At 69.2% G+C, this 55,747-nt stretch carries 57 protein-coding genes and 1 pseudogene (2 of these 58 only partly in view); 44 read left to right on the top strand and 14 right to left on the bottom strand.

Features of this window, described 5'->3' with window-relative positions; all coding sequences use genetic code 11:
* Nucleotides 1-87: the 3' portion of a MarR family winged helix-turn-helix transcriptional regulator gene (locus ACFVM3_RS09020; RefSeq protein WP_038515673.1), read on the top strand. Its footprint begins 339 nt before the window's first position; 87 of the gene's 426 nt are visible here — the last part of the coding sequence; the start codon falls outside the window, past its left edge; it ends in the stop codon at nt 85-87.
* Between the two features lies 1 nt (nt 88).
* On the opposite strand, the gene crcB (ACFVM3_RS09015) is transcribed toward ACFVM3_RS09020, so the two are convergent.
* Both crcB (ACFVM3_RS09015) and crcB (ACFVM3_RS09010) read right to left on the bottom strand, forming a co-directional pair.
* The gene (gene crcB / locus ACFVM3_RS09015) at nt 89-463 is read right to left on the bottom strand and encodes a fluoride efflux transporter CrcB (RefSeq protein WP_378437020.1); all 375 of its coding nucleotides are present in this window, start codon (nt 461-463) and stop codon (nt 89-91) included.
* Entirely contained in the window at nt 460-870 is a 411-nt protein-coding gene (gene crcB / locus ACFVM3_RS09010) for a fluoride efflux transporter CrcB (RefSeq protein WP_378437018.1), read from the bottom strand. Before crcB (ACFVM3_RS09010) ends, crcB (ACFVM3_RS09015) begins: the two co-directional genes overlap by 4 nt.
* A 172-nt stretch (nt 871-1,042) precedes the next feature.
* Between crcB (ACFVM3_RS09010) and ACFVM3_RS09005 the strand changes: the two genes are divergently transcribed.
* The 11 genes from ACFVM3_RS09005 to ACFVM3_RS08955 all read left to right on the top strand — a co-directional run bounded on the left by ACFVM3_RS09005 (nt 1,043) and on the right by ACFVM3_RS08955 (nt 13,913).
* Nucleotides 1,043-1,174 carry a hypothetical protein gene (locus ACFVM3_RS09005; protein ID WP_378437016.1) on the top strand — a complete coding sequence of 44 codons (132 nt, stop codon included), beginning with the start codon at nt 1,043-1,045 and terminating at the stop codon, nt 1,172-1,174.
* Nucleotides 1,175-2,356 carry a cupin domain-containing protein gene (locus ACFVM3_RS09000; RefSeq protein WP_378437014.1) on the top strand — a complete coding sequence of 394 codons (1,182 nt, stop codon included), beginning with the start codon at nt 1,175-1,177 and terminating at the stop codon, nt 2,354-2,356. It abuts the gene before it with no gap.
* A gap of 85 nt (nt 2,357-2,441) precedes the next feature.
* On the top strand, nt 2,442-3,404 hold the full coding sequence (locus ACFVM3_RS08995) for a sucrase ferredoxin (protein ID WP_378437012.1): 963 nt from the start codon (nt 2,442-2,444) through the stop codon (nt 3,402-3,404).
* Between the two features lie 69 nt (nt 3,405-3,473).
* Nucleotides 3,474-5,381 (top strand): intein-containing Rv2578c family radical SAM protein, encoded by a 1,908-nt coding sequence (locus ACFVM3_RS08990; protein ID WP_378437011.1) that lies wholly within the window; start codon nt 3,474-3,476, stop codon nt 5,379-5,381.
* A gap of 280 nt (nt 5,382-5,661) precedes the next feature.
* The gene (merB, locus tag ACFVM3_RS08985) at nt 5,662-6,237 is read left to right on the top strand and encodes an organomercurial lyase (protein WP_378437009.1); all 576 of its coding nucleotides are present in this window, start codon (nt 5,662-5,664) and stop codon (nt 6,235-6,237) included.
* 117 nt (nt 6,238-6,354) lie between these two features.
* The gene (aspS, locus tag ACFVM3_RS08980) at nt 6,355-8,127 is read left to right on the top strand and encodes an aspartate--tRNA ligase (RefSeq protein ID WP_378437007.1); all 1,773 of its coding nucleotides are present in this window, start codon (nt 6,355-6,357) and stop codon (nt 8,125-8,127) included.
* Nucleotides 8,127-9,068: a DUF389 domain-containing protein gene (locus tag ACFVM3_RS08975; protein ID WP_378437005.1), complete on the top strand. Its 942-nt coding sequence runs from the start codon at nt 8,127-8,129 to the stop codon at nt 9,066-9,068. The genes aspS and ACFVM3_RS08975 overlap by 1 nt, the downstream gene beginning before the upstream one ends.
* Before the next feature lie 79 nt (nt 9,069-9,147).
* A complete protein-coding gene (locus tag ACFVM3_RS08970; protein ID WP_378437003.1) occupies nt 9,148-10,335 on the top strand; it encodes a phosphotransferase in 1,188 nt (395 codons plus the stop codon).
* Nucleotides 10,336-10,410: 75 nt separating this feature from the next.
* Nucleotides 10,411-11,259, top strand: coding sequence for an SGNH/GDSL hydrolase family protein (locus ACFVM3_RS08965; RefSeq protein ID WP_378437001.1), 849 nt, complete (start codon nt 10,411-10,413; stop codon nt 11,257-11,259).
* Between the two features lie 43 nt (nt 11,260-11,302).
* Nucleotides 11,303-12,670 carry a replication-associated recombination protein A gene (locus tag ACFVM3_RS08960; protein ID WP_378437000.1) on the top strand — a complete coding sequence of 456 codons (1,368 nt, stop codon included), beginning with the start codon at nt 11,303-11,305 and terminating at the stop codon, nt 12,668-12,670.
* Nucleotides 12,671-12,860: 190 nt separating this feature from the next.
* Entirely contained in the window at nt 12,861-13,913 is a 1,053-nt protein-coding gene (locus ACFVM3_RS08955; protein ID WP_378436999.1) for a hypothetical protein, read from the top strand.
* Nucleotides 13,914-14,312: 399 nt separating this feature from the next.
* On the opposite strand, the gene ACFVM3_RS08950 is transcribed toward ACFVM3_RS08955, so the two are convergent.
* A complete protein-coding gene (locus tag ACFVM3_RS08950) occupies nt 14,313-15,554 on the bottom strand; it encodes a DUF222 domain-containing protein (RefSeq protein WP_378436998.1) in 1,242 nt (413 codons plus the stop codon).
* A 262-nt stretch (nt 15,555-15,816) separates the two neighbouring features.
* Between ACFVM3_RS08950 and ACFVM3_RS08945 the strand changes: the two genes are divergently transcribed.
* The 11 genes from ACFVM3_RS08945 (at nt 15,817) to ACFVM3_RS08895 (ending at nt 26,632) form a co-directional block, all read left to right on the top strand.
* On the top strand, nt 15,817-17,394 hold the full coding sequence (locus tag ACFVM3_RS08945; RefSeq protein ID WP_378436996.1) for a fibronectin type III domain-containing protein: 1,578 nt from the start codon (nt 15,817-15,819) through the stop codon (nt 17,392-17,394).
* 68 nt (nt 17,395-17,462) lie between these two features.
* Nucleotides 17,463-18,500 carry a BMP family ABC transporter substrate-binding protein gene (locus ACFVM3_RS08940; protein WP_378436994.1) on the top strand — a complete coding sequence of 346 codons (1,038 nt, stop codon included), beginning with the start codon at nt 17,463-17,465 and terminating at the stop codon, nt 18,498-18,500.
* Nucleotides 18,481-19,998 (top strand): ABC transporter ATP-binding protein, encoded by a 1,518-nt coding sequence (locus ACFVM3_RS08935; RefSeq protein ID WP_378436993.1) that lies wholly within the window; start codon nt 18,481-18,483, stop codon nt 19,996-19,998. The genes ACFVM3_RS08940 and ACFVM3_RS08935 overlap by 20 nt, the downstream gene beginning before the upstream one ends.
* A complete protein-coding gene (locus ACFVM3_RS08930; RefSeq protein WP_378436991.1) occupies nt 19,995-20,999 on the top strand; it encodes an ABC transporter permease in 1,005 nt (334 codons plus the stop codon). Before ACFVM3_RS08935 ends, ACFVM3_RS08930 begins: the two co-directional genes overlap by 4 nt.
* Complete coding sequence (locus tag ACFVM3_RS08925; RefSeq protein ID WP_378436989.1) at nt 20,996-21,853, top strand: ABC transporter permease; 858 nt, start codon at nt 20,996-20,998, stop codon at nt 21,851-21,853. The genes ACFVM3_RS08930 and ACFVM3_RS08925 overlap by 4 nt, the downstream gene beginning before the upstream one ends.
* Complete coding sequence (locus ACFVM3_RS08920; protein WP_378436986.1) at nt 21,850-22,578, top strand: nucleoside phosphorylase; 729 nt, start codon at nt 21,850-21,852, stop codon at nt 22,576-22,578. The genes ACFVM3_RS08925 and ACFVM3_RS08920 overlap by 4 nt, the downstream gene beginning before the upstream one ends.
* Entirely contained in the window at nt 22,575-23,705 is a 1,131-nt protein-coding gene (locus ACFVM3_RS08915) for an acyl-CoA dehydrogenase family protein (RefSeq protein ID WP_378436985.1), read from the top strand. The genes ACFVM3_RS08920 and ACFVM3_RS08915 overlap by 4 nt, the downstream gene beginning before the upstream one ends.
* Entirely contained in the window at nt 23,705-24,715 is a 1,011-nt protein-coding gene (locus tag ACFVM3_RS08910; protein ID WP_378436983.1) for a s-methyl-5-thioribose-1-phosphate isomerase, read from the top strand. Before ACFVM3_RS08915 ends, ACFVM3_RS08910 begins: the two co-directional genes overlap by 1 nt.
* Entirely contained in the window at nt 24,712-25,428 is a 717-nt protein-coding gene (mtnC, locus tag ACFVM3_RS08905) for an acireductone synthase (RefSeq protein WP_378436981.1), read from the top strand. The genes ACFVM3_RS08910 and mtnC overlap by 4 nt, the downstream gene beginning before the upstream one ends.
* Nucleotides 25,425-26,057: a methylthioribulose 1-phosphate dehydratase gene (mtnB, locus tag ACFVM3_RS08900; protein ID WP_378436979.1), complete on the top strand. Its 633-nt coding sequence runs from the start codon at nt 25,425-25,427 to the stop codon at nt 26,055-26,057. The genes mtnC and mtnB overlap by 4 nt, the downstream gene beginning before the upstream one ends.
* A complete protein-coding gene (locus ACFVM3_RS08895; RefSeq protein ID WP_378436978.1) occupies nt 26,054-26,632 on the top strand; it encodes an acireductone dioxygenase in 579 nt (192 codons plus the stop codon). The genes mtnB and ACFVM3_RS08895 overlap by 4 nt, the downstream gene beginning before the upstream one ends.
* Before the next feature lie 134 nt (nt 26,633-26,766).
* On the opposite strand, the gene ACFVM3_RS08890 is transcribed toward ACFVM3_RS08895, so the two are convergent.
* Complete coding sequence (locus ACFVM3_RS08890) at nt 26,767-29,136, bottom strand: chitinase C-terminal domain-containing protein (protein ID WP_378436976.1); 2,370 nt, start codon at nt 29,134-29,136, stop codon at nt 26,767-26,769.
* 178 nt (nt 29,137-29,314) lie between these two features.
* Entirely contained in the window at nt 29,315-29,986 is a 672-nt protein-coding gene (locus tag ACFVM3_RS08885; protein WP_378436974.1) for a VOC family protein, read from the bottom strand.
* A gap of 153 nt (nt 29,987-30,139) precedes the next feature.
* Between ACFVM3_RS08885 and ACFVM3_RS08880 the strand changes: the two genes are divergently transcribed.
* Nucleotides 30,140-30,727, top strand: coding sequence for a hypothetical protein (locus tag ACFVM3_RS08880; protein WP_378436972.1), 588 nt, complete (start codon nt 30,140-30,142; stop codon nt 30,725-30,727).
* Between the two features lie 67 nt (nt 30,728-30,794).
* On the opposite strand, the gene ACFVM3_RS08875 is transcribed toward ACFVM3_RS08880, so the two are convergent.
* Nucleotides 30,795-32,873, bottom strand: a complete 2,079-nt coding sequence (locus ACFVM3_RS08875; RefSeq protein ID WP_378436970.1) for a phosphocholine-specific phospholipase C — start codon at nt 32,871-32,873, stop codon at nt 30,795-30,797.
* A gap of 113 nt (nt 32,874-32,986) precedes the next feature.
* On the opposite strand from ACFVM3_RS08875, the gene ACFVM3_RS08870 reads away from it, so the two are divergent.
* From ACFVM3_RS08870 to ACFVM3_RS08835, 8 genes are all read left to right on the top strand, one after another.
* The gene (locus ACFVM3_RS08870; RefSeq protein WP_378436968.1) at nt 32,987-33,511 is read left to right on the top strand and encodes a hypothetical protein; all 525 of its coding nucleotides are present in this window, start codon (nt 32,987-32,989) and stop codon (nt 33,509-33,511) included.
* 130 nt (nt 33,512-33,641) lie between these two features.
* Entirely contained in the window at nt 33,642-34,040 is a 399-nt protein-coding gene (locus ACFVM3_RS08865) for a DUF948 domain-containing protein (RefSeq protein WP_007031187.1), read from the top strand.
* On the top strand, nt 34,037-34,345 hold the full coding sequence (locus ACFVM3_RS08860; protein WP_016333063.1) for a hypothetical protein: 309 nt from the start codon (nt 34,037-34,039) through the stop codon (nt 34,343-34,345). Before ACFVM3_RS08865 ends, ACFVM3_RS08860 begins: the two co-directional genes overlap by 4 nt.
* 91 nt (nt 34,346-34,436) lie before the next feature.
* A complete protein-coding gene (gene alaS / locus ACFVM3_RS08855) occupies nt 34,437-37,100 on the top strand; it encodes an alanine--tRNA ligase (RefSeq protein WP_378436966.1) in 2,664 nt (887 codons plus the stop codon).
* On the top strand, nt 37,093-37,596 hold the full coding sequence (gene ruvX, locus ACFVM3_RS08850; RefSeq protein ID WP_378436964.1) for a Holliday junction resolvase RuvX: 504 nt from the start codon (nt 37,093-37,095) through the stop codon (nt 37,594-37,596). The genes alaS and ruvX overlap by 8 nt, the downstream gene beginning before the upstream one ends.
* Nucleotides 37,597-37,940: 344 nt before the next feature.
* Entirely contained in the window at nt 37,941-39,377 is a 1,437-nt protein-coding gene (mltG, locus tag ACFVM3_RS08845) for an endolytic transglycosylase MltG (RefSeq protein WP_378436963.1), read from the top strand.
* Nucleotides 39,364-40,221, top strand: a complete 858-nt coding sequence (locus tag ACFVM3_RS08840) for a shikimate dehydrogenase (RefSeq protein WP_378436961.1) — start codon at nt 39,364-39,366, stop codon at nt 40,219-40,221. The genes mltG and ACFVM3_RS08840 overlap by 14 nt, the downstream gene beginning before the upstream one ends.
* 219 nt (nt 40,222-40,440) lie before the next feature.
* Nucleotides 40,441-41,700 carry a GrpB family protein gene (locus tag ACFVM3_RS08835; RefSeq protein WP_378436959.1) on the top strand — a complete coding sequence of 420 codons (1,260 nt, stop codon included), beginning with the start codon at nt 40,441-40,443 and terminating at the stop codon, nt 41,698-41,700.
* 103 nt (nt 41,701-41,803) lie between these two features.
* Here ACFVM3_RS08835 and ACFVM3_RS08830 read toward each other — a convergent pair whose 3' ends face one another.
* Both ACFVM3_RS08830 and ACFVM3_RS08825 read right to left on the bottom strand, forming a co-directional pair.
* Nucleotides 41,804-42,469, bottom strand: a complete 666-nt coding sequence (locus tag ACFVM3_RS08830; protein WP_378436957.1) for a TetR family transcriptional regulator — start codon at nt 42,467-42,469, stop codon at nt 41,804-41,806.
* Nucleotides 42,470-42,486: 17 nt separating this feature from the next.
* Nucleotides 42,487-42,909, bottom strand: coding sequence for a hypothetical protein (locus ACFVM3_RS08825; protein ID WP_378436956.1), 423 nt, complete (start codon nt 42,907-42,909; stop codon nt 42,487-42,489).
* 139 nt (nt 42,910-43,048) lie between these two features.
* Between ACFVM3_RS08825 and ACFVM3_RS08820 the strand changes: the two genes are divergently transcribed.
* Nucleotides 43,049-44,248, top strand: a complete 1,200-nt coding sequence (locus tag ACFVM3_RS08820; RefSeq protein WP_378436954.1) for an endonuclease/exonuclease/phosphatase family protein — start codon at nt 43,049-43,051, stop codon at nt 44,246-44,248.
* A 3-nt stretch (nt 44,249-44,251) separates the two neighbouring features.
* Here ACFVM3_RS08820 and ACFVM3_RS08815 read toward each other — a convergent pair whose 3' ends face one another.
* Nucleotides 44,252-44,881 (bottom strand): maleylpyruvate isomerase family mycothiol-dependent enzyme, encoded by a 630-nt coding sequence (locus ACFVM3_RS08815; RefSeq protein WP_378436952.1) that lies wholly within the window; start codon nt 44,879-44,881, stop codon nt 44,252-44,254.
* Nucleotides 44,882-44,945: 64 nt separating this feature from the next.
* Between ACFVM3_RS08815 and ACFVM3_RS08810 the strand changes: the two genes are divergently transcribed.
* Nucleotides 44,946-45,887, top strand: coding sequence for a D-2-hydroxyacid dehydrogenase family protein (locus ACFVM3_RS08810; RefSeq protein ID WP_378436951.1), 942 nt, complete (start codon nt 44,946-44,948; stop codon nt 45,885-45,887).
* An 85-nt stretch (nt 45,888-45,972) separates the two neighbouring features.
* Here ACFVM3_RS08810 and ACFVM3_RS08805 read toward each other — a convergent pair whose 3' ends face one another.
* From ACFVM3_RS08805 to ACFVM3_RS08790, 4 genes are read right to left on the bottom strand one after another with little or no spacing between them, the layout of a single operon-like run.
* On the bottom strand, nt 45,973-46,788 hold the full coding sequence (locus ACFVM3_RS08805; protein ID WP_378436949.1) for a serine hydrolase domain-containing protein: 816 nt from the start codon (nt 46,786-46,788) through the stop codon (nt 45,973-45,975).
* A 60-nt stretch (nt 46,789-46,848) separates the two neighbouring features.
* Nucleotides 46,849-47,115: an HPr family phosphocarrier protein gene (locus tag ACFVM3_RS08800; RefSeq protein WP_034318300.1), complete on the bottom strand. Its 267-nt coding sequence runs from the start codon at nt 47,113-47,115 to the stop codon at nt 46,849-46,851.
* Between the two features lie 40 nt (nt 47,116-47,155).
* Nucleotides 47,156-48,412 (bottom strand): PTS transporter subunit EIIC, encoded by a 1,257-nt coding sequence (locus ACFVM3_RS08795; RefSeq protein ID WP_378436947.1) that lies wholly within the window; start codon nt 48,410-48,412, stop codon nt 47,156-47,158.
* Nucleotides 48,409-49,197: a GntR family transcriptional regulator gene (locus ACFVM3_RS08790; protein WP_034318372.1), complete on the bottom strand. Its 789-nt coding sequence runs from the start codon at nt 49,195-49,197 to the stop codon at nt 48,409-48,411. Before ACFVM3_RS08790 ends, ACFVM3_RS08795 begins: the two co-directional genes overlap by 4 nt.
* A gap of 224 nt (nt 49,198-49,421) precedes the next feature.
* Between ACFVM3_RS08790 and ACFVM3_RS08785 the strand changes: the two are divergent.
* Nucleotides 49,422-49,667 (top strand): annotated as a pseudogene (locus ACFVM3_RS08785) (glucose PTS transporter subunit EIIB); the annotation flags it as partial.
* Entirely contained in the window at nt 49,664-50,119 is a 456-nt protein-coding gene (locus ACFVM3_RS08780) for a PTS glucose transporter subunit IIA (protein ID WP_378436945.1), read from the top strand. The pseudogene ACFVM3_RS08785 and the gene ACFVM3_RS08780, both read left to right, overlap by 4 nt.
* Before the next feature lie 64 nt (nt 50,120-50,183).
* On the opposite strand, the gene ACFVM3_RS08775 is transcribed toward ACFVM3_RS08780, so the two are convergent.
* Nucleotides 50,184-50,627, bottom strand: coding sequence for a ubiquinol-cytochrome c reductase iron-sulfur subunit (locus ACFVM3_RS08775; RefSeq protein WP_378436943.1), 444 nt, complete (start codon nt 50,625-50,627; stop codon nt 50,184-50,186).
* A 132-nt stretch (nt 50,628-50,759) separates the two neighbouring features.
* Here ACFVM3_RS08775 and ACFVM3_RS08770 point away from each other — a divergent pair, with 132 nt between their 5' ends.
* The 8 genes from ACFVM3_RS08770 to aroB form a co-directional block, all read left to right on the top strand.
* Nucleotides 50,760-51,128 carry a hypothetical protein gene (locus tag ACFVM3_RS08770; protein ID WP_378436941.1) on the top strand — a complete coding sequence of 123 codons (369 nt, stop codon included), beginning with the start codon at nt 50,760-50,762 and terminating at the stop codon, nt 51,126-51,128.
* Complete coding sequence (locus ACFVM3_RS08765) at nt 51,125-51,637, top strand: sigma-70 family RNA polymerase sigma factor (protein WP_378436939.1); 513 nt, start codon at nt 51,125-51,127, stop codon at nt 51,635-51,637. The genes ACFVM3_RS08770 and ACFVM3_RS08765 overlap by 4 nt, the downstream gene beginning before the upstream one ends.
* Nucleotides 51,634-52,254, top strand: coding sequence for an anti-sigma factor family protein (locus tag ACFVM3_RS08760; RefSeq protein ID WP_378436937.1), 621 nt, complete (start codon nt 51,634-51,636; stop codon nt 52,252-52,254). The genes ACFVM3_RS08765 and ACFVM3_RS08760 overlap by 4 nt, the downstream gene beginning before the upstream one ends.
* Before the next feature lie 657 nt (nt 52,255-52,911).
* A complete protein-coding gene (locus ACFVM3_RS08755) occupies nt 52,912-53,523 on the top strand; it encodes a prepilin peptidase (protein ID WP_378436936.1) in 612 nt (203 codons plus the stop codon).
* 47 nt (nt 53,524-53,570) lie between these two features.
* A complete protein-coding gene (gene aroC / locus ACFVM3_RS08750; RefSeq protein WP_378436934.1) occupies nt 53,571-54,758 on the top strand; it encodes a chorismate synthase in 1,188 nt (395 codons plus the stop codon).
* Entirely contained in the window at nt 54,755-55,279 is a 525-nt protein-coding gene (locus ACFVM3_RS08745; protein WP_378436932.1) for a shikimate kinase, read from the top strand. The genes aroC and ACFVM3_RS08745 overlap by 4 nt, the downstream gene beginning before the upstream one ends.
* Nucleotides 55,276-55,692: a hypothetical protein gene (locus ACFVM3_RS08740; RefSeq protein WP_378436930.1), complete on the top strand. Its 417-nt coding sequence runs from the start codon at nt 55,276-55,278 to the stop codon at nt 55,690-55,692. Before ACFVM3_RS08745 ends, ACFVM3_RS08740 begins: the two co-directional genes overlap by 4 nt.
* 8 nt (nt 55,693-55,700) lie before the next feature.
* Nucleotides 55,701-55,747 carry the beginning of a 3-dehydroquinate synthase gene (aroB, locus tag ACFVM3_RS08735; protein ID WP_378436928.1) on the top strand. The gene runs 1,063 nt beyond the window's last position, so only the first 47 of its 1,110 coding nucleotides appear in the window; its start codon is at nt 55,701-55,703; the stop codon falls past the right edge of the window.

Genomic DNA, 55,747 nt, shown 5'->3' with positions numbered 1-55,747 from the left:
AAGCTGGAGGAGATGGCGGCGGACCTCCCGGCCGAACAGCGTGAGGCGATCGCGGCCGCGGCGTGGCGGATGGCGCCCGAAGACTGAGTCAGTGCCAGATGGCGGCGGCGAGCAGCAGTCCGGCCGCCGCGGCGCCGATTCCGGCTGCCATCGTGACGACGACGTTCAGCACCGCGCGCGCTCGCGTCTTCCCGGTGAACAGGAGCAGGGTTTCGTACCCGAACGTCGAAAACGTGGTGAGTCCGCCGCAGAACCCGACGGCCAGCAGAGAGCGGACGCCGTCCGGCTGGCCGCCGTGCAGTGCCCAGCCGGTCAGCGCGCCGAGGATCAACGAGCCGGTGATGTTGACCGCCAGCGTGCCCCACGGGAAGGCGATGCCCCGCCACGCGCGCAGCCGGAGATCGGTCAGAAAACGGACGATCGCCCCGAAACCGCCGCCGAGTGCGATGAAGAGAAGGGTCATTTCTTCACCGCGCGGGTGATCTCGTGCCCGGCGTAGACGGCTACCAGCGCCGCGGCCACCGTTCCGAACGCGTAGGCCAACCCGGTGAACGGGCGGCCTGCCGTCACAAGATCGAGTGTGTCCGTCGCATAGGTCGAAAACGTGGTGTAACCGCCCAGGATTCCGACCCCGAGGAACGGCCGGAGCAACCTGTGCGGATCGGCCGCGGCGGTCAGCGACGCCATCAGGACGCCGATGAGCAGACAGCCGGAAACGTTGGTGGCAAAGGTGGAGAACGCGAACTGACCCCGGGGATGGGGGATCGCGACCGACAGTCCGTAGCGGGCGAGGCTGCCCAGCGCGCCGCCCGTGCCGATGGCAGCGAGGACGTCCCATCGCGGGCGGGGAACGGATGCCGCATCAGCCATGAATGCCAGCTTAGAACCGCTGTCCGGGTGAACCGGCGCCGCGGTGCCGAAGATCGCTCACTAGGCCGTTTTTCCCTGCTGGACAGTGAATTTTCCCGAAACGTGTCGTAGGCTGGGCGGCGCTCCAGACCGATTTTCGGTCCGTCCGCTCGTCTGAGAAAAAGGTGGCAGGATGGCACAGGAACAGTCAGGTACGCAGGCTCCCGACAGCGGTTTGCTGCTGGAGGTCGAGATCATCCCGACCGCGGTCGATCGCGGGAAGGCCAACGGCGCGGCCGCCGACAACGACGGCAACGACGGCTGAGTGCCCGAAACGCCGACGCTGGCTGACCTCGTCGCTCCGCTCGGGGTCAGCCAGTTCTTCCAAGACGTCCAGGGCGAGACCTACCGCCGTTTCGAAGGCCGCGCGGGCCGGTTCGCCGACCTGTTGCCGTGGCCCGCGCTGAACGCGATCCTCCGGCAGCACCGCCTGGAGTTCCCGCGCCTGCGCCTCGCGCTCGATGGCACCCCGGTGCCCATGGAGAGCTACACCGATCTCGTCCCCACCCGCCGCAGTGGCACCGTCCCCCGTCTGCGGGCCGCTCCGTTCACCGAGCACCTTCGCGGCGGCGCGACGATGGTGCTCGACGCCATCCAGGAACTCAGCGACCCGATCGGCGATCTCGCCAGGAGCCTCGAACACGACCTCCGCGAGAGCGTCCAGGTGAACCTGTACGCGGGCTGGGGCGTGACCCATGGCTTCGACGTGCACTGGGACGATCACGACGCGTTCATCATCCAGGTCGCCGGCCGCAAACGCTGGCGGATGCACGGCCCGACCAGGCCCGCTCCGCTGCATCGCGACGTCGAACAGCCCGAGCGGCCCGGTGAGCCGATCGACGACTTCATCCTCGAAGACGGCGACGTCCTCTATGTCCCGCGTGGGCATTGGCACGACGTCACCGCGGTGGGGGAGATGTCGCTGCATCTCACGCTCGGATTCAGCCCGGCCACCGGGATCGACCTGGTGACCTGGCTCGCCGACAAGCTCCGGGCGAGCACCGTGTTCCGCCAGGACCTCCCCAGGTTCGGGACGGACGAGGAGCGGGCGGCCCGTGCCGCCGCGCTGCGGGCGGAACTGGAAGCCACGCTGACCGGCGAAGTCGTCGACCGGTTCCTCGCCGAACGCGACTCGGCGGCCCCGGCACATCCGCGGGTCGGGCTGCCCTGGGCGGCGACCCCCGGACTGCTGCCGGACGGCGACGAGACCGAGGTCCGGTTCCTCGTCCCGAGGGCGGTGCTCGAAGAAGGCGACGGCAGGGTGACCCTGCTCGCGGACGGTAAACGGTTCGTCTTCGCGGGCGCCGCGGCTCCGCTGCTGAAGGCGCTGCTCGACGGAACGCCGCAGGCGGTCAAGCGACTCGCCGAGCTGTCCGAACTCGATCGAGCGACGGTCCGGGCGTTCCTCGGCGAGCTCACCACGCAGGGGCTGCTCTCGATCGGCTGAAAGTCACAGCGGGCGAGAAGTGTGAAGGGAGGCCAGGCGGGGTAAGCTAAGGCATGCCTAAGGTGAAGTCCGGAGTGGTCGGCCGATGACCGCTCAGCTCTCGGACACCCCGTCGCCGGACAGCCCAGCGCCGTCCGCCGCGTTGCCGGGCTGCGCCACCGTCGCGCGCATGCTGGGCGCGAGCCCCGCCGGAACCGCCGCGGACATGCGCTGCTGGCTGCTCGTCGAGCAGCCGGGCCCGTGGCCCGCGGACGCGCTGGAAACCGTCCTCGACGAGGCCTTTCCCGCCGAGCGCCGTGAGCTGCTCGAAAACCTGAGACGGTCCCACGGGCTCCGTCCGCTGCTGATCCGTCGTCCTGGCAAACATCGCCGCGACCCGGACCGCCCCCGTTCGGTGTACGTCGGCGGAGGCGAGCCGGGCAACCGCTGGCTGGAGCGCCTGGAGATCCGTGACCTGAGCGAACTGGCCGAGCTGGACCTCGACGCGGTCGCGGAAGGCAGGGGCGGGCTCGGCACGCGAGTGGCCGGGCCGCTGTTCCTGGTCTGCACGCACGGCACCAAGGACATGTGCTGCGCGGTGCTCGGCCGCCCGCTGGCTTCGACGCTCAACACCAATCACCCCGGCCGGGCCTGGGAGGTCAGTCACGTCGGCGGTGACCGCTGGGCGGGCAATCTCCTGGTGGTCCCGGATGGTTTCCTGCACGGTCAGCTCAACCCGGCCGAAGCGGCGCTGGTCGCCAAGTCCGCGCTGCGCGGCCAGGTGGAGCCGGAGCAGCTTCGTGGCCGGACGTCCGCCCGGACGGCGTGGGCGCAGTTCGCGGAGATCGCGCTCCGGCGGCAGCTGGACCTGCCTGGTCTCGACGACGTGCTCGCCGTCCAGGAGGAGCCGCTGCTCGAATCGGACGCGCGGGTCGTCACCGTGCGCGGTGGACAGGACTTCTACGCGGTGACGGTGCGCCGCCGGTCGGCGACGCCGCGCGGGGACAGCCGGTGCGCGGGACTGATCCAGCCCGCCGGGTACGTGACCGAGGACATCACGAAGCTCTAACGCTGCGAAGATCACCCGTGTTCGAACATACGTTTGACACCTGTCTAGAACATGTGTTCGACTGGCCGGGTGCGATGGGATCGACAGCGGGCGGACGGCGGCGAGCCGGTCCTGCCCGGATTGGACGGGCTGCCGCGTTCGGTGCGCACGCCCGAGTTCGACGGCGTCACCTTTCACGAGGTGCACGCCAAGTCCGTGCTGAACAAGGTGCCCGACGGATCGGGTGTCCCGTTCGGATGGACGGTGAATCCGTATCGCGGTTGCTCTCACGCGTGCACGTACTGCCTCGAAGGCGCGACGCCGGTCCTGATGGCCGATGGCCGGACGAGGGCGCTGGCGGAGCTCGCCCCCGGCGACGCGATCTACGGGACGCGGGGTCGTGGCGCGGGCCGCCGCCTGGTGCCGACGAAGGTGCTCGCGCACTGGTCGACGCTGAAGCCGGCGTATCGCCTGACCCTCGACGACGGAACGTCCATCGTGGCCAGTGGTGACCACCGGTTCCTGACCGGGCGCGGGTGGAAACACGTCACCGGCACCCGGTTCGGCGCCGCGCAACGGCCGCATCTCGTCGGCGGCACCGAACTCGTCGGCGTCGGGAAACTCGCCCGCACCCCGGACGACACCCTCGGCTATCGCGCCGGATACCTGTGCGGGATGTTGCGCTCCGGCGGGTTCTCGACCGAGAAGGACGCCGCGGACCGCGCGCTCCGGTACCTGCCCGATTTCGGCGCGTCGGTCGGCTTCGTGCAGGTTCCGCCGTCACCGGATTCCCATTGGCGGCGCGGATTCCTCGCCGGGTTGTTCGATCTCGCCGGCGGCTACCGGCACGGTGCGCTGCGTGTCACCCACGACGAGCAGGACATCGTCTCGACCTTCTGCTCCGCGCTGGACAACTTCGGCTTCCGCTACGTGAGAACGGAAAACGCCAAGTTCCGTCCACTGTGGACTGTTCAGCTCCTCGGCGGGCCCTCGGAGGAGGTGCGGTTCTTCCACCTGGCCGATCCCGCCGTCCGCTGGAAACGGTCGCTCGACGGCCTCGCGATCGGCCGGACCAGGCGGAAGGTGACGGCCATCGAACCGCTGGGCATCGAGCTGCCGTTGTTCGACATCACCACCGGCACCGGCGACTTCATCGCCGACGGCATGGTCACGCACAACTGTTTCGCCCGGAACACCCACACGTACCTGGATTTCGACGCCGGGCGGGACTTCGACACGCAGGTGATCGTGAAGGTCAACGCGCCCGAAGTGCTGGCCGCGCAACTGCGGCGGCCGAGCTGGACCCGCGAGCACGTCGCGATGGGCACGAACACCGATCCCTACCAGCGCGCCGAAGGCCGGTACAAGCTGATGCCGCGCATCATCACCGCGCTGGCCGATTCGGGCACGCCCTTGTCGATCCTCACCAAGGGGACCGTGCTGGCCAGGGATCTGCCGCTGCTGGAGTCCGTGTCGAAGGACGTGCCGGCGGGCCTGGCGATCTCGCTCGCGCTGCTCGACGAAGGCCTCCAGCACCGCCTCGAACCGGGAACGCCGAGCCCGCGGGCGAGGCTCGACCTGATCCGCAAGGCGCGGGACGCGGGACTGCCGTGTTCGGTGCTGGTCGCGCCGGTGCTGCCGTACCTGACCGACTCGGTGGAGGCGCTCGACGCCTTGTTCTCGAAGCTGGCCGAGGCCGGTGCCACGCGGGTCACCGTCCTCCCGTTGCATCTGCGGCCGGGCGCGCGGGAATGGTTCGCGCGCTGGCTCGGCCGGGAACATCCGGAGCTCGTGCCGAAATACCGCGAGCTGTACTCGCGCGGCGCCTATCTTCCGAAGTCCTATCGGGAACGGCTGGGTGCCCGCGTCGGCCCGTTGCTGCGCCGTCACGGCTTCGATTCCCGTGCGGACGACGGGGAACGAATGCAGGTGACGATGCCCGTGCAGCGTACGGCGGAGGAGGTGATCCCGGCCCCGGAACAACTGAAACTGCTGTGACGCGGTCCTGCGTCATGCGGGCTCTCGCGGTCCGCCGAGGCGTCCTCACCTGCGCCGATGGCGTGTTGCGAAAGCCCGGCGCCCGGCGACCTGTGCCACTTTCGCCTCAGGTGGCCAAAAGTGTGTCCTGTCCGCGCAATCGGCGAGAAGGTCCGTCCGGTCGCTCGATGTGCATTGTGAATTTTCTTACCGCACAACGCATTCGGCCGTTCGGCGCAGTGACTTGGCGGAAAACCTTTTCGTGCTTAACCTCAACGGGACGAAGGCGAGGAGGTGCCTGTTGACCACCCGTACGGATCGCACCGCCGCTGTCCGCATCGCCTGGGCCGCGACCAAGCTGACCAGGGCGGGCAGACACCCCATCGCCATCGGAAGACTCGCCGCCACCGTCGGCATGGATCCCGCCGAGGCCCACCGGCTGATGGACCTGATGGGTTTCGCCATCCGCGACGGCCTGGTCGTGATGGACCGCGGCTCGCGCCCGGCGGACCGCGCGAGCTCCGACCGGTACCGCGTCGACCTGTTCCTCCTGGCCGTCGCCACCGGTGAACCCGTGCACGCGGACGCCGTCTGCCCGGCGACCGGGGCACACGTACGGGTCCACTTCACCCGGGAAAGGGTCTTGAGTGTCGACCCGCCCCAGGCGGTGGTCGCGGCGTCGCGGTTGTCCGGTATCGACCTCGCCCTCGGTCAGGACTACGTCGAGGCGCTGGTCTGCTCGCAGTTCTTCGCGTCGCGGGAGGCGGCCTCGGGCTGGCTGCTGGAGAACATCGACGGCCGGGTCCTGTCCGTGCCGGACTACCTGGCGCACACCCGGCGGATGGTCGCGGCGCTGGAGGCCTGGCCGACGATCTGAGAACACCTGGTCGCGAGGCATCCGGGGCGATTCGTTAGCCTTTGACGTCGGCGCAGAGCAGTCGAACCGCAGCGCCGTCGAATCGCAGAATCGTGATGCCGAAGGAGAGCACCCGCAGTGCTTCGCACCCACAAAGCCGGCACCTTGCGTGCCGAGCACGCCGGTCAGACGGTCACCCTCACCGGATGGGTGGCTCGGCGGCGCGATCACGGCGGCGTCATCTTCATCGATCTGCGCGACGCCAGCGGCGTGAGCCAGGTCGTCTTCCGTGAGGGCGAGATGGCCGAGCGCGCTCACCAGCTGCGCTCCGAGTATTGCGTCCGCATCGTCGGCGAAGTCTCGAAGCGGCCGGAGGGCAACGCCAACACCGAGATCCCCACCGGTGAGATCGAGGTACTGGCCACCGAGCTCGAGGTCCTGTCCGAGGCCGCCGTGCTGCCGTTCCCGATCGACGACCGGGTCGACGTCGGCGAGGAGGTGCGGCTCAAGCACCGCTACCTCGACCTGCGCCGCAGCGGCCCCGCGGCCGCGATGCGCCTGCGCAGCGAGGTGAACCGCGCGGCCCGTGAGGTGCTGCACGCGCAGGAGTTCGTCGAGGTCGAAACCCCGACCATGACCCGCTCCACCCCCGAGGGCGCCCGCGACTTCGTGGTCCCCGCCCGGCTCAAGCCCGGTTCCTGGTACGCGCTCCCGCAGTCGCCGCAGCTGTTCAAGCAGCTGCTCATGGTCGGCGGTCTCGAGCGGTACTACCAGATCGCGCGCTGCTACCGGGACGAGGACTTCCGCGCCGACCGGCAGCCGGAGTTCACCCAGCTCGACATCGAGATGAGCTTCGTCGAGCAGGACGACGTCATCGCGCTCGGCGAGGACATCGTGACCGCGCTGTGGAAGCTGATCGGCGCCGACATCCCCCGGCCGTTCCGGCGCATCACCTACGCCGAGGCGATGGAGAAGTACGGTTCGGACAAACCGGACCTGCGCTTCGACCTCGAACTCACCGACATGACGGCGTTCTTCGCCGACACGCCGTTCCGCGTGTTCCAGGCGCCGTACGTCGGCGCCGTCGTGATGGCGGGCGGGGCCGACCAGCCCCGCCGCACCCTCGACGCGTGGCAGGACTTCGCCAAGCAGCGCGGCCACCGCGGCCTCGCGTACATCCTGGTCAACGAGGACGGCACGCTCGGCGGGCCGGTCGCGAAGAACCTGTCGGAGAAGGAGCGCGAGACGGTCGCCGAAGCCGTCGGCGCCAAGCCCGGTGACTGCGTCTTCTTCGCCGCTGGCAAGCCCGCCGACGCGCGTGCGCTGCTGGGCGCCACCCGGCTGGAGATCGGCAGCCGTCTCGGCCTGATCGACGAGAACGCCTGGTCGTTCGTCTGGGTCGTCGACTTCCCGATGTTCATCTCGGCCGAGGAGTCCGACGACGTCGCGGTCGGCGGCGGCAAGTGGAAGGCCCTGCACCACGCTTTCACCTCGCCGACCCCGGAGTGGATCGGCAAACTCGCCGACGACCCCGGCAACGCGCTGGCGTACGCCTACGACATCGTCTGCAACGGCAACGAGATCGGCGGCGGCTCGATCCGTATCCACCAGCAGGATCTGCAGAAGCAGGTCTTCGAGCTGATGGGCCTGTCCGAGGAAGAGGCGCAGGAGAAGTTCGGCTTCCTGCTCGACGCCTTCGCCTTCGGCCCGCCGCCGCACGGCGGGATCGCGTTCGGCTGGGACCGGATCGTCATGCTGCTGGCCAGGGCCGAGTCGCTGCGTGACGTCATCGCGTTCCCGAAGACCGGCGGCGGGTTCGACCCGCTGACCGCGGCTCCCGCGCCGATCACCGCCGAGCAGCGCAAGGAGGCGGGCATCGACGCCAAGCCCGCGCCGCCCGTGAAGAACTGATGCTCCATCTCAGGGCCGTGTGCCCGCCGGACCGGACCGAAGAAGCGATCCGGATCCTGCGGGCACACGCCGGGACGGCGCACCTCGTGGTGCATCGCGGGGTGGCGGTCGCGCCGGAGGGGGACCTGATCGAGGCGGACGTCGCGCGCGAGGCGACCGATGACATCGTCGAGTCGCTGTGCGGGCTCGACCTCGACCACACCGGCGGGATCACGCTGGAGGCGCTGGACACCGCGGTGTCCGACGCCGCCGACAAGGCCGAGGAAGCCGCACCGGGTGAGGCCGCGGACGCGGTGGTGTGGCAGGAACTCGTCGGCCGCACCGGCGAGGAGTCCCGCCTCACTTGGACATTTCAGGCGTTCCTGACGATCGCCTGCCTGCTGGCGGCGGTCGGCGTCGTCACCAACTCGGCGGTCACCATCGTCGGCGCCATGGTCGTGGGGCCCGAATTCGGCCCGCTGGCGGCGATCGCGGTCGGTCTGGTGCTGCGCCGGGGAGATCTCGTGAAGCAGGGCGGAATCGCGCTGCTCGGCGGTTTCCCGATCGCGATGGTCGTCACGCTCGGTGTGGTTCTGCTCGGCGATGCCGCGGGCGTGCTCGAAGTGAGCAAGCTCGCCGAGAACCACGAGGTGGATTTCGTCTACAAGGTCGGAGTCGCGTCGCTGATCGTCGCGTTGCTCGCCGGCGCGGCCGGGATGCTTTCCATGACTTCGGCCAAATCCGCCGCGCTCGTCGGGGTGTTCATCTCGGTGACGACGGTGCCCGCTGCGGGTTACGCGGTGGTCGCGGCGGTTGCCGGTCAGTGGGAACGGTGCCTTTATTCGGCCGGTCAGCTGCTGGTCAATCTCATCGGAATCGTTGCAGCTGCGGCCATTGTGCTGACATTGCGCCGTCGTGGGCAACGATCGAGGGTGACGGAACGTCCGCTTTCACGCGGATGAGTCCCAGATCGCGCCAGTGCGCGCGATTGCCCGGATCTCAGTGGTCATGGTTGCTCAGTCACGAGTAGGGTCGGTGGCAATGACAGTCGATACCTCCTCTGCCGACGATTCGACCGTCGGAGCTGGAGCCGAAACCCTCGCCGTCGCGGCCGCGCTCGCCGCCGGCGAGTCGGTCCTCTCGCGCCGATTCGGCAGCGCGATCACCCTCGTCGCCCCCGAAGACCTCGCCGGCAGCGGTCCGGCCACGGTCGTGCGGGCGCGGGTGGCGTCGTCGCCGTTCGCGTTGCCGCGCACCCTGGTCATCAAGCACTACCCCGACCAACCCGAACCGGGACGGCCCGACCCGTTCGCGCAGGAGGCGGTCAGCTACCAGCTGTTCACCGCGCTCGCGCCGGAGGACCGCATGTGCCCGGAGCTGCTGGCCCACGACGGCCGGGACCGCGTCCTGGTGATCGAGGACCTCGGCGGTGTCCCAACGCTGCACGACAAGCTCCACGCGCGTGACGCGCGCGGCGCCGAACGGGCGCTGCTGTCCTGGGCCCGGTCGCTGGGCAGGCTGCACGCGAGCACGGCGAGCCGCGAGCCCGACTTCAACGCGCTGCTGCGTCGCCTGGGCGGCCCGGTCAAGAACGAGGACGCGCCGCTGCCCGCGGTTTGCGCGCAACTGCCCGGCCTGCTGGAGGAACTGCTCGACGTCGAGACGCCGGAGCCGGTCCAGCAGCGGGTCATGGAGGTCGCCGAGCGAGCGGGCTCGCCGTCGTACCGCGCGTTCAGCCCCGTGGATCTCAGCCCGGACAACAACCTCGTGACCAGCGGGGGAGTGCGGTTCCTCGACTTCGAACGCGGCCGGGTGCGCAGCACCCTGATGGACGCGGCGTACCTGCGGCTCCCGTTCGCGTCGAGTGAAGACGCGCTGGCGCTGCCGCCGGGGATGAGCGAGGCGATGATCGCGGCCTGGCGGGCCGAGGTCGTCTCGGTCTGGCCCGCGCTCGCGGACGAGGACGCGCTGGCCGAGCACCTGCTGGACGGTCAGTTGCTGCTGTTGTGGGTCATCACCTGGGAGATCCTCCCGGAGCTGGATCTGGACCGGCACGCCACGCCGATCAGCCGGGAGGCCGCGCTGGTCACCTGGTGGCGGGAACTGGCCAAGCACTCGCTGCGCGCCCGGCTGACCCACATCTCCGAGCACGCCACCAGGGTCGCCGCGGCGCTCGGCGCGAGGCTCGGGCCGCACGCGGATCTCGCGTTCTATCCGGCGTTCCGGTAGCCACCGCACGGACTTTTCGCTCGACCGTCCTCGCCGCGTTACCCAGGCATCACCACGGGTGAGTCTGCGTGGCCGATGGTGGCTACCGTGACCGTGATCGGTGTCGAAGTCACTCCGAGTCCCGAACCTCTCCTTCCTCCCGCGCCCGCCGTCCCGAGGTCCGCGCGCAGACTGGTCGTGCTCGGCGATTCCACGGCCGTGGGCCTTGGTGACCCGCTGCCGGACCGAGGCGGCTGGCGCGGGGTCGGCCCGCTCGTCGCCGAGGCGCTGGGTGTCGAGCCGGACGGCTACCTGAACCCGTCCTTCACCGGCGCGCGCATGGGCTGTGTGCTGACGAAGCAGCTTCCCGTGGCCGTGGCGCACCGGCCGGACGTCGCGCTGGTGGTGGCGGGCATGAACGACACGCTGCGTCCCGATTTCAGCGCCGAGAAGATCGCCGCGGACCTCACCGAGGTGATCCGTGCGCTGGCCGCTGTGGGCACGACCGTGGTCCCGGTGCGCTATCACGACCACGGCAAGGTGTTCCGCCTCCCGCAGTCGCTGCGGCGGGCGTTGAGCCAGCGGGTGGCCGAGCTGAACGCCGCCATCGACGGGGTCGTCGAACGTGAGGGCGTGCCGTGTCTCGACCTCGAACTGCTGCCCGGTGCCTACGACCTCACCGCGTGGAGCGTCGACCGGCTGCACCCGTCGGAACTCGGGCACCGGATGCTGGCGACCGGATTCACCGAACGGCTCGCCGAGGCAGGGTTCGCGGTGCCGCGGCCGGTGAGCCTGACCTGCTCGGGAGGGGTGGAGCCGAGCACCGCCGGGCACGTCGGCTGGCTGGTGCTGAAGGGCATCCCGTGGGTGTGGCGGCGCGGTCGCGAGTTCGTGCCGTACGCGGCCGTGATCATGTGGCGTTCGTTCCGGGAGCGGCTGCGCTGACCTGTGACCGGAACCGTCGGTGGGTGCGGCTACCGTCGACACCGTGGCACAGGACGAACTCTTCACCGTGAACCCCGATCTCGGGCCGCCGCCGGAGCCGGCCGAGCCGAGGGATGTCGCCGTCCCGGCGGGCTCGCCGCTGGCGGTGCGGATGCGGCCGCGTTCGCTCGACGAGGTCGTCGGTCAGCAGCACCTGCTGCGTGAGGGCGCGCCGCTGCGGCGGCTCGTCGAAGGCGCGGCTCCCGCTTCCGTGCTGCTCTACGGTCCGCCGGGGACGGGCAAGACCACGCTGGCGAACCTCGTCTCGGCCGCGACCGGCCGCCGGTTCGTGGCGATGTCGGCGTTGTCGGCCGGGGTGAAGGAGGTGCGCGGGGTCATCGAAGAGGCCCGTCGCCGCCGGAACTACAACGCCGAGAACACGGTGCTGTTCATCGACGAGGTCCACCGGTTCTCCAAGACACAGCAGGACGCCCTGCTCGGCGCCGTCGAGGACCGGACGGTGCTGCTGGTGGCCGCCACCACGGAGAACCCGTCGTTCTCCGTGGTCTCGCCGCTGCTTTCGCGGTCGCTGGTACTCCAGTTGCGGCCGCTGACCGACGCCGACATCGTCGCGCTGATCGAGCGCGCCCTGACCGACGAACGCGGTCTCAACGGCGAACTCACCCTGACCGAGGACGCTCGGGAACATCTGGTGCGGCTGGCCTCCGGCGACGCGCGGCGCGCGCTCACCGCGCTGGAAGCTGCCGCGGACGCGGCGAGCGCGACGGAGGCCAAGACGATCGACCTCGCCATCGTGGAGTCCACAGTGGACAAAGCGGCGGTGCGCTACGACCGCGACGGCGATCAGCACTACGACGTCATCAGCGCGTTCATCAAATCGATCCGGGGGTCCGATGTGGACGCCGCGCTGCACTATCTGGCGCGGATGATCGAGGCGGGAGAGGACCCGCGGTTCCTGGCCCGCCGTCTGGTGGTGCACGCGAGCGAGGACATCGGTATGGCCGATCCGACGGCGCTGCAATCGGCCATCGCGGCGGCGCACGCGGTGCAGTTCATCGGGATGCCGGAAGGCCGTCTCGCGCTGGCGCAGGCGACCGTGCACCTGGCGACGGCGCCGAAGTCGAACGCCGTCATCACCGGTATCGACGCCGCGCTCAGCGACGTCCGGTCCGGGCGGATCGGGACGGTGCCACCGCATCTGCGGGACGGGCACTACGCGGGAGCGGAGAAGCTCGGCAACGCGAAGGGCTACCGGTATCCGCACAACGTGCCGGAAGGTGTTCTGGCGCAGCAGTACCCGCCAGACGAGCTGGTGGGGCGGGACTACTACGAGCCGACGCAGCGAGGGGCGGAGCGGACGTTGTACGAGCGGGTGCCGAAGCTGCGGCGCACGATCCGGGGTGAGCGTTAGTTTCGCATTCGGCGCATTTCCGAGGCGATCGGTAACGTTCGACGATCATGGGGCTATATGCCCTGTGGCTGGGGGATCACCGGGTTGTCGCGCTGGATGGGATTCCCCGTGCTCGACCACGCAGGCGAGCAGAACGAAACTGACAACCTCACCTATGACACTCAGGGGTACTTCCAGAATTCGTGTTTTGATGGCCTCATCCGTCGCGGTTTTCGCCGTGGTGACCGGAGTCGCCGTACCCTCGGTGGCCACCGCCGCTCCCGCGGGGGCTTCAGTCGTGACGCAGACGTCGGACGAGGTACGCACCAACGCCGCGGCTATCGTCGGGCTCACGGTCACGCCGGAACTGTTGCGCGTCAGTGAAAGCGACTTCGTCTACGAGATCTACCAGGCCGCGAAGCTGCGAGGCGAGACCGCGCAGGAGGTTCAGTTCGCGGCACTCGACGCCTACACCGGCGGGTGGACCTCGTTGTTCCTCAAGACCGGGATCTACGAGGCGCATCAGCGAGACCTGGACCGTGAAGCGGTCTACCAGGCCCGGCGCGCTGAGCGACAGCCCGCCGCCACGCTGCTCGGTTTCGAGCTGACTTCGCTCCTGCTGGCCAACGACGACAAGAACTTCGTGTTCGCGTTGTGGGAGCGGGCCGCCAAGGGTTCGTTCGTGAAGTCCTCCGCGGGCAGGGTTTTCAGCGGAACGCCGGCGGAACAGAAGGAGTTCATCGTCCGCGGCATCTTCATCGAGCACCAGCGTGATGCGGACGCGGCGAAGGAAGCAGCCGAAAAGGAAGCCGCGGAAAAGAAGCTTCGCGACGCGCGGGTGAAGGCGGCCGCCGTCGTCGGCATGGACCCGGCCTTGGCCGCGCAGCTGACGGACGAGTACTTCGTGCAGCAGATCTGGACCCGCGACCTGGCGCCTCGGGACTCCGAGGTGTGGTACCGGGCTTACCACAGCCGGACGCCGGAGCAGTGGCGGACTTTCATCGACACCGGCATCTTCGAGGCCGCGGCCAAGGACAAGGTGGATGGCATCAAGGTCCGCGCCGCCGCCGTCGTCGGTATCGAGGCCGGATACGCCAGGTACCTCCAGGAGGGTCCTTTGGTTCGCGAGATCTGGAACAGGGCGAGGTCAGGGAGCCAGGTGCAGGCGGCCGCTTATCGGGCGCTGCAAAGCGAATCGCCCGCTCAGTGGCGGGTCTTTCTGGAGAAGGACATCTTTGTCGCCGATGCGGCGGACAAGTCCTGATTCGTGTCTGATGGGGGCGGCGATTAGGCGAGTGCTGTGGCCGAAGTCCCGTGGTCGCTGTTCCGTGAAGGACTCCTTGAGGGACCTGGGTTCCTCGAAGTTCCCCTCATAGCCACGAGACTCAGTGGCACCGCCAGTCACAGCGGGGGCGCGTGAAGGCCCTCTTCCTTGCGCCTAGGTACAGGAAGGGGGCCTTCATGTACTTCAGATCCCGGGGTTGTCCGCTGGACGTGACCTCGTCCATGACGCCGAGGTCGTCGCGTTGAAGGGGTGGCATCGGCAGGTAGTGAAGGCCTCCTTCCCTACTCTCAGGGTAGGTAAGGAGGCCTTCACGGACCGGCCAAGGTGTGGGCATGGCGAGGGGCCCGTCGCCGGTGTGGCTGGCGGGCTCGTCGGTGGTCAGCGGTGGTGGAGGGTGTTGCGTCTGGGTTGTCGGAGTGGGTCTCGGTATTGGGGTGGGATGAATTCCGGTAACCCGTCGGTGGCCATGCGGACTTGCCAGTCGCCGTGGTGGATGAGTCGGTGGTGGAATCCGCAGAGCAGCACGAGATTCCGGAGATCCGTCGGCCCGCCGTCTGACCAGTGCACGATGTGGTGAGCGTGGCAATTCTTGGGTTTGCGATGGCAGCCGGGGAAGGCACAGCCACCGTCGCGGATGTTCAACGCGCGGCGTTGGCCGGGGGTGACGAACCGGCGGAGTCGTCCGACGTCGAGGGGTTCTCCGGCGGCGCGCAGCACGACCGGCAGCATCAGGCAATCGCAGGCGGCGAGCCGCGCTTCCCGGGCGGTCATCGTGCCGACGAAGTCCAGGCAGGCGGTCCCGAGACCCGTCTTGAGTTCGTCGAGGCTGATGGTGACGTTCACGAGAGTGCGGTAGCCGCTGGTGCCAGGCTGATCTGGGCACGCGATGGCAAGGTCGAGGATGTCGACCCACGCGTCGCCCATGCGCTCGCATTTCATCCGCAGATCCGCCTGCCCGAATTCATCGACCGGTCGAGGCTGGGCGTAGGCCTCCAGTGCGGCGGCGGTGCGGGCCCCGGTCTCGTCATCGAGGAGGCCGGTCAGCTTCCAGAATCCGTCTTTTCGGCGTTCCAGGGTGATTTCCCGGTGCGGCTCTTTGGGTTCCGGGTCTTTCGGCTCGTTGCCGTCGGGATCGAGCAAGGCGAGGAGGTTCGCTTCGGCTTCCGCGAGCTGGCGAGGACCGGCGTCGCGGGCGAGATTCGCGAGGATCTTCTCCGCACTGGACCGGTCTTCGTCGGGGAGTTTCTTCAAGATCTCCAGGATCTGATCGATCCGTTCGTCCCCGACCAGGCCTTCGGCGGCGACCGCGGCGGTGGCGGGTGCGGCAGGCGGGACTTCGGTGCCATCCAACGCGCGGGTGGGGTTCAACGCGAGCGCCCGCTTCACCACCGGACCTGCTTCACCGCGCGACAACCCCGCCACATCCGCGAACCACTTATCGGTACGGCCGTAGCCGTACAAGTCTTTGACGCCCCGAGACTCGATCTCCGCCAGGAATCTCCCCAGCCCGGCGGTGGCCATCCGAATCACCCGCAGAGACTGCTGCACGCCATGCGCAAGTTCCAGCTTGCCGGCACGCCACAACTCCTGCGGCAACTCGGGAAGGAAGGTCTCGGACACCCCTCAATAATACCGCAAAACAATCGAACACGCGTTCGTAATTTTAAGTCACAATGCAAAAGCGAAACAACACTGAAGGGTGATGATCTCTCATGTAGCCGCAGTTAGTCGACTAAATGCGACCTGGGCGAGAAGACGTTCGCGAGAGATCGTGAAGGTAAAGCTCGCTTGAGAATTCCTTGAGTCCACCCTGGACGGTTCGACCGCTCCCGTTCGTCTCACCGTCGCGAGCCGAACATATCCGTCGGCGACCATCTCGCGTATGGAAATCCCGAGGGTCGGTGTTCCCGACGCGCTGGCGTCACGCCTGTCGATGGCCGAACAACACGAGTACCTGAGCCGCCGCACGATGCTCAAGGGAACCGGAGCGCTGCTCGCTGCTGGGCCGTTTCTGGTGCAGGGCACCGCGTACGCCGACGGTGAGAAGGTCGTCCCGGCGGGACGGCATCTCGCGTTCGGCCGGAATCCGCGGACGTCGATGCGGGTCGCGTGGCAGGTACCGGCGCCGGTGCGGAAGCCGTTCCTGCGGATCGCCGACGGGCACGGCGGCTGGAGCCACCGGATCCCGGCCGAAGTCCGTGCGCTGCACTCCGAGGTCGCCGGGGTCATCGCGCCGTACGACCAGTACTACCTGCACGCCGAGGCCGACCACCTCTGGCCCGGCCATACTTACCGTTACGCCGTCGGGCACGAGGGTTTCGACCCGGCATCGGGGGACGGCGGGCCCGCCGCGATCTCGACCTTCACCACCGCGCCCGCCCGAGGGATCCCGGCGGGCAAGTTCACCTTCACCGCGTTCGGTGACCAGGGCGTTTCGACCACGGCGCTCGCGCAGGACGGCGCGGTCGCGCGACAGAATCCGCGTTTCCACCTGCTGGCGGGCGACATCGCGTACGCCGACCCGAGCGGAGCGGGCAAGCCGCCCGGTAACAAGCCCGACGCCGACCACGACCTCTTCGATCCCAAGGTCTGGGACGCCTACTACCGGCAGATCGAGGGCGTCGCGGCGTCGGTGCCGTGGATGGTCACCACCGGCAACCACGACATGGAGGCCCTCTACTCGCCCGACGGCTACGGCGGCCAGCTCAAGCGCTGGGACTTCCCCGGCAGCGGCCCGCACGACTGCCCGAGCGTGTACTCGTTCATCTACGGCAACGTCGGGGTGATCTCGCTCGACGCCAACGACGTCTCCTACGAGATCCCGGCCAACCTCGGCTACTCGCACGGCTCCCAGACGGCGTGGCTCAAACGCCGCCTGCGGTACCTGCGCTCGCAGCCGGACGTCGACTTCGTCGTGGTGTTCTTCCACCACTGCGCCTACTCGACGACCAATCAGCACGCCTCCGAGGGCGGCGTCCGCGAGCAGTGGGTCCCGTTGTTCGACGAGTACCGCGTCGACCTCGTGATCAACGGCCACAACCACATCTACGAGCGCACCGACGCCCTGCGTGGCGGCAAGGTGATCCGGGAAGTCAAGATCGGCGACACGGTCGAGCCGGACCGCGACGGCACCGTGTACGCGACCTGCGGTGGCGGCGGGAAGAGTCTCTACAGCTTCCCGGTGCCCGACACGTTCGCAGGGGAGTTCCAGTCGTACCACTGGGTTCAGGGTGGCGAGAAGGTGACCGAGACCGTGTCCTGGTCGCGGGTGCGCTACACCGGTTACTCGTTCCTCGCGATCGACGTCGAGCCCGCCTGGTCCGGCCGCCGGACGACGCTCACCGTGCGGACCTTGCGCAACGATGGCGCCGAGATCGACCGGTTCACCCTGCGCCGCACCGCCGGCGTCCACCGTTCCCGGCACGCGTCGGTCCTCGGCGCCGACCTCGGCGACGTATAACGACCTACACAGGTCCGCATGGTGGGACTCGGTGTCATATCGTGGACCGGAGACATAAGGTCCGGGACATGTCGCCGAGAACCTTCCTGCGGGCCGTCATGGCCGTTTCCGCCGTCACGCTCCTCGCCGCGTGCAACGCCTCGGCCAAGGACCCGGCCGCCCAGAACGCCGCGGGGCCCGCGCTGGTCCTGATCACGCCGAGCCCGGTCGGGGTCAACGACTTCCTGAAGCTCGCCGTCCAGGGCATCGAGGACTCGGCCAAGAAGCACAACGGGACGCAGAAGGTCTACCAGAGCACCGATCCGGCGTCGATCCAGCAGAATCTCGCGGCCGCGGTGCGCGAGAAGCCCGCCGTGATCGTCGCCGTCGGCTTCAACTTCGCCGACGCGATCGCGGCTGAGGCCGAGCGCAATCCCGAGCAGAAGTTCCTCTTCGTGGACTCCTGCACGACCAAACCGTTCCCGAACGTCACCTGCGCGGTGTTCCGTGAGCACGAGGGCAGCTACCTCGCCGGTGCCGAGGCCGGGCTGCTGAGCAAGAGCGGCAAGGTCGGCGCGGTCGTCGTACTCGACACGCCCCAGTTCCGCCGGTACTCGATCCCGTTCGGGCAGGGTGCGGAGAAGGCCAAACCCGGCACCACGCTGGCCCCGCTGTTCATCGGCGGCGCGAACCCGTTCAACGACCCGGCTCGTGCGAAGGCGCTGGCAGGCACACTCGCCGCCCAGGGCGTCGACCACGTCATGGGCGCGGCCTCCGCGGCGGGCAACCTCGGTGTGTTCGAGGCGGCCAAACAGGGCGGGTTCTTCGCGTTCGGCGTCGACGCCAACCAGTGCCCGGCGAGCCCCGGACAGGTCGTGGACAACGTCATCAAACGCACCAACGTCGTCGTCGGCGACGGGGTCGACGCGATCCTCGGCGGCAAGACCGGCGAGACGAAGTCGTACGGCGTCAAGGAGAAGGGTATTTCCCTGACCGGGCTGGAGCCGGACGCCGCGACCTCGCAGTGCGTCGTCGCGAGCCACCCCGACGTGCTGGCCAAGGTAGGCGAACTGCGGGACCAGATCGTCTCGGGCGCGATCGTCGTCGATGACCCCGCCAAGTCCTGACGCCGTCTCGCTCCGGGGGATCGTCAAGCGGTTCCCCGGAGTGCTCGCGAACGACCACGTGGACCTCGACGTCGGCAGCGGCGAGATCCACGCCCTGATGGGCGAGAACGGCGCGGGCAAATCGACGCTCATGTCCGTGCTCTACGGTCTGCACCGGCCCGACGAGGGCACGATCTCCCTGCACGGCGAGGAAGTCTCTTTCGGCTCGCCCGCGCAGGCCATCGACGCCGGTGTCGGCATGGTGCAGCAGGGGTTCGCGCTGTTCGGGGAACTCACCGTCACCGAGAACGTCGTGTTCGGCAGCGAACCGACCCGCCGCGGCCTGCTGGACCGCAAGGCGGCGACGGCGCGCGTCACCGAACTGATCGAACGGCACGAACTGCGGCTGCGGCCCGGCGACCGCGTCCGTGACCTGCCGGTCGGGCTCCGTCAGCGCGTCGAGATCCTCAAACTGCTGTACCGCGAGGCCGGTGTCCTGATCCTCGACGAACCCACCGCCGTACTGACCCCGCCCGAGACCGAGCGGCTGTTCGGCGTGCTGCGCGCCCTCGCCGCCGAAGGCCGCACCATCCTGCTGGTGTCGCACAAACTCCAGGAGGTCCTCGCCGTCAGCGACCACGTCACGGTGCTGCGGGACGGCCGCGTCAGCGCGCGCGGGCGCACCGCGGACCAGACGGCCGCCGGGCTCGCCGCGGCGATGACCGGCCGCGAGGTCGACCTCGACCGTGTCCACCCGGCCGGGACGCCTGGCGGCGCCGTCCTCGAAGCCCGTTCCCTGACAGTTCCCGGTACGGAAGGAAAACCGTTGTTGGACAACGTGTCTCTGACCGTGCGCGCCGGGGAGATCGTCGGCGTCGCCGGGGTCGCGGGCAACGGGCAGGCGGAGCTCTCCGCCGCCATCACCGGTCTCCTGAAGACCGGCGGTAGCATTGTCCTCAATGGACAGAGGCTCGACGGCCTGTCGGTCCGCGCACGGAGGGACGCCGGGCTCGCCCACGTCCCGGAAGACCGCGCCGAGGTCGGCTCCGCGCCCACAGCGAGCCTGCGGGAGAACCTCGCCGTCGGCTTCCACCGCAAGCGACCGTTGGCGCGCAAGGGATTCCTGCGTCGCAAGGCGATCGACGAGCACGCGTCGGCGATCATCGCGGACTACGACGTCCGCGCGTCCGGCCCCGCCGCCGCGATGGGCACGCTGTCCGGCGGGAACCAGCAGAAAGCGATCTTCGGCCGTGAGCTCACCCACGACGCGCCGTTCCTGCTGGTCGAGCAGCCCACCCGCGGCGTCGACGTCGGCGCGATCGAGAACATCCACGCCCGGCTCGTCGCCCATCGCGACGCCGGGCACGCCGTCCTGCTGATCTCCGCCGAACTCAGCGAGATCCTCGCGTTGTCGGACCGCGTGCTGGTGCTGTTCGAGGGCCGGATCGTCGGGGAGTTCACCAAGGACGAGGCCGATCAGCACACGATCGGCCTCGCGATGGCCGGAGGTGCCGGATGACCCGCGTCCGCCTCATCGCCGTCCCGGTCGCCGCCGCGCTCGTGCTCGGCGCGATCCTGTTGCTGGCCACCGGAACCGACCCGCTGGCCGCGTACGGCGCGATCGTCTCGGGCGCTTTCGGGCCCGACGGCATCGGCGACACCCTCGCCTACGCCGTCCCCGTCGCGGGGATGGCGACCGCGTTGGCGATCCCGCTGCGCGCGGGCATGGTGAACCTCGGCGGTGAGGGACAGCTCGTGCTCGGCGCGGTCAGCGCGCTCGCCGTCGGCCTGTACGTCCCCGGCCCCGGGCCGGTCAAGGTGATCCTCGCGCTGCTCGCGGGTGTCCTCGCCGGGGCCGCGTACGCCGCGCTGGCCGCGGTCTGCGAGAACCGGCTCGGTGTCCCGTTGCTGATCAGCACACTGCTGCTGAGCTATCCGGCGATGTCGCTCGCCGGGTATCTGGTGCGTTTCCCGATGAAGGACGCCGGCTCCAGCCTGCCGCAGAGCCCGCAACTGACCGAAGGCGCGCGGCTGCCCGAGATCGACGGCGTGACGACCGGGATCTTCCTGGTGGTGGCGGTGATCGCGGTCTACACGGTGATCGACGCCCGCACTCCCGCCGGTTTCGAGACGAAGGTGACCGGTTGGGCGCCGCGGTTCGCGGCCTATGCCGGGATCGACCGGCCGAAACTCACCCTGCGGCTGCTGGCCGCCTCGGGCGGGACGGCCGGGCTGGTCGGCGCGATCGCCGTCCTCGGTTTCCCGTACCGGTTCATCGACGGCGCGCTGATCACGCCGCAGTACACCTGGATCGGCCTGCTCGCGGCGCTGCTCGCCGGGGCCAGCCCGCTCGGGACGCTGCTCGCGGCGGTCTTCTTCGCGGCGCTGACCAGCGGCGGGTTCGCGATGGAACGCGCCACCCAGGTCCCGCGCGAACTGACCGCCGTCCTGCAAGCGGTGCTCATCATCTTCCTGGCGGCGACTTCGGGCGTCTTCAAGCGGAAGGCGAGGCGGGCATGATCGACGCGAGCCTGTTCTCCTCGGCGCTCACCGCGTTGACGCCGATCCTGTTCGCCGCGCTCGCGGGCGCGCTGTGCCAGCGGGCCGGGGTCTTCAACATCTCGCTCGAAGGCTCGCTGCTGGTCGGCTGCTTCGGCGCCGTCGCCGGGAGCTGGTACACCGGGAGCGCGTGGATCGGTGTCGTCGTGGCGGTGATCGCGGCGACGGCGTACTCGCTGATCCTCGCGATCGGTTCGATCACCTTCGACGGTGATCCGATCGTCCTGGGCGTCGCGAGCAACCTGCTCGCGGTCGGCCTGACGAGCTTCCTGATCCGCACCGTCTTCGGCACCGAAGGCTCGTTCAGCGATCCGTCGTTGCAAGGGCTGGGCCAGTTCGGGCCGATCCCCGGGCAATCGTTGCTGGTCTACCTGTCCTGGCTGGCCGTACCCGCGCTCGCGGTGCTGCTGTACCGGCATCCGTGGGGGCTGCGGCTGCGCGGTGTGGGCGAGCGTCCGGAAGCGGCGTCCAGTCTCGGTGTCAACGTGACCAAATACCGCTACGGGGTGATCCTCGCAGGGGGAGCGCTGTGTGGTCTCGGCGGCGCGCAGCTGGCACTGGGCTCGGTGACGCTCTTCGCCGAGAACATGACCGCGGGCCGCGGCTGGATCGCCGTCGTAGCGGTCATGCTGGGCCGCGCGCATCCGCTCGGCGTGCTGCTCGCGGCACTCCTGTTCGGTCTCGCCGAGGCGTTCGGCTTCCGGCTCCAGGGAATCGGGTTGCCACAGCAGGCCACCGACGCGGCTCCCTATGTCGTCACGCTCGTGGCGCTGTTCCTGTCCAACTTCAAGCGCAAGAAGGGACAGCCCGCGTGAGCGACGTCCTGCCCATCACCAAGATTCCCCGGCACGGACTGCCGCCGCGTGCGCTGGTCGTGGGCGACCCGGACCGCGCGACAGCGGTGGCCGGATCGCTGGAGAACGCCGTCCTGGTCGGCCAGAACCGCGAGTATCGCAGCTACACCGGAACCTGGAAGGGCGTCCCGGTCGTCGTGTCGTCGCACGGTGTCGGCGGCCCCGGCGCGTTGTGCCAGTTCGGCGAGCTGGCCGAGGCGGGCGTCCGCACGTTCCTGCGGCTCGGCACAGCCGGTTCGCTGGCCGAGGGGATCGTCGACGGCGATCTCGTCATCGCCGAGGCCGCGGTCCGCGACGACGGCGTCACCCAGCAGCTGATCCACCCGGAGTACCCGGCGTTCGCCACCCCGGAGATCGTCGTGGCGCTGAGTCGCGCGGCACCGGAAGCGCACCGGGGCGTGGTGTGGACGCGGGCCGCGTTCAGCCCGCTGGTGCTCACCCTCCCGATGGCCGAGTACCTGGCCGCGCGGGTGATCGCCATTGAGATGGAACTCTCCACGTTGCTGGTGTTCGCGGCATTGCGCGGCCTGCGGGCCGGTGGTGTGCTCGTGATCGACGGCGACGCGCGGCCCGAGCACCCCGACCCGTCGGCCTACGACCCGCATCGCGACGTCGTGGCCGAGGGGGTGGCGAGGGCGACCCGCGTGGCCCTCGACGCTCTCATCGACGTGGAAGGGGCGGAATGACCGAAGTGTGGAGAAAAGCGGCTCTCGAGCTGGCGGGCACCCTGGCGGCGGACGCGGCCGAGCGGGACCTCGCCGGGCGTCTCCCGGTCCAGGAAGTGGGCCTCCTGCGGGAGTCCGGCCTGTTGCCTTTGCTCGACACCGCCGGCTGGGCGGCAGCGAACGAAGCCACTCGGATCGTCTCCGCCGCCGACGCGTCGGTCGGCCATCTGCTCGGATACCACTACCTGCAGCTTTGGCGCACCGGCCTGTTCGGGCCGCGCGCGGCGAGCGAACCGGGCTGGTTCTGGGCGGGCGTCAGCAACCCTCTCGACGCCGCGCTGCTCCTGACCCCGGTCGACGGCGGATTCACCGTCGAGGGCACCAAGACCTTCGCCACCGGCGCGGCCGTCGCCGATCGCCTGGTGGTCAGCGCGACCAGGACCGACAACGGTGAGAAGCTGACCTTCGTCGTCGACGCGCGGGCCGACGGGATCACCTTCCCCGGTGAATGGGACAACATCGGTCAGCGGCTCACCGCGAGCGGTGCGGTGCGGTTCGAGGGCGTCCGCGTCGCCGACGACGACGTGCTCGGCGCCCAGCCGGAAGACCAGTCGGATCCGAAGTCGCCCCGTGTCTCCCTGGCGGCGATCGGTTTCCAGCTCATGCTCGCGCAGGTGTACGTCGGCCTCGCGTCGGGCGCACTCGACGCCGCGGCCGTCTACACGCGGGAGACCGCGCGACCATGGACACTGTCCGATGTGGACAAAGCGGCGCAGGACCCGTACATCCTGGCCGGCTACGGCGAGCTGGTCGCGACGGCACGGGCGGCCGGATTCGCCGTCGACGCCGCGGTCGCCGCCCTCGGCGAGGCCGACGAGCGCGGGTTCAAGCTGACCGCCGCCGAACGCGCCGAAGCGGCGATCGCGATCTCGTCGGCGAAGATCGTCGCGAGCCGGGCCGCGGTCGAAACCACGAGCAAGGTCTTCGAGTTCACCGGCGCGCGGGCCACCGCGACGAAGTACGGGTTCGACCGCTTCTGGCGCAACGCCCGCACGCTGACCTTGCACGACCCCGTGACGTACAAGGCGCGCGAGGTCGGCGACCACTTCCTCAACGGGATTCCGCCGTGCCTTTCGGGGTACAGCTGATGACGCTGCCGATCCTCGCCGAAAGCGTCCGCCTCGACGACGAAGGCGTGCACATCCTCGACCGCCGGATCTTCCCGTTCGAGCGGGAATGGGTGCTGTGCCGGACTTCGGAAGAAGTCGCGGTGGCCATCGAAGAGATGGTCACGCAGTCTTCCGGGCCGTACTTCGCCGCGTTGGGCGCGATGGTGCTCGCCGCCCGGGAGGCGAGCGGTCTCGCCGACGCCCGTGCGTATCTGGAGCGGGCGGGGGAGCGGATCGTCGCGACCCGCAAGACCAACAACCATCTGCGCAAGGCCGTGGCCGCCGTACTGTCCGAAGTGGACAAGTCGGCGGGCGACCTCGTCGAAGCGGCGACGGCCGGGGCACGGGCGGGTGACGAGTTGTATCGGTCGCGCAGCCGCGCGCTCGGTGAGCACGCGGCCGCGCTGGTCCCGGACAGGGCGACCGTGCTGACGCATTGCTGGGCGGACCTGTACCTGGTCGAATTCGTGCTCGCCGCGCGGCGGCAGGGCAAGGAGTTCTCCTTCCTGTGCACGGAAACCCGGCCGTACCTGCAGGGCGCGCGGCTGACCGCCGAGACGCTCGCCGAGATGGGCGCCGAGACCCGGCTGATCACCGACGGGATGGGCGCCGCGGTGCTGTCCTCGGGAGAGGTCGGCGCGCTGGTGACCGCGGCCGACCGGGTCACCATGGACGGCCACGTCGTCAACAAGATCGGCACGCTGGGGCTCGCGGTGGCGGCGGAGGCGTTCGGCGTGCCGTTCTACGCGATGGTCCAAGCACCCGACCAGGCGGTACCGACCGGCGCCGACGTGCCGATCGAATACCGCGACGGCGACGAGGTGCTGAGCGCGCTCGGCCACCGCGTCGCGAGCGAACGCGTCCGTGGGCACTATCCGGCCTTCGACGTGACACCACCGCGTTTCGTGACGGCGGTGGTGACCGACCGCGGGGCCTTCGAGCCCGGACGGCTCCGCGAGTACTACGCAGAAGGGGAAGCGAACCAGTGACCGCAACGCTGACCGCCCGATGGGTGGTCCTCGACATCGAGGGCACGCTGACCGCCACCAGCTACGTGCACGTGACCCTCTACGACTACGCGCGCCCGCGGCTGGGCCCGTGGATCGACGACCACCCGGACGACCCCGTGGTCGCCGGTGCCGTCGCCGAGATCAAGGAACTCGGCGGGCTCCCGGCGGACGCGTCCACAGTGGACGTCGTGCGGGTGCTGCACGGCTGGATGGACGCCGACCAGAAGATCGCGCCGCTGAAGACGTTGCAGGGGCTCATCTGGCAGCGCGGGTACGCCGAGGGCGACCTGACGACGGAGTTCTTCGGCGACGTCGCCCCGGCGCTGCGGTCGTGGCACGAGTCGGGGCTGCGGCTCGCGGTGTTCTCGTCCGGTTCGGTCGCGGGGCAGATCGCGTCGTTCTCGCGGACCACCGACGGCGACGTCACCGGCCTGTTCGAGAAGCATTTCGACACCGTCAACGCCGGGCCGAAACGCGAGGCGCCGTCATACCGGGCGATCGCCTCCGCGCTGGAAGCCGAGCCGGGCGACATCGTGTTCTTCTCCGACGTCCCCGCCGAACTCGACGGGGCCGCCGCCGACGGCTGGCAGACCGTCGGCCTCGCCCGCGAGGGTGAACCGTTCGGCGACGCCGATTTCGGGACGCACCGGACGATCCGGACATTCGACGAGGTGAAGGTCGTCCCTCGATGAGTGTTCTGGAACTCGCCGGACGCGCGCTGGCCGAAGAATCCGCCCGGATCGCCGGGCTGGGCTGGATGCGGGGAACGTCCGGCAACCTCTCGGTGGTGCTCGGGCGCGATCCGCTGCGGGTCGCCGTCACCGTCAGCGGCCGGGACAAAGGCGAGCTGACCAGCGACGACGTGGTGGTGGTCGGGGAGGACGGGGTGGCCGTCGCCGACCAGCCGCATCCGGAGAAGGTGCCGTCGGCCGAGGCCGGGCTGCACGCCCGCATCGCGGCGGTGTCGGGTGCGGGAGCGGTGATCCACGTGCACGCCCTCGCGCCGGTGGTGGCCGCCGAGCACTGGCCGGACGGTGTCGAACTGCGTGACCTGGAGATGCTCAAGGGTTTCGGCCGCGCCGCGCACGACGACCTGGTGACCATCCCGGTGATCGCCAACGGCCAGGACATGCGCGTGCTCGGTGACACGTTCGAGGCGGGGTTCCGGGCGGACACGCCGGCGGTGATCGTCGCGCGGCACGGGATCTACGTCTGGGGGGATGACCTGCGCCACGCGCGTCATCGCCTGGAATGTTTGGAGTGGTTGCTCCGGTTCCGGGTAGAGACAAGACTTGTCGGTGGAGAAAGGGGAGTGCGATGACCCTGCTGACCGTGTGGCCGGACGACCGGCCCGGCGAGATCGCGCTCAGGACCGAGGATCCGGCCGTGATCACCGGGGAACTGGGGCGGCTCGGCGTCCGCTTCGAACGGTGGGACCTCGTCCCGGATCTGCCGCGCGAGGTGACGCCCGAGCAGGTGCTGGCCGCTTACGAGGAGCCGATCGCCAAGGTCTCGGCGGCTGAGGGCTACACGTTCGTGGACGCCGTGCGCATGACTCCGTCGGACGAGCCGGGCTGGGCCGCCGAGGCCGCCGAAGCCCGGCAGAAGTTCCTCGCCGAGCACACTCACGACGATGACGAAGACCGCTTCTTCGCGCGCGGGGCCGGCGTGTTCTACCTGCACGTCGGGGGCAAGGTGTACGCGGTGCTGTGCGAGGCGGGGGATCTGCTGAGCGTGCCCGCGAACACCACGCACTGGTTCGACATGGGGACGCGGCCCGACTACGTGTCCATCCGGTTCTTCCACGACGATGGCGGGTGGGTCGGCAACTTCACCGGCGCGACGCTGGCCGGGGACTTCCCGGGGTACGACGAGTTGACGGCCGGGCGTTACTGAGGCTTCGGGCTTTCGCGACGCCGAGTGCCACTGAGTCCACCTGACCCGTTCATGACGCTCCGGACGCTATGAAAGGTCCTTTCCTTGCAAAATTCGCAAGGAAAGGACCTTTCATAGCGCGCTGCCGGGCTCGGTCAGGCGGGGGCCCAGAGGGCAGGCACGTTCGGCGGTTCCCAGCCGGGCAGGGACCGGTGGCCCTGGCGGCACACGTAGGCCGCGCCGTTGTGGGTCACGCGAGCACCGGTGGCGTAGTCGGTGTTCGGCTTCCAGGCGTCGGACGGCACCGTGGTGGTCGTCGTCGGGGTGGTGGTCGTCCGCGTCGTCGTCGGACTGGTCGTGGTGGTCGTCGTACCGGTGGTCGTGGTGGTCGTCGTCGGCGGGGCACCGCCGCCACGCGGGTGATCCGACGCGATCGCGTACGTCGTCCCGCCGAAGGTGAACGTGAAGTTCGACGGCGAAGCGATCGGCATGTAGTAGTTCAGCCGGATCTCGACGGTGGCGCCAGGTGCGATGTTCTGCCAGGTCGGCACGGTCACCGCGACGTGCTGGAAGTCTCCCTTCATCCCGCCGACGTTGGGTCCGCTGTGGCCCTTGCTCGTGACCGTCAGCCCGAAGCCGGACTGGTCGGACATGCTGCCGGGCGCGCTGGTGCCGTAGTCGAACTCGATCTTCGTCCCACCGGGGATGGTGGTGGTCGAATTGTTGGTGATGCGCATCCGCGGGGTGATGGGATAGTTCGCGTCGCCCAGTGCGAATCCGGTCAGGTTGACGTTCGCGTTCAGCACCGAAGACGGCGCGGGACGCGGCGACTTGGCGTTGCCGTACGGGGCGGCGCCGCGCAGACCGTCGTTGATCTTCGTGATCAGCGTGTCGCCCATGAAGTACTGGCCCTTGGCCTCGTCGAAGGCGTAGTCGCCCGCCAGTTCCCAGATCATGATGCCACCGATGCCCTTGTCGGCCACGTATTTGGCCTTCGTGGCGAGCGAGGCTTCGTCCTCAGTGGACAGGAACACCTTCTTGTCGTTGTTCCACAGCCACGGCGTCACCATCGTGTTGTCGTAATACCTGTTGTAGGAGCCGGAGATCCGGTCCGCCGGGTCGGTCTTCGGCGTCAGCCCGTACGCCTCCAGGTAGTCCGGGGTGATCTCGTTTTCGAGGTTCTTCGCGTGCCACATCGGGTTCGCGCCCGCGGGGACCTCGCCGCCCGCCAGGCCGAGGTCGTGCCAGAGGTTGTCGATGCCGATCGCGCCGTTGCCGCACGGCACCGTCGAACCGACGTGGGATCCGGTGCCCGGTGGACACTGTTTCTGGTCCGGCAGCGGCGCCTTGCCCCACAACCCGTTCGTCCCGCCGGACACGCCTTGCCAGCCGCGGGTGTAGAACCCGACGCCGATGTTGATCCGGCCGGCCTGCATCGCACCGCGGAAGTAGTGATAGGCCCAGTCGGTGTTGAGATAGCCCTGCCCGTCGTACTGCGGTGTCGTGTACACCTGCCAGTGCGCGAGTTCCGCGTCGTTGCCGGAGTCGTAGAGCGCGGCGTTCGGCCCGACGAACTGGTTCCACGCGCCGTGCAGGTCGTAGCTCATCATGTTGGCGTAGTCGAGATAGCGCGTGACGCCGTAGACCTCCTGGCCGCGCAGCAGCCAGCCGGAAGCGGGCACGGCGGCGGTCAGCAGGTAGTGCTTGCCGTCGGCGGCGCCCGCGCGGTCGAGCTTTTCGCGCAGCGTGCGCATCAGGTTCTCGTAGCCCGCCCAGAGGGTGCCGCGGTTGGCCTGCGCGATCCAGTAGTCGTCCGGGTTGCCGGCGTAGTTCGCCGACGTCGCGTACTCGTAGTCGATGTCCGCACCGTTGAAACCGTAGGTGCGCAGGAATTGCACGACGGAATCCGCGAAGACGTCGATACCCGCCTGGGTCTGCGTCATCTTGTAGAACCCGCCGGAGGCGTTGCGGGTGCCGTCGGGGTTCAGGAAGCCGCCGGTCTCGGCCCAGCCGCCGATCGAGATCAGCGACTTCACGTTCGGGTGCTGTTTCTTGTACTTGGTCAGCAGGTTGAAATGTCCCTTGTAGGGCAACGACGGGTCCATCTCGGCGCCGGGAACGCCCGGCCATTCCATGCCGATGGACTCGTTGGTCGCGCTCGGCGCGCCGACCGACACCTTGTTCTGCGCGTCCACATGCGCGAACGCGTAGTTGAGGTGAGTGACCTTCGACCACGGGATGTTGTTGACCAGATAGGCCGGTGCGCCGTTCTTCCCGGTGCGCCAGCTGGTGAAGTAGCCGATCACGCGGCGGGAATGCCCTTCTCCCAGGGATTCGCGGCCCGCGGTGTCGTAGACGGTGCAGTAGGGGGTGTCGACGCCCGGTGTTGAGTACAACCCGTCGGGACGGCAGTCCTCATGGCCTGCCGCGTTCGACGGGGACGGGGTGATGACGACGATCATGAGTCCGGCCAGCGTGATGAGCGACGCCAGCAGGGGGAGTGGTTTCCTGGTTCTCCTTGGCACGCCGAACCTCCGACAGTGGAAGATGGCCCTCGGTCCCAGCAGCTTGAGCCGCTGACCTGCCGCGCGTCAATAGGTGTAGACCAATTTCCATCCGGTGCCGTACGGCGGAGCGTACCTGTGGTTCGTCAGGTCCGGCTTCGTCGGCGGTGGCCATACTCCCGGCCACATCCCGTGCGTGTTATGCCGCCGTTTCCCGTACCACGAAGGAAAACTCGTTCCCATCGGGATCCGCCATCTCCACCTGTCCGTCCCCCGCGCCGAGGCGTGACGCGCCGAGCGCGACGAGCCGCTCGACTTCCGGCAGGGAGCCGGACAGGACGAAACGCAGCCGGTTCGGCCCGGTCTTCGGGGTGAACGGCGGACCGCCCCAGGTGATCTTCGGGCCGCCGTGCGGTGTGCGGATCGCCGTTTCCTGATCCTGGTCCCAGACCAGCGGCCGGCCGAGTGCCTCGCTCCAGAAGTAGCCGACCTCTTGCGAACCGTCGCACGCGACGGCACCGACGAAACCGCAGTCGGCGAGGAAGTCGTTGCCCGGCTCGATGACGCAGAACTCGTTGCCCTCGGGGTCGGCGAGCACCACGTGCTTCTCCTCGGGGCGCTGGCCGACGTCGATGTGGCCGCCGCCGAGTTCGAGCGCCCTGGCGACCGTCCGCTTCTGGTCATCGACGGACTCGCTCGTCAGGTCGAAATGCATCTGGTTCTGGCGGATCTTCGGTTCTTCCGTAGGCAGGAAGCGAAGCTGGAAACCGATGCCGCCGTCGATGTCCCGGCCGAGGAGGCCCGTCCAGAAACGGGCGAGACGACGCGGGTCGCGCGCGGCGAAAGTGAGCGCCTGCAGGGTGACGGCCATAAGGGACGCTAGGAATACCGAAGGTCCACACGCAACCGAATAAGGCGCGGTCCCCCATGGAGTGGACCCGCTTCCATCCGGAGGGGGACGCAGCGGACCGGGGCGGCTGTGATCGTTGAAACCGATCAAGCGAGCGGAACCCGAGGAGCCCGTATGACCGTCCACCAAGCCACCGCGACCGGGCGCCTGCGCGCCGCGTGGACCAGAACGCACGCCCCGGTGCCCGGGGTCCCCAGGTGGGCCAAGGTCGCCGCCTACGCCATCCCCTTCGTCGTGCTCCCCTCCGGCCTGTGGCGGATCATGACCGTCGTCTTCGACATCGGCGGCGACGGCCCGCACGGTTCCGGCCAGCTCCCGTCGTGGTTGCCGGGGCCGGTGTACGTCCTCGCGTTGTCCGTCGTCTCCGAGCTGATCGCCTTCACCGCCATCGGGCTGATCGCCGAGTGGGGAGAGGTGTTTCCGCGCTGGATTCCGCTGGTGGGCGGCCGCAAAGTGCCGCCTCTCGCCGCCGTCGTGCCTGCCGCACTCGGCGCCACGTTCCTGACCGTCCTGTGGACCGCCGCCGTCGCCACCGAGATGGCCGGGATCACCCTCCAAGGCGATCCTCTTCCCGACGACTACCCCACGAAGTCACTGCACGGCTGGCAACTCGCCTTCTTCGAAGTCACCTACGCCCCGCTCCTGCTCTGGGGACCGCTGCTGGCGGCAGTCTGCTTCGCGTACTGGCGGCGACGGCAGTGATCAAGCGCAAGTCCGTGAAGGCCTCCTTGAGGACCCAGAGTCCCTCAAGGAGGCCTTCACGGAACGCTCAGCAGGAGACGCCGGACCGCCCGTTCTCCACCCGCGCGGTCAGTGTCCGCAGGAACGACGGATCCCCGTCCGCGGTGACCTTCACGTCGTACCAGCCGCCCGAAACCGGCCAGTCCACCGTGACCGAACGCCCGGCCCCGACCCGCACGACGCGCGTGAACCGCGAAGACGACAGCCGCAGCGTCAGCGCCGAAGTGCCCGAGTTGGACAGCTTGAACTCGACACCCGAGCGCCACGTGAGGAACCGCGTCCGGACATCGACACCCGCGGCGGCCCCGCGACGGTTTCCGCGAAATTCCCACCACGACCGGTTCGGCCCCTGGACGACGACGCGATAGTCGTCACCGGCCAGCCGGACTGGTTCCGGTGTCTCGCCGTGGACGTCGCGGTGCGCGGGCTCGGGGAATTCGCCCTTGTACGGGTACAGCGCGAAATGTGCCGACGACGAGCCACTGTTGGCCAGCGAAAGCGCCAGATTCCCCGACTTGTCCACCGCGCCGGACACCGACACCTGGTACGGCAGCGGACGGGACGGCCGGTTGCCGGGCTCGGCCACGGGCAGGCTCTGCTCCGCCGGGGCGGACGGCCGCCAGCGGCTGATCGGCGCGGGCACCGGGCCTGGCCGGTTCACGCGCGGCTGACGCCCGGCCCGCGAGAAGTCGAAGGCGCCGGTGAGATCGCCCGCGACGGTCCGCCGCCACTTGCTGATGTTGGGCTCCGCGATCCCGGTCCAGCGTTCGAGGAACCGCAGCACCGAGGTGTGGTCGTACACGGTCGAGTCGACGTTGCCGCCGATCGACCACGGCGAGACGACCGTCATCGGCACACGCGGGCCGAAGCCGAGCGGCTGGCCGTTGAAATGGTCCGCGTCGTTGGCCGCGTTCCCTGGCGGCATCGGCGGCGGGACATGGTCGAAGTAGCCGTCGTTCTCGTCGAAGTTGATCAGCAGCACCGTTTTCGACCACGTTTCGCGGTCGGACGCCAGCGCGTCGAGCACGCGGTAGATCAGGTTCGCGCTGCCGACCGGAGTGGACGCGCCAGGGTGCTCGGAGTCCTTCGCGGACGGCACCAGCCAGCTGACCGCGGGCAGGCGCCGCGCCTGGATGTCCGCCTTCAGCCGGGTCACCAGCGTCTCCGGCTCGCTGCGGTACATGGCCTTCTGGAACAGGTTCCGCTCGGCGGGCGTCAGTTTCGCGACCCCGGCGTCGAACTGCGCGAGCAGCTTGGTGCGCTCTTCGGGGGTCTTCTTGAGCAGGGTGTCGTAGAACTCTTCGGTGGTGCGGAACTTCCCCTCGACCGAGGCGAGGATCTTCGTGCCGACCTTCTTGAACGGCACGAAGTACTCGACGGCGTTGTCGGTGAAGTTGTCCCACTCCTGGTAGATCTGCCACGGCACCCCGGCGGCTTCGAGCCGCTCCGGGTACGTCGTCCAGTCGTAGCCCTTGTGGTCGTAGGAGTACGCCGCGTTGGTCACCGCGCGGTTCGTCGTGCTGCCCGGCTCGAACCCGGTGGTCCCGGTCCACAGGAAGTTCCGGTTCGGGTTGGTGGAGCCGAAGATCGAGCAGTGGTACGCGTCGCAGATGGTGAAGGTGTCCGCGAGTTCGTATTGGAGCGCGATGTCACGGCGCTCGTAGTAGGTCATGGTGGCCGGCGTCTTCGCCGCGATCCAGCCGTTGTTCCAGCCGCGCGCCCACGCCTTGCCGCTGCCGTTCCAGCTGTGGTCGAGGTCGCCGAGGTACTGGATGTCGTCCGGTTTCCGCCCGGCGAGTTCGGCCGCCTCGCGTACCGAGAACGGCAGCACCGTGCCACCGGCCGGATTCGGCTGCTCGAACACCGACGTCCCCGACGGCAGTTCGAGCGGATGCGTGTCGGAGAAGCCCCGGACACCGCGCAGGCTGCCGTAGTAGTGGTCGAACGACCGGTTCTCCTGCATCAGCACGATCACGTGCTCGATGGCGTCGAGCCCGCCCCGGCGCATGGGTTCGGCCATGGCGGCGTGCACGGAAGGCGGGAGGAGAGTGGCGGCGGCCGCGGCGCCGGTGGCGCCCAGCAACGTACGGCGTGACAGTTCAGGCATGCCCGAACCTTGACCCAGTAACATGAACGTGACAAGAACCGAACCGGTCGACTCGGAGTCGGCAGCCGGATGGTGACACGGCGTCCGGAGTGGTCCGCCCGTACGATTCCTGGATGGCCGTGATTCCTGAACATCACGACGAAAACGACGGTGGGGGAGACCTCGCGAAGGCGGTGCCCGGCGATCCCGGTGCCCGTCGCCGCGTCGTCCGCCGGATCGCGATCAGTGCCGGCGCCGCCGCCTGTTACGGAGCCCTTCTCCTCGTCGCGTTCTCCGGCGTGCCGGACCTGCCCACCGCGCTGGGCCCCTGGCCGCTGCTCGGGCCGGACGTGACGTCCCAGTCGCCGGCGCCGCCGCCGTCCACGACAGCGCCGCCCCCTGCGACGTCGCCCACGACGACGGACGGGCCTCGGACGGCTTCGCCGCCGGAAACGCTGGGAGCGCCCGAGCCGGTTCGCGAAATGTCGCCCACGAGCGCCAGGCCCGCTCCGGCCCGGACCACGGCTTCGCCCGCCCCTCCGGACACACGGGCCCTCACCACCACCCCGCCACCGCCGGGCAGCGAGCGCCGCAACAGCCGCGTGCCCGACGACCCGCCCAGCAAGGCGAAGACCACGCCGCCCAAGAGCGGGCGCTGACGCCCGGTTCTCGCCGGTTCGTCGTGAGGTCACTGCGCTGAGTGACCGTCCGGCGGGGTGACACCGCCGAACGGCTGGCGGGGCGGTAACCTCACGGGCACCAAAGACCGCAGACCCTTGAGGAGGGCCCGTGTCGGCAGGGCAGATCGCCGCGCTGATCGCCGCAGGAGCATTCGTCGTACTCGTCGTGCTTCTGGCGATCGTGCTGTTCAAGCTCGGCCGGACCCTGGACGAGGCCACGATCGCCATCCGCAAGGCGCACGAGAACACCGACCCGCTGCTGATCGGCGCGAACGAGACGATCACGCATGTCAACACCCAGCTGGAGCGGGTCGACGGCATCACCGCCAACGCGCAGGCCGTCTCCGGCAACGTGTCCGCGCTGTCCTCGGTGTTCACCGCGACGCTCGGCGGACCGCTGGTGAAGACGGCCGCGCTGTCCTACGGCCTCAGCAAGGCGATCAAGGCCCGCCGGAAGAAGGCGGAAGCGAAAGCCTCTCGTCCGGCGAAGAAGCGGGGCCGCAAATGAAGCGCCTGTTCTGGCTCGGCGTCGGTGTGGTCGCCGGCGTCGCCCTGTCACGCAAAGCGACGGAAACCGCTCGCCAGGCCACGCCGGCGGGGCTAGCCTCGAACCTGGGCGACGCCGTGCGGGAACTCGCGGGCGCCGTCGGTTCGTTCGGCGCGGAGGTCCGCGCCGGGATGAGCGAGCGGGAACAGGAGCTGCACGACATGGTGTCCGAACGGACCGGCTTGAGCACGGCCCCCGTGACCGAGGGCAGGCACGCGGCGTCGTCGCGGCGCCCGGTCCGGCGAGCTCGCCGGGCGGAGGGCTGATCCGGCCGCGTCCGGAAGCCCAGCCCTTCGCCGTTCCCGCCTGTCCGCATTCCCAGCGCCTTCGCGCGAGCCCGTATACAAGGACGATCCCGTGGAAACACACGAAATCACCCAGCGTTTTCTGAGCCATTTCGAGAACAAGGGACATACGCGCGTCCCGAGCGCGCCGCTGATCCTCGACGACCCGAACCTGCTGTTCGTCAACGCGGGCATGGTCCAGTTCAAGCCGTACTTCCTCGGCGAGGCCCCGCCGCCGTACCCGCGCGCGACCAGCGTCCAGAAATGCGTCCGCACGCCGGACATCGACGAGGTCGGCAAGACCACGCGGCACAACACGTTCTTCCAGATGGCCGGCAACTTCTCCTTCGGCGACTACTTCAAGGAAGGCGCCATCGAGGCGGCCTGGGAGCTGATCACCAAGCCCCAGAGCGAAGGCGGCTACGGCCTCGACCCGAACCGCATCTGGGCGACCGTCTACGAGGACGACTCCGAGGCCGCGGGCCTGTGGAAGAAGCTCACCGGCCTGCCCGGCGAGCGCATCCAGTCCCGTGACGGCAAGGACAACTACTGGGACATGGGCGTACCCGGTCCCGGTGGCCCGTGCTCGGAGATCTACTACGACCGCGGCCCGGACTACGGCCGCGAGGGCGGCCCGGTCGCCGACGAGGACCGCTACATCGAGATCTGGAACCTCGTCTTCATGCAGGACGTGCGGGGTGACAAGAGCCCGAAGCACGGCCACAAGCCGATCGGTGAGCTGCCGAAGAAGAACATCGACACCGGAATGGGTGTCGAGCGGGTCGCGACGATCCTGCAGGGGGTCGAGAACGTCTACGAGACCGACCTCGTCCGCCCGGTGATCGGCCGCGCCGAGGAGTTCTCCGGCCGGCGCTACGGCTCCGACCACACCGACGACGTCCGGTTCCGCGTCATCGCCGACCACGCCCGCACCGGCGTCCTGCTCATCGGCGACGGCGTCACCCCCGGCAACGACGGCCGCGGTTACGTGCTGCGCCGTCTGCTTCGCCGCATCATCCGCTCCGCGCGCCTGCTCGGCGTGCACGAGCCGGTGCTGCCCGCCTTCGCCGCGGTCGTCCGCGACACCATGGGCCCGACGTACCCCGAGCTGGTCTCCGGTTTCGACCGCATCGAGGACGTCGTGCGCGTCGAGGAGGAGGCCTTCCTCTCCACGCTCACCAGCGGTTCGCGCATCTTCGACCTCGCGGCCGAGGAGACCAAGCGCGCCGGCGGCTCGCTGCTGGCCGGGGACAAGGCGTTCCAGCTGCACGACACCTACGGCTTCCCGATCGACCTGACGCTGGAGATGGCGTCCGAACAGGGCCTGACGGTCGACGAAGAGGGCTTCCGCACGCTCATGAACGAGCAGCGGCAGCGCGCGAAGGCCGACGCGGCGTCGCGCAAGACCGGCCACGGCGACCTGTCCGAGTACCGCAAGGTACTGGAGCAGAACGGCGAGACCGAGTTCCTCGGCTACACCGACCTGCAGGCCGAGGCGAAGGTCGTCGCGCTCCTGGCGGACGGCGTCCCGGTGCGCAGTGTCGGCGCGGGCAAGAAGGCGGAGCTGGTCCTGGACCGCACGCCGTTCTACGCCGAGAGCGGTGGCCAGGTCGCCGACACCGGCGTGCTGCTCGGCGACGGCGTCGAGCTCAAGGTCCACGACGTGCAGAAGATCGTGCCGGGCCTGTTCGTGCACCGCGTCGAGGTGCTCGAGGGCGAGGTCGGCATCGGCAGCTCGCTGACCGGTTCGGTCGACCAGCACCGCCGTCTCTCGATCGAGCGGTCGCACTCCGCGACGCATCTGGTGCACGCCGCCGTGCGCGGCGCGTACGGCAAGCGCGCGGCGCAGGCCGGTTCGCTGAACTCGCCGGGCCGCATGCGCTTCGACTTCACCACCTCCGGCGGCGTGTCGGCCGATGTGCTGACCGAGGTCGAGGAGGAGGTCAACGACTACCTCCAGACCAACGTCGAGGTGAACACCTTCGTCACCACGAAGGACAAGGCCCTCGAACTGGGCGCGGTCGCGCTGTTCGGCGAGAAGTACGGCAACGACGTCCGCGTCGTCGACATGGGCGAGTACTCCCGCGAACTCTGCGGTGGCACCCACGTCGACCGCATCGGCCAGCTCGGCCTGGTGAAGCTGGTGGGCGACTCGTCCATCGGTTCCGGTGTGCACCGCGTCGAGGCGCTCGTCGGCTCGGACGCGCTCAAATACGTCCGCAAGGAGCAGCTGCTCGTCTCGCAGCTCGCGAACACCTTCAAGGTGCCGTCGGAGCAGCTGCCGTCGCGGATCGACGACGTGCTCACCCGGCTCAAGAACGCCGAGAAGGAGATCGAGCAGCTGCGCACCCAGCAGGTGCTCGGCTCGGCGGGCTCGCTCGCGGACAAGGCCGAGGACATCGGCGGCGTCGCGGTCGTCGCGGAGAAGCTGGGCGAGGGCGTCGACTCGAACGGTCTGCGCGCGCTGGCTTCGGACATCCGCGGCAGGCTCGGCAATCGTCCCGGCATCGTCGCGCTGTTCGCCCCGCAAGGCGAGAAGGTCGCCTTCGTCGTCGCCACCACGAAGGCGGCGCAGGAGAAGGGCATCGCGGCGGGCAAGCTCGTCCCGTCGTTCGCCGAGGCGATCGGCGGCCGTGGCGGCGGCAAGCCGGACATGGCACAGGGCGGGGGCACCAACCCGGCCGGGGCCGAGCAGGCCATCGCCTCCCTGCGCGCGGCGGTCGCCCAAGTTGGCTGACGACGCCCTCCAGCGGCGCCCGGATCGACCAGGAGAGTCCGATCCGGGGCGTGGCAGGCGGCTTGGCGTGGATGTCGGATCCGTCCGGGTCGGGGTCGCGTTGAGCGATCCCGACCCCATCCTCGCGAGCCCTCTCGTTACCCTCACTCGCGACGCGGCGGGCGACAAGGACGTCGACCTGCTCGTCGGACTCGTCACGGAACACGACGTGGTCGAAGTCGTCGTCGGCTTGCCGAGGACGCTCAAGGACCGTCATGGCCCGGCGGCCGAAGCGGCGCTGGACTATGCCGAAAAGGTCGCCGCCAGGATCGCGCCGGTGCCGGTGCGACTTGCCGACGAGCGGTTGACCACGGTGACGGCATCCAGGATGCTGTCGCAGCGTGGGGTGAAGGGACGTAAGCAACGTGCCGTCGTCGACCAGGCGGCCGCGGTCGAGATCCTGCAGGCGTGGATCGACGCGGTAGCGGCACATCGCGCACGGAAGGGCGATACATGACCGAGCCCCACGGCCGGCCCGAGCGCCGTCAGGGCGGTAGACGACGGTTGCGGGAGCCTGAGGAGGCCGGCCCGCCACCGGTCCCGCCGCGTCGACGGCCCGAACCCCAGCCGACGGGACGACGGCACGTCCGGCAGGAGCCGCCCGAGCCACCCGTACGGCGTCCGGCGGAAGAACCGCCGCGTGCCCGCCGGTCGCCCGAAGAGCCGCCGCCGCGTGCCCGGCGCGCCGCCGACGAGCCGCCGCGTCCGGTTCCGCCGAGGCGGGCCCCGGAACCCGCGGTCCCGCCACCGCCCCCCGCGCCGCAGCGGCGGTCCCCCCAGCCGGGTGACCGGGGTATTGGCATGCCAGCCTACGCCCAGGACGAGGCACCTCGCCCCGGCCGCCGACGGCGTCGCGAGGACGACGGACCGCTCCCGGACGAGCGGCCGACCGACATCCTTCCCGCGATCCAGGAAGCGCCGATCGCCCGGCGTCCTGGCGCTTCGCCGCCCGAGGGCAGCGAAGAGGAATACAACGAGATCTTCGGCGACGACGCGTACGACGACTATGACGAGTACGACGACTACGAGGATTACGACGACTTCGACGACGAAGACCGGGCCGAGCCCGAACGCATCGAGGACGAGCGCCCGGAACGTCAGGGGCCGCCGCCCAAGAAGCGCAAGAAGAAGCGCGCGCTGGGCTGGATCGCCGCGCTGACCGTGCTCGTCCTGCTCGCCGGCGGCGCCTACTACGGCTTCACCGAGATCTTCGGGTACGACGACTACGAAGGCACCGGCGAGAGCGACGTCCTCGTCCAGGTGGAGAAGGGCGACTCGACGTCGGCGATCGGCAACCGGCTACAGGCGGCCGGGGTGGTCGCCAGCGGCAAGGCGTTCGTGAAGGCGGGCGAGGACAACACCGCCGTCTCGCGGCTCCAGCAGGGCTACTACGTCATGAAGACGAAGATGTCCGGTGCCAGCGCGGTCGAGAGGATGATCGCGCCCACGTCGAAGGTCGGCCAGGTCGAAATCCGGCCGTACACCCAGTTCCACGACATCACCCAGCCTGACGGCAAGGTGACCCCGGGTGTGTATTCGTTGCTGTCCAAGGCTTCCTGCGCCGATCTGAACGGCAAGAGCACCTGTATCCCGGTCGAGGAACTCCGCAAGACGATCGAGAACGCGGATCTGGCGAAGCTGGGCGTCCCGTCCTGGGCCGTCGAGGCCGCCACGAACGCCGAGCACAAGGACCGGCGGCTCGAAGGGCTGATCGCCCCGGGCATCTACAACATCAAACCCGGCTGGAGCGCCGAAGAGCTGCTGACGTTCGTCGTCAAAACCTCGGCGGAGCGCATCCTGAACGCCGGGCTGAGCGATCAGTCGAAGGGGGAGGGCAAGACCCCCTACGAGACGCTCGTCATCGCGTCGATCATCGAACGCGAGGCGGTGAAGGCCGACTTCGGGAAGATCTCGCGGGTCATCTACAACCGGATCGACAAGAAGATGCGGCTCGAGATGGACTCGACGGTCAACTACGTCCTCGACCGGCCGACCCTGCTCACCAAACCCGAAGAACGGGAAAAAGCGGGCGCCTACAACACCTACAAGTCGGTCGGCCTGACTCCGACACCGATCGCGGTCGTGAGCGCGGAGGCGATCCAGGCCGCGCTGAAGCCGACGGCGGGAGAGTGGCTGTTCTTCGTCAAGTGCGAGAAGAACGGGCTTTCCTGCTTCGCGGTGAACTTCGACGACCACCGGAAGAACCGAGACGACGCGGTGAGGCGTGGTGTCATCTAGCCGCAAGGCCGCGGTGCTCGGGAAACCGGTCGAACACTCGCTCTCGCCCGTGCTGCACGGCGCCGCCTTCCTCGCGCTGGGGCTGGACGGCTGGACCTACGAGCGGGTCGAGATGGACGGCCCCGGGCTGCCCGCGTTCGTCGACGGCCTCGGCCCGGAGTGGACCGGGCTCTCGGTGACCATGCCGGGGAAACGGGCCGCGCTGGAGTACGCCGACGAGGTAACGCCGCGCGCGGCGGCCGTCGGCGCGGCGAACACGTTGGTACGCCGGGAAACCGGTTGGCTCGCCGACTGCACCGACGTCGACGGGGTCACCGAGGCGCTGCGGATCGCGGGGGAGTACACGCCCGGCACCGACGACGCCGCCGTCGTTCTCGGCGCGGGCGGGACCGCGGCCGCGGCCGTCGTCGGGCTGGCGTCGCTCGGCGTGCGGACGGTGCGGCTCGTCGTGCGGGATCCCGCGCGGGCGACGGAAACGGTCGAGGCGGCTCAGCGGGCCGGGCTCGGCGCCGAGGTCCTCCGCTGGGCGGACACCGACTTCGGGAAACTCGCGGCGGATTCGGCGGTACTGGTGAACACCGTGCCCCCGGACGCCGTCCGGCCGCATCTGGCGGAGCTGTCCCGGGTCGGCTGCGTCCTCGACGTCATCTACCACCCTTGGCCGACCGCGCTCGCCGAAGCCGTCGCGGAGCGGGGCGGGCGGCTCGCGACCGGTCTGGACATGTTGCTGCATCAGGCTTTCGGGCAGTCCGAGTACTTCACCGGGCAGCCGGCGCCGCGGGCGGAGATGCGGGACGCGCTGCGCGAGGCGACGGGCGGGATTCTTTCTCTCCCGATCGGCTGACAAGATCGCCCGGGTTCGATAATCTGGCCGACTGCCTCGAGAGGGGTGTCGCGGCAACCTGGTGACCACCGCGCGCCCCTGGCCGAATGGCCCCGCTATCTCGGCGGCAGGGCGCTCTTGATGGGGGACGGGACGTCTGAATTCCTACTCGCGCCCTGGCGACGTGATCGCGGTCGCGCGCAGGCTCGCGAGGAGTGCTGAGGAAGGAACAAGGGGTCGATGCCCAAACCCGATCGAGACGACTACACCGAAGAAGACATCAACAACTCCTGGGTCGATCAGGCTCCGGTACTGAATTCCACCGTCACGCTGGCCGAATACGACCCGGCGTGGCCTGAGCTGTTCGACCGTGAAGCGAAGCGCATCAGGGGGATCCTGGGGGAGCGCGCGCTGGTCCTTGAGCACGTGGGCTCCACGTCGGTGCCGGGTCTCTGCGCGAAACCGATCATCGACATCATGCTGATCGTCGCCGATTCGGACGACGAAGAGGCCTACGTGCCGCAGCTGGAGGCCGAGGGCTACCGGCTCGTCATCCGCGAGCCTGAGTGGGAGAAGCACCGCTGCTTCAAAGGCCCGGACACCAACATCAACCTCCACGTCTATTCGCCGGACAACGGCCAGGCCGAGCGCTACCGGCTCTTCCGCGACCGCCTGATCGCGCACGAGGACGAACGGAAGCTCTACGAGGACAGGAAACGCGAACTGGCGTCGCGCACCTGGAAGTACATCCAGCAGTACGCCGACGCCAAGACCGAGGTGATCGACGAGATCATCGAACGGGCGCGCGCCGCCCAATACGACGGCTTCGCGCGGCTCTACGCGGCACACGCCGAAACCAGCAGCACCAACGCCCACTACGACCGGCCCGCCATCGTGGAGCTGGCCGGGGACCTGGCGGGCAAACGGGTGCTGGACGTCGGCAGCGCGGCCGGTCACCTCAGCGCCCTGCTCGCCGCGAAGGGGGCGGACGTCCTCGGCGTCGACGCCAGCGAGGGAATGGTCGCCATCGCCAGGGAGAAGTTCGGGGGCGTCGCTCGCTTCGAGACTGCGGACGTCTCTCGGCCGATGTCCTTTGTGGAGGATGCCTCGATCGACGTCATCACGGCGTCGCTGGTGCTGCATTACCTGAAGGACTGGGCGCCGGCGCTGGCGGAGTTCCGGCGGGTGCTCAAACCGGGCGGGCTCCTCGTGTTCTCGGTGCATCACCCCGGCGAGGACTGGCGCTGGTTCGGCAAGCGGAACTACTTCCAGCTCGAACTGCTGGAAGACGAGTTCCCGGCGGGGCAGAAGGTCCGGTTCTACCGGCGGCCGCTCAGCTGGACGTTCGACGCGGTGCGGGACGCCGGTTTCGCCGTCGACAGGCTGGTCGAGCCGATGCCGGTCGAGGCGATCGCCGAATCGGACCCGCGGTGGTACGCGAAGCTGCGGACCGAGCCGCGGTTCCTGTACTTCCGGACCGTCCGGGAGCCCCGCGTTTAGTCCTCCGAATGCGGCTCGCCCGGGACACCGGGCGCGTCGCGAAAGCCACTTTCGGGACATCAGACGTCGCGAAAGTGGCTTTCGCGACGTGGTCGCTGGGGCCTCAGACGTCGTCCGGTTTCGAGAGGTCCCGGATCAGCGAAACGATCTCCCGGCTCACCGGCCGCAGTACCCGCAGCCGCGAGAGCCCCACCAGTCGCGCGATCAGCGGGACCGTCCGTTCCACCAGGATCCGGCTGCGTTTCTGCCCGGCAGACCGGTCGTGGACCCAGAACAGCACGATGCCCATCTGGTACAGCCACAGCAGATCGGGCAGGTCGTCGCGCAGGTCCGGGTCGAGTTTGACGTCGGAGTCGGCGATGACGTCGCGCATCAAGCCGACGGAGGCGTCCCTGGCAGGCGAGGACTCCTCGCTGAACGGGCTCAGCGGCGAGTCCGGGTCGGCGGCGTTGACGAAGAGCTGCTTGCCGAAGCGGTGGTACGGCTCGGCGACGTCGAGCCAGGTGAGCAGGACGGTCCTGAGCCGGGCGCTGAAGTCCCGCTCACCTTCGATCGACTCGCGCGAGCTCGTCAGGTGCGCGTTGGCGATCTCGTCGTAGAAACCCTGGATCAGCTGGTCTTTCGAGGCGAAGTAGTAGTAGGCGTTCCCGACCGACACGCCCGCTTCGGCGGCGATGGCCCGCATGGTCGTGCGGTCGTAGCCGTTCTCGGCGAACAACCGCAACGCGGTCGCCACGATCAGTGACTTGGTTTCCTCACTCTTCGCCACCACTGCACGGTATCCGGTCAGGGCGCGGGGTGTGGAGCGGGCGCCGGGTAGCCGGGGTAGGGCGGTGGCACCGGCGCGGGCCGCGCGGCGGCGTGGTTGAGGTGCTTGCGCCGGATGCCGTTGAACACCAGCACGTTCCCGACGTGCATCACGCCGAGCACGAGCGCCACGGTGCCGACCTTGACCGACAGCATCTCGAAGACGTCGCGCGCGTCGAGGACGGTGTCGTCGCTGGTCAGGAACAGGGTCACGAAACCCAGGCTGACCAGATAGAACCCGACGACGAGCAGTTGGTTGACCGAATGCGCCAGCGCTTGTTCGTCCTGGAAGACGTCTTCCAGGAACGTCTTGCCGTGTCTGCTCAGCGTGCGGGCGACCAGCACGGTCAGGGGGACAGTGATGGCCAGGTAGAGCGCGTAGGCCACGACGACGGGTTGCATGGGGACCTCCTTTTGAACGTGTTCAAGAAGAACCGTAGCCCAGATTTTGAACGCGTTCAAGAGATGCTGTTCACCTGAAGCTCACCCGTACGGCCGCACGAAGTGCGTAAGGTCGCATCGAACTCTGGGAGGTAAGACCGTGAAACGCATCGCCGCCGTGCTCACATCGGGCGCCTTGCTGGCCGGGACGCTGCTGGCCGCCGCACCGGCGGAAGCCACCGTCGGGCAGAACATCCGCTTCGCGACGTACAACGCTTCGCTCAACCGCGGAGCCGCCGGCCAGCTGGTGACCGATCTGTCGCAGCCGGGCAACGCGCAGGCCGGTGAGGTCGCCGAGGTGATCCAGCGCAACCGGCCGGACGTGCTGCTGATCAACGAGTTCGACTACGTGCCCGGCAACCGCGCCGCGGACCTGTTCCGCGAGAACTACCTGAAGCGCGGCCAGAACGGCGCGGCGCCGATCGACTATCCGTACGCGTTCACCGCGCCGTCGAACACCGGCGTCGCGACCGGCTTCGACCTCGACCGCAACGGCCAGGTCGGCGGCGGCAACGACGCGCACGGCTTCGGCCTCTTCGAGGGCCAGTACGGCATGCTCGTGCTGTCCAAGTATCCGATCGACACCAAGAACGCGCGGACGTTCCAGAAGTTCCTCTGGAAGGACATGCCGGGCGCGCTGCTCCCGGACGACCCGGCAACCGCGGCGCCGAACGACTGGTACTCGCCGCAAGTGCTCGACGTGCTGCGCCTGTCGTCGAAGTCCCATTGGGACGTTCCGATCCGGGTCGGCCGCTCGACCGTGCACTTCCTGGCATCGCATCCGACGCCGCCCACCTTCGACGGCCCCGAAGACCGCAACGGCACCCGCAACCACGACGAGATCCGCTTCTGGGCGGACTACGTGACCCCTGGCAAGGGCCGCTACATCCACGACGACAACGGCCGCCGCGGCGGGCTGGGCGCGCACGAGAAGTTCGTCATCGCCGGCGACCAGAACTCCGACCCGCTCGACGGCGACAGCGTTCCCGGCGCCATCTCGCGCCTGCTGAACGCTCCGCGGGTCATCGAAACCCGGCCGGGCAGCGAAGGCGGCGTGCGGGCCGCGCAGGACCAGGCGGGCGCCAACATCGGCCAGAAGGGCGACCCGTACTTCGACACCGGCGACTTCAACGACAACGCGCCGGGCAACCTGCGGATCGACTACGTCCTGCCGTCGAAGGGCCTGTTCCCCTGGCGTGCGGAGGTCTTCTGGCCACTGCCCGATTCACCGCTGGCCCGGCTCAACGACGCTTCGGACCACCACCTGGTGCGCGTCGACGTGTTCGTCCCGCGCTGGTAGGCCTCAGCGGGCGGCGAGCAGCGCGGCGCCAGGGCCGGTGAGCGTGGCCAGCCCGGCGCTGCGCCCGCTCACCGCCAGGAGCAGGTCGGCGAGCGGGCCCCGGATCTCTTCGGTGCCCGCTCCGCCGGACCAGCCGGAGTCGGTGGCGATCAGCCTGAGGTCCCGGCAGCGTTTCTTGGCGCCCCAGAACGGGCTGACGAGAAGGTGTTCCAGCGCCGCGATCGACGGCTTCTCCGGCATCGGACGGTCGATGCCGAGCGGGCGGGCGACGTCCTGGCCGTGGATGAGGACGTCGGCGAGCGGGTCGACCGGTTTGGCGCCGGGCGAGCGGCGGGCCGATCCGGCGTCCTCGCGGATCTGGGCGACGAGCTCGGCCGGGGTGTACCGCGCGGCGTAGGCGATGGCCTGGTCGGTGTTCATCCGGTCCCAGTTCCCCTTGGCCTTCACGATGCCGACGAGGGTGTCCTTGAGCCGGTTCCTGGTGGTCTGCGCGAGATGCCCCGCCATCGCGTGGACCGTCCACTCCGTACACAGCGTCTTCGCCGACCAGTCCCGCTCGGCGAGGCTCTCCAGCAGATCCGCGAAGCTCAGTCGTTCGGCCTCGGTCCAGGCCAAGATCTCGCCGTCGCCCATCCTGCTCCTCTGCTCGGAGATGCACCTCGCCACCATGGAACCACAGCTGAACTAGCCTGAGGCCATGAAGATCGCGATTCTCGACGACTACCAGGAAGTGGCGCTCGGCTTCGGGGACTGGGGCTCCCTCGACGCGGAGATCGAGGTGTTCACGAAGCCGTTCGCGGACCCCGCCGAGGTGGTCGCCCGTCTCCGTGACTTCGAGGTCGTGGTCGCGATGCGCGAGCGCACCCGTTTCCCCGCCGAAGTCCTCGACCGGCTGCCCGCGCTCAAGCTGCTGGTGAGCACCGGCCACCGCAACGCCGCGATCGACGTGGCCGCCGCCCGGCGCAACGGCGTGGTCGTCTGTTCCACCGGGTACATCGCGGCGCCGGCGGCCGAGCACACCTGGGCGCTGATCCTCGCCGCCGCGCGGAACGTGCCGGTGGAGTCACGGAACATGCGCGAGGGCGGCTGGCAGACCACCGTCGGCACGATCCTGTCCGGCAAGACCCTCGGGCTGCTCGGGCTCGGCAGGCTCGGCGCGGGCGCGGCCAAGATCGGCCAGGCGTTCGGTATGGAGACCATCGCCTGGAGCCAGAACCTGACCCAGGAGAAGGCCGATCCCCACGGGGTGACGGCGGTGTCGAAGGATGAACTGTTCGCGCGCGCGGACGTGCTGTCGATCCACCTGGTGCTCGGCCGCCGCAGCCGCGGGCTGGTCGGCGCGCCCGAACTCGCCGCGATGAAACCGACGGCGATGCTGGTCAACACCTCGCGCGGACCGATCGTGGACGAGGCCGCGCTGGTGGACGCCTTGCGCCGCAAGGAGATCGCGGTCGCCGCGCTGGACGTGTACGACGTCGAGCCGCTGCCTTCGGAGCATCCGCTGCGGACGCTGGACAACGTCGTGCTCACCCCGCACATCGGCTACGTCACCCGGGAGGCCTACGAGATCTTCTACCGCGACGCGGTCGAGGACATCGCTGCCTTCCAGGCGGGTTCACCGATCCGGGTCATGGAGTGACGCCGCGCGTGGCGGGGTGTCGCGAAAGTGGCTTTCGCGACATGAGCAGCGGGGCGGGCGAATTCGCGGGAAGCCGAAACGCCGCTCACGACCCCAGCTCGGCCAGTACGGCGTCGGTGTAGGGCGGCCACACCTCGGCCGCCCACGGGCCGAAGGCGCGGTCGGTGAGCGCGACGCAGGCGGCGCCGGCGTCGGGATCGACCCAGAGGAACGTGCCGGACTGCCCGAAGTGGCCGAAGGTCCGCGGCGAGCTCGACGAACCGGTCCAATGTGGACTCTTCGCGCCGCGGATCTCGAAGCCGAGGCCCCAGTCGTTCGGCTTCTGGTGGCCGAAGCCGGGCAGGACGCCGGAAAGCCCGGGGAAGACCACGGAAGTCGCCTCGCGCACCGTTTCGGCGGCGATGAGCTTCGGTGCCTGCAGTTCGGCGGCGAACGCGACCAGGTCGTCCACAGTGGACTCGGCGCCCGAAGCGGGGGAGCCGGTCAGCTTGGTCGCCTTCATGCCCAGCGGCTGGAAAAGCGCCTCCGCCTGATAGTCGGCGAAGGGGATGCCGGAATGCTCGGTGAGCGCGTCGGCGAGCTGCTCGAACCCGGCGTTGGAGTACAGCCGCCGGTTGCCCGGCGCGGCCATCGGCTTGTGCTCGTTGAAGGCCAGGCCCGAGGTGTGCGCGAGCAGATGCCGGATCGTGGAGCCCTCCGGCCCGGCGGGGGTGTCGAGTTCGACGACGCCCTCTTCGATGGCGATCAACGCGGCGTAGGCGGTGAGCGGCTTGGTCACCGACGCGAGCTTGTACACCTTCGTCGTGTCGCCGTGCGTGCCCAGCACGTCACCGGCGGCGGTCACCACGGCCGTGGCGGCGTTGTCCACCGGCCACTGTTCGATTCCACGCACGCTTTCCATGCCCCACACCCTACGAAGCCCGGGCCGGTCGGGGCGGCCCGGGCTTCGCGGGATGGGGGATCAGGCGTCGAGGTCCGTCGCCACCAGCTCGGCGATGGCGTCGACGGCCGCCTCGGCCCCCTCACCCTCGGCACTGATGATGACCTCGTCGCCGAAACCGGCGGCGAGCGTCATCAGGTTCAGCACGCTGCCGGCCGCGACCGGGTCACCGCCCGCCTTGGCGATGTGCACCGCGACGGGCTGCGCCGCGGCCGCCTTGGCGACCGTCGCCGCGGGCCTGGCGTGCAGGCCCACCTTGCTGGCGACGGTGACGCGTTTCTCCGGCATGTTCTTTCCCTTTCGTGCCTTCGGTTCTACTGAGCTGAAACTACTTGACGGACTTCGCCGCGGTGGCTTCGAGATCGGCCTCGATCGCGTCGTCCTCGCGGCCGGGGGTCCGCAGGTTCCACTTCTTGATCACGAAACGGAAGATCACGTAGTAGATGACCGCGTAGGCGAGACCGATCGGGATGAGCAGCCAGACGTTGCCGCTCGCCGCCGGGAGACCGCTGTTGAGCGCGAAGTCGATCGCACCGGCCGAGAAGCCGAAGCCGAGGTGGATGTCGAGCGCGTTCACCAGTGCCAGCGAGGTACCGGTCAGGACCGCGTGGATCAGGTACAGCGGCCACGCGACGAACATGAACGAGAACTCGATCGGCTCGGTGATACCGGTCAGGAACGAGGTCAGCGCGCCGGCGATCATCACACCGCCGACGATCTTCTTCTGGCTGGGCTTCGCGCTCTGCCAGATCGCCAGCGCCGCGGCGGGGATGGCGAACATGAAGATCGGGAAGAACCCGGTCATGAAGGTGCCGCGGGTGGGGTCGCCCTCGAAGAACTTGGTGAGGTCACCGCCGTCGAAGATGAACCACACCGGCACGTTCAGCAGCTGGTGCAGACCGACCGGGATCAGCAACCGGTTCAGCACACCGTAGATACCGCCACCGACGACCGGTGCGCCGGTGACCGCCTCGCCCGCGGCCTGGATGCCTTCGTTGACCCAGTGGAAGACCAGGCCGAAGGGCACCGCGAGGAGCATCAGCGTCACGGCGGTGATGATCGGCACGAACCGGCGGCCGCCGAAGAAGGCCAGGTACGGCGGCAGCTTGATGCGGTAGAACTTCTGCCACAGCAAGGCGGTGACCAGGCCGACGATCACACCGGCCAGCACACTGTAGGACCACTTCATCGGGTTGAGCATCAGGCCGGCGGGCTTCTCGGGGTTCCAGCCCGGCAGCTCGGAGAACGGCGTGAACACCTGGAGGACGCTGGTGAACACGAAGAAGCCGACCACGGCGGCCAGTGCGGTCGCGCCGTCGCTCTTCCGGGCGAAGCCGACGGCGATACCCACCGCGAACAGGAGCGGCAGCCAGTTGAACAGCGAGTTGCCTGCCGCGCCGAGGACTTCGGCGACCTTGTCCCAGCCGAGGCCGTCCTTGCCGAGCAGGTCGGGCTGACCGAACCTGTTCAGGAGCGCGGCGGCGGGCAGGGCGGCGATGGGGAGCATGAGGCTGCGGCCGAAGCGCTGAAGCCCGGCCAGTCCCTTGCCCTTGCCCTTCGCCCCCTCCGCGGTGGTGGAGCTCATCGGGTACCTCCGTAGTGAGGATGATGACCGGAATCCGGGGTGTTCCGGTCCAGCTGCATGGTGACCTGGTAGTGATCGCCCCGGTACCAGGAAGTCATGTCTTCGATCGGTTCCCCGTTGACGCTGGAGACCCGGCGGAAGACAAGGAGCGGACTGCCGGCGCGCATGCCGAGCAGGCGTGCCGTTTCGCGGTCCGCGGATTCGGCCCAGACCGTCTGCCACGCGTGATCCGGGCGCAGGTCGTACGACTGGGCGAGTTGGACGTACAACGATCGGGTGAGATCGAGGTCGAGCAGACCGGGCATCCGGCCGGCGTGATACCAGCCGCGTTCGACCGCCAGCGGCACCCCGTCGGCGCGGCGGAGCCGGACGATGCGGTGCGCCGGGGTCCCGGCGGCCAGGCCGAGCGCGTGCGCCGAGGGCGCGGGTGGGACCTCGGTGGAGGTCTTGACGACCTCCGTGGTCGGGGTCATCCCGCGACGGCGCATGTCCTCGGTGAAGGACATCAGGTAGAGCTGCAGTTCCATCCGCCTCGCGGCGGTGAACGTCCCCTTGCCGCGCACCCGCGACAAGAGCCCTTCTTCGACCAGCTTGCCGATCGCCGAACGGACCGTGAGCCTCGACACCTGGTAGGTCTCGGCGAGGTCACGTTCCGAGGGGATGGGTGAGCCGGGGGGTAGCTCACGCTCCACCGTGCGGCGCAGAATCTCCCGCAGCTGGGCGTGCTTGGGCGTCGGTCCGTTGATCACACGGTCGGACGGCGGCAGCTGCGCCGAAGCGCTCATGACGGTCACCGTCCTTTCGGGGCGGTCGGTCGGGGAACCCGTACTCGCATCTGGTCCGGAAGATTGGTACGTTCCGGTCTAGACCAATGATCCGATGGGGCAGGATGCTCCGTCGCACGAGCGGGTGTCAACCACCGTTACGCGTTCGTGGCCAGGGATCACGTGCGAGTCGGCGAACGGCGTAGTACAGCTGGTTCGCATGTGGGAAACCGACAGGGAACAGGGAGACCGCGATGGCGGATGACAGGGCGGAAAAGATCCTCGCGGGGCTCGGCGGTGCCGAGAACGTCATCGAGGTCGAGGGGTGCATCACCCGGCTCCGTTGTGAGCTCGAAGACATGAGCCTGCTCGACGAAGCGGCGCTGAAGGCCGCCGGCGCGATGGGCGTCGTGCGCATGGGGGCCGGTGTCCAGGTCATCGTGGGCCCCGAGGCCGACAACATCGCCAGCGAGATCGAGGATCTGCTGTGAGTCTCGAAATCCTCAGCCCGGTGAGCGGGAAGACGACCGCCATGACCGAAGTGCCCGACCCGGTCTTCGCGCAGGCGATGGTCGGCCCCGGCATCGCGGTCCTGCCGTCGGGCGGACGCCAGGACGCGGTCGCCCCGGTGGACGGGACGGTCGTGACCCTGCACCCGCACGCGTTCGTGGTGGCCACCGAGGACGGCCGCGGCGTGCTGGTCCACCTGGGGATCGACACGGTGAAGCAGAAGGGCGAGGGGTTCACCCTCCACGTCGTCAAGGGCGAGGCCGTCCGCGCCGGGCAGCCGGTGGTCGGCTGGGACCCCGACGCGGTCAAGGCCGCGGGCTACTCGCCGATCGTGCCCGTGGTGGCGCTGGACGCGAAGGCGGAAGTCCTGTCCGGGCTGATCACCGGTGGCGACGTCGAGGCCGGCGACCCGATTTTCACCTGGGACAGCTGAAAGCTTGCCGAAAGGGTCCCTTTAGGACGGAATCCCGTCCTAAAGGGACCCTTTCCGCGTTTTCTCAGGCCGTGACGACCTGGCCGTTCGTGACCTTGACCGCGATCGAGGGCAGCGGCTGGTCCGCCGGTCCCTTTTTGACCGCGCCGGTCGTGGCGTCGAAGATCGAGTTGTGGCAGGGACATTTCAGCTCCGCGCCCTCGGGCACGACCGCGCATCCCTGGTGCGTGCAGATCGCGCTGAACGCGGCCGCCGTGTCTTCGGCGGTCCTGGTGACGATGACGTCCTTGCCGTCGGCGGTCTTGGCGGCCTTCGCCTTGCCGACCTCGATGTCGGAGAGCGCGGTCAGGGTCTCACCCGGCGCGGCGGCGGGCGGTGCGGCGGTCGAACCGGACGGCGGAGCGCTGTCGCTTCCGCAGGCCGTGAGGGCCACGGCACCGACGGCCGCGCCGGCGACGGCGGCCCCGGTGGTCAGGACGGTGCGGCGGGAGTGGAGTTCGGCAGTCATGTCCCTACACACGGTCCGGACGGCCATCCGGTTCACTTTCGGCGGCCATCGGGTGCGAAAGTGAACCACGAGGCCCGTTTTTCCGTGTTCAAAGGCATAGGGGAACCGAACACGCGGAAAAGAGAGACGGACATGATCCGGTGGTTGTTGCGGGCGGTGGTGGCGGCGGGCCTCCTCGGCTCGGCGTGGGTGCATTACGTCGTATGGCAGGACTGGGCGTCGGAAACGGAGGTGGTCGGTCCGCTCTTCCTGGTGAACGTGGTGGCGGGCGTGGTCATCGCGGTCGCCGTCCTGGTCTGGCACCACTGGCTGCCCGCGCTCGCGGCGATCGGCTTCGGCTTGGCGACGCTGGGCGCGTACGTGCTCTCGCTGACCACAGGATTCTTCGGCGTCTCGGAGCGCTTTACCACCCAGGCCGAACTGTGGGGCCTGATCACCGAAGTGGCTTGCGTGGTCTTCGCGCTCCCGCTGCTCCTGAACCGGGAAAGCACGGATCGGTGAAGGAATACGCGGAGGACCGGCTGATGCGTGCTTTGCACGACGAGCACGCGGCGGCACTGTGGTCCTACGCGCTGCACCTCACCAGCGGCGACCGGGTCCGCGCGGAGGACGTCGTCCAGGAGACGCTGCTGCGGGCCTGGCGCAACGCCAAGGTGCTGGACCAGTCCGAAGGGGCGGCGCGGGGCTGGCTGTTCACCGTGGCGCGACGGATCGCCATCGACGACTGGCGCGCCTCCGAGGCCCATCCCGAGGTGGTGACCGGCCAACCGCCCGAAACGGCGGTCACCGACGGCACCGAACGGGCCGTCCAGGGCTGGCTGGTCGCCGAAGCCCTCGGCGAACTGTCGCCGAGACATCGGGACGTCCTCGTCCTGTGCTATTTCCACGGTTACTCCGTCGCCGACGCCGCGAAACGGCTGGGTGTGGCCGAAGGGACGATCAAGTCGCGGACGCACTACGCGTTGCGGGCGCTGCGGCTGATATTGGAGGAAAGAGGGGTGACTCAATGACCGACCCCTTCGCCACCTACGACGCGGCCTACGTGCTCGGGGCGTTGTCCCCGGAAGACCGGTCCGCCTACGAGAAGCACTTGCGCGTCTGTGATCGGTGCGCGGAATCCGTGCGCGACCTGGCCGGGATCCCTGGACTGCTCGCCCAGGCAGGTGCCCCGGCACTGCTGGAAGACCCCTCGCCGGATCTGTTGCCGACCGTGCTCAAACGGGTCCGCCGGGGAAGGCGGATCCAGCGGGCCATCACCACGACCGCGGCCGGGGCGGCCGTCGCCGCCGGTGTCGCGCTCGTGGTCGTCCTGACCGGTCCGGTCGCGGCGGCGGGTGACCCGATGACTCCACTCGGCGACTACCCGGTGACCGCCGAAGTCGCCATGTCCGCCACGGAGACCGGCACGAAGGTCGACATGACCTGCAGTTACGGCGGCAACCGCGCCGGGGACTACATCCTGGTCGCCGTCGGCGCCGACGGCGGCACCAGCGAGCTGGCGTCCTGGCGCGCGATGCCCAAGGACACCGCGCATATCGTGGTCGGCACCGCGATGCGCACCGGGGACATCAAGGCGCTGGAGATCCGCACGCCGTCGGGTCTCCCGCTGCTGCGGATGAATCCTTGATCCCGGTGTCATGACAGGTCTTCGGTGCCGGACGCGGCGCGGATTGGAGCCGGTTTCGGGCGCGATGTCTGAGGTCGCGAAAGCCACTTTCGGGACATCGGACGTCGCGAAAGTGGCTTTCGCGACGTGCCTGGGCCATGGGCTCGCGAAAGCCACAGCTGCGGCGTGGGTAGGCCTGCTCGCGACCTTCCGACCTCCGCTGCCGTTGCGAAAGCCACGTTCGCAACCTTCAACGCTGCGAACGTGGCTTTCGCGACGTGCCCACCTTTGCCTTGCCCAAGAAAGACCCCGATCCTCAAGACGCCGCCTCCTGCGGGTGCCGAAGGGAGCTTTCCCCGCATGTCACGCGACGAAAGCTCCCTTCACCGCATGAGACGCGTGGTGAAAGCTCCCTTCACCGCATGAGACGCGGTGAAAGGCCCCTTCAGCCCCACTGCCGCGCGCCTGGGTCCCTGCCGCCCTGCCTGCCCGTAAGTGAACGGTCCGTTCGTGACTGCAGCCCCACCGCCGCGCGCCCGACTCCCTTCACTGCCCCGTAGGTGAACGGTCCGTTCACGACTTCCGCACCCCCGCCCGACCTGCCGAAGGTGCGTGAAAGTACCTGTCACGAAAAGAAATCCTTGCCTCACCGAGAGCGACGGGCGCACTCTTGATCTTGTGTTCATGCCGATCGCCTTCGCGGTGGCGGGCGCCGGATCGGCGCTCGCCACGCGCTCCTGCCTGCGCCGGGCGGGAGCGCCGGTCACGGTATGGGCGGCCGCCATCGCCGCGGCGGCGCTCGTCGCGGTCTACCTCAAGTACCAGTCGGGAGCCTGGCCGTCGTGGTGGCTCGCGGTCCCGGCCGTGCTGACCGTCTTCGCCGTCCCGCTGGCGCTCGCCGACCTGAAGTACCGCCGCCTGCCCGACGTCCTGACCCTGCCCGCGTACCCGGCACTGGCCGCCGCCCTCGCGATCGCCACGCACGGGGGAGGGGCGGCCATCGCGTGGCGGGCCGTGCTCGGCGCGCTGGTGTTCGGCGGGGCGCACGCGCTCGTCCACGCGTTGTCGCCGCGCTCGCTCGGCGCCGGGGACGTGAAGCTCGCGGGCAGCTTGGGAGCGGTCCTGGCCGCGACGGGCTGGCCGTCGGTCGTGCTCGGCGCCGTCGCCGCCGCGTTGCTGAGCGTGGCGCTCGCGGTGGGCGGGCCCCGGCATCCCACGGTGCCGCACGGGCCGGGTCTCCTGGTCGCGGCGTGGGCGCTCGCCGTCTTCGCCGGACCCGGTCCGGGATAGCCCGGCCTGTCCCGGGACAGAGAGGAGGTTGTGACAGGATCTGTCAGGTGTTGCGCTGGATAACCGCAGGGGAATCGCACGGACCCGCCCTCGCCGCCATCCTGGAAGGGATGCCCGCCGGGGTCGAGGTCACCACCGCCGAAGTGGGCGAGCAGCTCGCGCGCCGGAGGCTCGGCTTCGGCCGTAGCCCCCGGATGGGCTTCGAGACCGACCACATCGAGTTCACCGGCGGCGTCCGGCACGGGCTCACCCAGGGTGGCCCCGTCGCGGTCCAGATCGAGAACGCCGAGTGGCCCAAGTGGGAGAAGGTCATGTCGGCCGATCCCGTGCCCGCCGAGGAGCTGGAAGGCCTCGCGCGCAACGAGCCGCTGACACGTCCTCGGCCCGGCCACGCGGACCTGCCCGGGATGCAGAAGTACGGCTTCCCGGAGGCCCGTCCGGTGCTGGAGCGCGCGAGTGCCCGCGAGACGGCGTCCCGCACGGCGCTCGGCACGGTGGCCCGCGCCTACCTCAAGCAGCTGCTCGGGGTCGAGATCCTCAGCCATGTCATCTCCATCGGCGGCGCCTCGGCGCCCGAGGGCCCGTTGCCGGTGCCCTCGGACCTGCCCGCCATCGACGAGAGCCCCGTCCGCGCCTTCGGCCAGGAGGGGACCGACGCGATGGTCGCCGAGGTCGACGCCGTGCGGAAGGCGGGTGACACCGTCGGTGGCGTGATCGAGGTGATCGCCTACGGTCTGCCGCCGGGCCTCGGCTCGCACGTCCACTGGGACCGCAGGCTCGACGCCCGTCTCGCCGGCGCGCTCATGGGTGTCCAGGCGATGAAGGGCGTGGAGGTCGGCGACGGCTTCACCACGGCCAAGCGCTGGGGCAGCCAGGCCCACGACGAGATCGACCGCGGCACCGGCCCGGTCGGGGTGACCCGCCGGTCCAACCGCGCGGGCGGCCTCGAAGGCGGCATCACCAACGGCGAGCCGCTGCGCGTGCGCGTCGCCATGAAGCCGATCTCGACCGTCCCCAAAGCACTGTCCACTGTGGATGTCACCACCGGCGAACCCGCGGTGGCCATCCACCAGCGTTCCGACGTCTGCGCGGTCCCCCGTGCCGGGGTCGTGCTGGAGTCGGTGGTCGCGCTGGTGCTCGCGGACGCCGCGCTGGAGAAGTTCGGCGGCGACTCGCTGGCCGAGGGCAAGCGCAACGCCGAGTCCTACCTGAAGGCGCTCGAGGAGCGCTGGTGACTCCTCGCGCGGTGATCATCGGGCCGCCGGGTTCGGGCAAGAGCACGGTCGGCCCGGCACTCGCCGCCCGGCTCGGTCTCGCCTTCCGCGACAGCGACGACGACATCGTCGCGAGCGCGGGCAAGCCCATCACCGACATCTTCGCCGAGGAGGGCGAGCCCGCCTTCCGCGCGCTGGAGGAGGAGATGGTCGCGAAGGCGCTGGCCGAACACGAAGGCGTCCTCTCGCTGGGCGGGGGAGCGCCGATCACGCCGGGCACCCGCGAACGCCTCGCCGGGCACACCGTGATCTTCCTCAACGTCGGGATGGCCGCGGGCGTCCAGCGCGCCGGCCTCTCGACCGCGCGCCCGCTGCTGGCCGGGGTGAACCCCCGAGCCACCTACAAGGCGCTCCTCGACGCGCGCCTGCCGGTGTACCGCGAGGTGGCCACGTTCGAGATCGACACCGACCACCTGACCGCCGACGAGGTCGTCGAGGCCGCCGTCATCGGGCTGAACGAGATCAGCAAGGACCGAGCATGAAACGCACCACCGCCGGCGTACTGCTCGCCATCGTGGCCATGACCATGACCGCGTGCAGTGAGGAGAAGCAGCCCGCGGGCGCGGACGTCGTCCAGACCTCCGCCGCGCGGCAGACCGGTTCCGCCGCTCCGGAAGCGGACGTCGCGGCCGACGTCAAGGTCACCAAATGCGACGCCGGCAGCTACACCCCGAAGATCACCATCGAGGTCACCAACAGCACCGCGGAAGACGCGCGGTACGCCGTCACCATCGCGATCAAGGACGCCGAGGGCAAGGCGTCCGGTGAGGCGTTGTTCGCGAAGAACCGGATGACTCCCGGCCAGAAGGTGACCGAAGAGATCCCGGGGGACACCCCGGTCAAGGGCAACATCACCTGCGAGGTCGCGAGGGCCAAGCGGCTTCCGCCGAAGTGAGGGGAACGATGACCGAGCCGGTCCGCATCACCGTCAACACCGCCAAGCCGTACGA

The sequence above is a fragment of the Amycolatopsis sp. NPDC057786 genome (assembly GCF_042797905.1).
In the GTDB taxonomy this organism is placed as follows: Bacteria; Actinomycetota; Actinomycetes; order Mycobacteriales; family Pseudonocardiaceae; genus Amycolatopsis.
Note: the sequence above shows the minus strand (reverse complement) of the source record. Positions and strands in the feature narration are given on the sequence as shown.

Excerpts from the sequence above, each read along its gene's own strand:
- crcB (WP_378437018.1), bottom strand. The coding sequence starts at position 870 with ATGGCTGATGCGGCATCCGTTCCCCGCCCGCGATGGGACGTCCTCGCT.
- ACFVM3_RS08995 (WP_378437012.1), top strand. The coding sequence starts at position 2,442 with ATGACCGCTCAGCTCTCGGACACCCCGTCGCCGGACAGCCCAGCGCCG.
- ACFVM3_RS08935 (WP_378436993.1), top strand. The coding sequence starts at position 18,481 with ATGACCCCGCCAAGTCCTGACGCCGTCTCGCTCCGGGGGATCGTCAAG.
- ACFVM3_RS08940 (WP_378436994.1), top strand. The coding sequence starts at position 17,463 with ATGTCGCCGAGAACCTTCCTGCGGGCCGTCATGGCCGTTTCCGCCGTC.
- ACFVM3_RS08790 (WP_034318372.1), bottom strand. The coding sequence starts at position 49,197 with ATGAGCGCTTCGGCGCAGCTGCCGCCGTCCGACCGTGTGATCAACGGA.
- mtnB (WP_378436979.1), top strand. The coding sequence starts at position 25,425 with ATGAGTGTTCTGGAACTCGCCGGACGCGCGCTGGCCGAAGAATCCGCC.
- ACFVM3_RS08945 (WP_378436996.1), top strand. The coding sequence starts at position 15,817 with ATGGAAATCCCGAGGGTCGGTGTTCCCGACGCGCTGGCGTCACGCCTG.
- ACFVM3_RS08835 (WP_378436959.1), top strand. The coding sequence starts at position 40,441 with ATGCCCAAACCCGATCGAGACGACTACACCGAAGAAGACATCAACAAC.
- ACFVM3_RS08800 (WP_034318300.1), bottom strand. The coding sequence starts at position 47,115 with ATGCCGGAGAAACGCGTCACCGTCGCCAGCAAGGTGGGCCTGCACGCC.
- ACFVM3_RS08915 (WP_378436985.1), top strand. The coding sequence starts at position 22,575 with ATGACCGAAGTGTGGAGAAAAGCGGCTCTCGAGCTGGCGGGCACCCTG.
- ACFVM3_RS08740 (WP_378436930.1), top strand. The coding sequence starts at position 55,276 with ATGAAACGCACCACCGCCGGCGTACTGCTCGCCATCGTGGCCATGACC.
- ACFVM3_RS08955 (WP_378436999.1), top strand. The coding sequence starts at position 12,861 with ATGGCCTCATCCGTCGCGGTTTTCGCCGTGGTGACCGGAGTCGCCGTA.
- ACFVM3_RS08860 (WP_016333063.1), top strand. The coding sequence starts at position 34,037 with ATGAAGCGCCTGTTCTGGCTCGGCGTCGGTGTGGTCGCCGGCGTCGCC.
- ACFVM3_RS08975 (WP_378437005.1), top strand. The coding sequence starts at position 8,127 with ATGCTCCATCTCAGGGCCGTGTGCCCGCCGGACCGGACCGAAGAAGCG.
- ACFVM3_RS08925 (WP_378436989.1), top strand. The coding sequence starts at position 20,996 with ATGATCGACGCGAGCCTGTTCTCCTCGGCGCTCACCGCGTTGACGCCG.
- ACFVM3_RS08760 (WP_378436937.1), top strand. The coding sequence starts at position 51,634 with ATGACCGACCCCTTCGCCACCTACGACGCGGCCTACGTGCTCGGGGCG.
- ACFVM3_RS08930 (WP_378436991.1), top strand. The coding sequence starts at position 19,995 with ATGACCCGCGTCCGCCTCATCGCCGTCCCGGTCGCCGCCGCGCTCGTG.
- mltG (WP_378436963.1), top strand. The coding sequence starts at position 37,941 with ATGCCAGCCTACGCCCAGGACGAGGCACCTCGCCCCGGCCGCCGACGG.
- ACFVM3_RS08965 (WP_378437001.1), top strand. The coding sequence starts at position 10,411 with ATGGTGGCTACCGTGACCGTGATCGGTGTCGAAGTCACTCCGAGTCCC.
- ACFVM3_RS08880 (WP_378436972.1), top strand. The coding sequence starts at position 30,140 with ATGACCGTCCACCAAGCCACCGCGACCGGGCGCCTGCGCGCCGCGTGG.
- ACFVM3_RS08910 (WP_378436983.1), top strand. The coding sequence starts at position 23,705 with ATGACGCTGCCGATCCTCGCCGAAAGCGTCCGCCTCGACGACGAAGGC.
- ACFVM3_RS08885 (WP_378436974.1), bottom strand. The coding sequence starts at position 29,986 with ATGGCCGTCACCCTGCAGGCGCTCACTTTCGCCGCGCGCGACCCGCGT.
- ACFVM3_RS08825 (WP_378436956.1), bottom strand. The coding sequence starts at position 42,909 with ATGCAACCCGTCGTCGTGGCCTACGCGCTCTACCTGGCCATCACTGTC.
- ACFVM3_RS08810 (WP_378436951.1), top strand. The coding sequence starts at position 44,946 with ATGAAGATCGCGATTCTCGACGACTACCAGGAAGTGGCGCTCGGCTTC.
- ACFVM3_RS08970 (WP_378437003.1), top strand. The coding sequence starts at position 9,148 with ATGACAGTCGATACCTCCTCTGCCGACGATTCGACCGTCGGAGCTGGA.
- ACFVM3_RS08795 (WP_378436947.1), bottom strand. The coding sequence starts at position 48,412 with ATGAGCTCCACCACCGCGGAGGGGGCGAAGGGCAAGGGCAAGGGACTG.
- ACFVM3_RS08815 (WP_378436952.1), bottom strand. The coding sequence starts at position 44,881 with ATGGGCGACGGCGAGATCTTGGCCTGGACCGAGGCCGAACGACTGAGC.
- crcB (WP_378437020.1), bottom strand. The coding sequence starts at position 463 with ATGACCCTTCTCTTCATCGCACTCGGCGGCGGTTTCGGGGCGATCGTC.
- ACFVM3_RS08875 (WP_378436970.1), bottom strand. The coding sequence starts at position 32,873 with ATGCCTGAACTGTCACGCCGTACGTTGCTGGGCGCCACCGGCGCCGCG.
- ACFVM3_RS09005 (WP_378437016.1), top strand. The coding sequence starts at position 1,043 with ATGGCACAGGAACAGTCAGGTACGCAGGCTCCCGACAGCGGTTTGCTG.
- ACFVM3_RS08895 (WP_378436978.1), top strand. The coding sequence starts at position 26,054 with ATGACCCTGCTGACCGTGTGGCCGGACGACCGGCCCGGCGAGATCGCG.
- ACFVM3_RS08770 (WP_378436941.1), top strand. The coding sequence starts at position 50,760 with ATGATCCGGTGGTTGTTGCGGGCGGTGGTGGCGGCGGGCCTCCTCGGC.
- ACFVM3_RS08805 (WP_378436949.1), bottom strand. The coding sequence starts at position 46,788 with ATGGAAAGCGTGCGTGGAATCGAACAGTGGCCGGTGGACAACGCCGCC.
- ACFVM3_RS08870 (WP_378436968.1), top strand. The coding sequence starts at position 32,987 with ATGGCCGTGATTCCTGAACATCACGACGAAAACGACGGTGGGGGAGAC.
- ACFVM3_RS08775 (WP_378436943.1), bottom strand. The coding sequence starts at position 50,627 with ATGACTGCCGAACTCCACTCCCGCCGCACCGTCCTGACCACCGGGGCC.